Origin of the sequence: Psychromonas sp., assembly GCF_047632955.1 — a bacterium.
Lineage (GTDB): Bacteria > Pseudomonadota > Gammaproteobacteria > Enterobacterales > Psychromonadaceae > Psychromonas.
The window spans coordinates 57,672-115,342 of the sequence record NZ_JBLIED010000004.1 but is presented as its reverse complement, the minus strand read 5'-3'; the positions used below and the strand labels follow the sequence as shown (position 1 = coordinate 115,342).

Here is a 57,671-nt window from a genome sequence, read left to right as displayed (position 1 = left end):
TCCGTTCACCGTCCTGCTCAAATTTATTCAGACTTAATGCTTGTTGATAGACTGTCTCATTTTTATCTTTCGCATAGGTAAGAGAACTGCTTTTACTCTTTAACTCGAGTAATTGCTGGTGTTTACTGAGTAACGCTAAAAAAACCGCTTTGTTAGATTGAAAGTTTTTACTGGCCAGTAAAATGGCTGCGCATAAAGGTAATGCCCCCGCCGCGGTTGCCTGATTAATATTAACCATCACTTGCTGTGCAAGTTGTTTGACGTGTATTTTAAACTGTCTTTCATCTACAGCCGATGTTTGCCAATTTGGAGCCTGCTGATTAAGATATTTTTTAACATTAATCGGCTTCCCGAAATTAACAAAAACCTGACCAAAATTACCCAACTTTTTAACTGCAGCTAACAGTTGCCAGACACTCTCTTGGTTCTTTTCCTGACCTGACAACTCCTTAATATAACTGTTCACTTCCATGATATGGTCATAACCAATGTAGATCGGCACCAGTATGAGATTACGCTCAGGTTGATTTAAATAGGTTTGTAAGGTGCTCGCCAGAAGTCCTGTTTTGGGAGGTAATAAACGCCCGCTGCGGCTGCGTCCCCCTTCGCTAAAAAATTCAATGGGGTACCCCTGTTTGAAGAGCATAGAAAAATAGCCATTAAAAACGGCACTATAAAGTGGAGAATCTTTAAAGGTACGGCGTAAAAAGAAAGCGCCGGCACGTCTAAGCAGCGCACCTAACGGGAAAAAATTCAGGTTTACACCCGCTGCAACGTGCGGCGCCACCAGTCCCTGTTCAACTAACAGATAGGAAAGTAATAAATAATCCATATGACTGCGGTGACAAGGCATATAAATAATTTCGGCACCACTTTGATTTGCCTGCCTGACGGCCTGCGCGTGGTTAACTTTAATTCCTTTGTAAAGGTGATTCCACAGCCATTTTAATAACAGCCGAAAAACGCGTAACAGCGGATAGGAAAAATTGGCACTGATTTCAATTAAATATCTTCGGCATTGCCGCTCAACCTGCTGTTCAGTACAGCGCTCGCTTGCCGCTGTGCTGAGAATAGTGTTACGCAGCAGCGGTTGCTGCAACACAGCCGCAATCATAGCGCTACGATTGAGCAGTTTAGGACCGATACTATAACGTTTCTGATTGGCAAAATAGGTCAGCGCTATTTTTGCAAGTTGATGAGCTAGAAGCTGATTATCAAAGTTTGTTTGCCGATCATGGCGCTGTCTGAGCGCCGCAATTGAGATCGGTTTATTAAAGCGGAGCAGATGATCTTTGCCATTTTTCAGTACAATGCAGGTTTTATGCAGCGAACCACTTACGTGTTGATCAAACCTATCAACGTCGAATTTTTTCTTCTGTTTACCCGGGTTTCTTCCCCAGTAAATGGTAACGGGCAGTAACTGAATATCTAAATCTGGCTGCAACCGATGCAGATCTAATAACTGCTGATACTTGCCTAAATAGGCAGGGGTTTGATTAGCTTTGGGCGCAGCAAAAGTATCATCAATGAAGATAGTGGCACTTAAATTTTGTCCGGTCACCCTTATTGGGCAATAGGGATCGGGTAAACCGGCCTGCAGACAGCAGGATTGTAATGCGAGCAGGTCGCTTGCACAATTTTGTGCAACGAGATAAATAATAGGGCGACTTAAATCAAGCTCTAATTCGGCAATGGGATTCAGCGGAACATACTGACTACTGACCCAATACTTATTAATAAAACGATCAAAAATGGAGCCTTTTAGCAGCACAGAGAGATCCTATTATTGTTATACTTTAAATGGCTTCGATACTAATATCAAAAAACAGCGCAAATAACTATAAAACAACTATAAAATTACAATAAAAATAACTATAAAAAAAACAACTGTCCGCAAACTAGAATAGCACTTTCATAGCACTTTCATAGCACTATCAGATAACTATGATAGAACTATCATAAAACTCACAGGTAACTATCATAGAACTCTCAGATTCCCCAAAAAAGCCGCAGCAGCACAAAATTCATTGTTCCAGCGGCTAATGAGCAAGTGATCTTACTCTCGCCTTTTGTTAAAGTAAGTCCCCCAATAAAACAGCTTACAGGTTGATCATTTCATGCAAAAAAATACCGGACTAAAACGCGTTTTTTTAGCCATGGGCTATTCGCTACAGGGCTTGAAAAGTACTTTTAAACACGAAGCCGCGTTTCGTCAGGAACTTTTATTAGCCGTTATTTTAATTCCCATCGCCTGCTTTTTAGAGGTCTCTCAAATCGAACGGATTTTATTAATTACGCCTATTGTATTGGTAATGATCCTTGAGATTATTAATTCTGCCATTGAAGCCGTGGTAGATAGAATCGGCAGTGAGCATCATGAACTTGCCGGCAGAGCAAAAGATATGGGCTCTGCGGCGGTGTTTGTCGCTTTAGGTTTGACTGCTTATATCTGGATCGAGATTCTTTTTTTATAAAGAGATCAGTTGGCAACCATAAGCAGCGCTCCAAAGGTTCCCTATGTTATATTTACTATTAACGGGAACCCGTTTCCGTTAATAGTAAATATTATTTTCAGTTAAGGATTTAAAATGGCAGGTAAACCTCCCTTTACGCAGCACAAACCAAAAATCAATTCGCCAATTAAAACCGTTCCCCACTCCTTTGAGGCTGAGCAGGCAATTATTGGGGGTTTATTACTTAATAATGAAGCTTGGAACGATGTTGCCGAGCGGGTTGTTGAGCGTGACTTTTACCACAGAGCACACCGCCAGATTTTTGCAACCATTGAGCTGCTGAGCAGTGAAGATATGCCGGTTGATTTGGTCACTCTCTCTGAACACCTTGAAAATAAAAAAGAGTTAGAAGGCGTAGGCGGTATTGCCTACCTGGCAGAGCTGCTGCAAAACACTCCTAGTGCGGCTAATATTAATAACTATTCCGATATTGTACGGGAGCGCGCCATTGTCCGAGAATTAATTGGTGTTGCCAACGAAATCGCCGAAGCGGGTTATGACACCGAAGGTCGGGATAGTAATGAATTACTTGATTTTGCGGAAACCAAAGTATTCCAAATAGCCGAATCACGCAGCAATAAAAGCGAAGGCCCGCTGGCCATTAAAGATATTTTAAAAGCCACAGTGGCAAAAATTGATGATTTATGCAAAAACCCGCGCGATGGTATAACCGGTTTATCTTCCGGTTATAATGATTTGGATCAGATGACCACGGGATTCCAACCCGGGGATTTGATTATTGTCGCTGCCCGTCCTTCCATGGGGAAAACCACCTTTGCCATGAACCTTGCCGAACATGCCGCGTTAAATGCCGACAAACCAACGGTTATTTTTTCACTGGAGATGCCCGCAGAACAGCTGATGAATCGTATCCTCGCCTCTCTCGGGCGTATTGATCAGGGCAAAATACGCACCGGTCAGCTGGATGAAAATGATTGGGCATCGCTGTCATCGACTATGTCTATTCTGCTGCAAAAGGGCAATATGTTTATCGATGATAGTTCCGGCCTGACACCGACGGAATTACGCTCACGGGCGCGCCGTATTGCCAGAGACCATGGCGGGGTTAGTATGATCATGGTCGATTACCTGCAGCTGATGCGCGTGCCATCATTAAGTGAAAACCGGACCTTAGAGATATCGGAAATTTCACGTTCATTAAAAGCCCTGGCCAAGGAGCTGCGCTGCCCGGTCATAGCCCTTTCGCAGCTCAACCGTGGACTTGAACAACGGGCCGACAAACGCCCCATTAACTCCGACCTGCGTGAGTCCGGAGCGATTGAGCAAGATGCCGATTTAATTATGTTTATTTATCGGGATGAAGTGTATAACGAAGACAGTGAACATAAAGGAATTGCAGAGATTATTATCGGTAAGCAGCGTAATGGTCCTATCGGAAAAGTGCGTTTGACCTTTCAAGGCCGTTATTCACGATTTGATGAATATACCGGTGCGGCTTACCATGGCGATGACTAAACAGTCGCCATCGATGCCTCTTAAGCAATCAAGTTATATAATAATAAATAGAGTTTAATCATGGATACCACACACGCAGTTATCAACTTAAAGGCATTACAGCACAACCTAGAAGTAGTACAGAAAACTGCACCATCGAGCAAAATAATTGCAGTGATTAAAGCCGATGCCTACGGTCACGGCATGGTCAAAGTAGCTCAGACATTAAAACAGGTCCATGCCTTTGGCGTGGCGCGCCTAAGTGAAGCATTAAAACTGCGCGCCGCCGGTATTAAGAACCCTATTATTTTATTAGAAGGTTTTTTTAAAGAGAGTGATCTTACCACGCTAGCCGCAACAGATTTACAGTGCGTGGTGCACTCGCAGGAGCAAGTTGCTGCTATTATTCAGGCAAAATTACCCAAACCTCTGCAAATTTGGTTAAAACTGGATACCGGAATGCACCGTTTAGGTTTTCACCCACAGCAGTTTGACGCCGTTTATAAACAGTTGGCGGAATCGGAAAATGTCCAAAAACCGATTAATTTGATCAGCCATTTCCATTGTGCGGAAGAGGTTGATAACAATGTCACGGCGCAACAGCTTGCTTTATTTAAGCAGCATATTCAAACAGACAGCGGCTTAAAATCACTGGCTAATTCAGCGGCTGTTTTTGCGTGGCCCGAGGCGCATTTTGATGTTGTTCGTCCGGGAATCACCCTCTATGGTATTTCTCCTTTTGCCGAAAGATCTGCGCAGGATTTACAATTACGTCCGGTGATGACCTTAAAATCAGGTTTGATTGCGATACGCGAGCATAAAGCGGGAGAAAGTGTCGGTTACGGCGCCAACTGGACCGCTCAGGAAGATACTCGACTTGGCGTTGTGGCCGTAGGTTATGGTGATGGTTATCCGCGTTTAGCACCTCAGGGCACACCGGTGCTGGTCAATGGGCGAATAGTGCCGATTGTCGGTCGCGTATCGATGGATATGCTCACGGTTGATTTAGGCTTACACAGTCAGGATAAAGTCGGCGACGATGTGACCCTCTGGGGTGAGGGTTTACCCGCAGAAGATGTCGCCGAAAAGATAGGCACTATCGCTTATGAACTGGTCACCAAGTTAACCTCCCGAGTCACCCTGCATTACCAGGAGTGAGCCAGTGGCGAATATGCAAAAAATCAATAACCCCCGCTTTCAACAGGCAAAGCTATTTCGCTATTGCCTGCCCTTTAAAATGCCACTCTTGTTTAAAGGGGTTAAGCTCAGCGCTCGCGAGGGGGTGATCCTGCAGCTAGAAAATGCCAACGGGAAGTTTAACTTTGCTGAAATCGCACCTTTACCAGGTTTTAGCGAGGAAACTCTGCAACAGGCGACAGCGCAAATAATAGCAGTACTAACTAATCCTCAGTTAAACAGCCAAAGCGCAATGCAGTTATACCCAAGTGTCGAATTTGCACTTGACTGTATCGAGCAGAATATACCCGTCTCGGGATCATTTAAAACAGCGACCAGCATCTTTTTATTGCAGGGTGATAACCACGATGTGCTTAAACAGTATCAGCAGCTAAATAAGCCCGATAAAATCAAACTAAAAATAGCCAGGCAAGCAGTAGCCGAGGATATAACGCTGTTTTCAGCCTTAAGTGCCCTCAATCCTGATTTATTGATACGTTGCGATGCCAATCAAAGCTGGTCTTTTGCGCAAGCCGCGCTGTTTTTTGCCAATATTAATACTCAAGTGATTGACTATATTGAAGAGCCAACAGCCAGTTTAAGCGCTAATATCTCCCTGGCGGAGCGTTACCAGGTACAGCTTGCTTTAGATGAAACCTTACAGCAAGCGCAATTCCACTATCAGCACCAGCAATGTTTTAAGGCACTGGTCCTGAAACCGACGCTGATCGGCTCCTTTGAGCGCCTCAATTATTTTATCCAAATAGCCAAAGAGTTTCATTTAAGCGTCAGTATCAGCTCTTCATTTGAATCTCCACTGGGTTTAAAGCAATTGGCTTTTCTGGCCAAGCAATGGTCAAAAGAGGTCGATATTTCCTGCGGATTGGATACCCTAAAATTTTTTGAAAGTACCATGTTAAGTGAAGAGTTAGATAAAAAGTTATGTAAAGAGTTAGATAAAACAACCCCCCTTAGTCAACAAGTCAGACAGCTGGAGTGTTTATGGACAAGCAACTGAATGTTTGCCCTGTACGTCACCAGGCTATCATAAACGCGAATGCGCCAGCCATTCAGACTGACGAGTTGGTGCTCACCTATCAAGCGTTAGACAGCACCCTCAACTTGTTAGGCAGACAACTGCTGAATCTGCATTTACAAACGGGGGACCGTTTGATCTGTCTCTCGGAAAATTCGCTTAAGCTGATTTTATTGCAGCTCACCTGCATCCGCTTAGGGATCATTTTCTGTCCTTTAAATCCGCGTTTTAGTGCGGCTGAAATCAAGCAGCGTTTAAGCATACTTAAAAGTAATTTTATTTGGCTTGCCGATCCGAAAAAACATTCGCATTTAAGCAGTTTATCCATCGATTTTTCAATTATCCAAGATCAAGCAGTAACTCCTGTCCCGCTTAAAATAGACGCTCAAAAAGTCTGTAATATTATTTTTACATCGGCCAGCAGCGGTCAGGCAAAGGCTGTTATGCACTCCTATAGCAACCATTATCACAGTGCATTGGGATCACAATCCCGTATTTTATTACAAGCAAAAGACCGGAACTTATTGTCACTACCCCTGTTTCATATCAGCGGATTTGCAGCGGTTATCCGTACCTTGATTGCCGGAGCCACCTTAATTGTCAGCGCTAAAAAACTGAGCGTGAGTTTGTTAAAAAAGCAAAAAATAACCCACCTTTCTCTGGTTGCCACCCAGCTTTATCGTTTATTGACCCTTTCAGGTTTTCAGGCAAAAGACCTGTCGATTAAACATCTGCTGTTAGGTGGCAGTGTTTTTTCTGACAGATTATTGGCGCAAACCGAACAACGGGGATTCATTTATCATTTAAGTTATGGTTTAAGTGAGATGAGCTCGCAGGTTGCAACCTCTACCAACAGTAAAAAATTGCAGCTGTTACCCGGCCTGCAGGTCAAAATAATAAACAATGAGATCTGCTTACGTGGAAAAATGCGCTTTGCAGGGTATTTTAATGGTCATTTGCAATCCAGTGTTTTGCCTGATCAGCAGTGGTTCGCCAGTAAAGATTTAGGCGCCTTAATGGGCAATGAGTTGTCCGTTTCCGGGCGTAAGGATCGCTTAATAATCTCCGGTGGCGAAAATATTCAGGCCGAAGAGCTCGAATCCGTCCTGCTAAGTTTTAGCGATATTCAACAGGTTTATATCGTTGCGGTAACGGACCCTCTGTTTGGCCAACGCCCGGTCGCTTTTATAGATTGGGTCAATGGTGTGATTAAACAACAGCAACTGCAGATTTACCTGCAGGATAAACTAAGCAGTTATAAGCGCCCGGCACATTATTTTGTTCTACCTGAGCAAACAGGCTTTAAAGTTTCACTAAAAGCGCTGCAGACAACGGCTCAAGCAGCCCACGACAAGACTTTGTAAAAAAGGCTTTATAGAAAAAAGCCTGCAAAATATGCATTTAGCTGATAATTAGGTAGAATAATTTCATTATTTTTTTCGGTGATTAACTATGAGCACTTACAAACTACAACTTTATTTCTGCCACCCTAAATACTGGCTGACCTGGCTGGGCATTTTACTGCTTTTTTTAAGCTCTTTTTTGCCCTATGCGCATTTACTTGCTATCGGTCGATTTCTTGGCCGGATTGCAGCGCGCATTGCTAAATCCAGATATAAAATTGCCTACCGAAATATTGAGTTGTGCTTTCCTGATCTCAGCCCGACTGAGATCACTCAAAAAGTGCAGACAAATTTTGAAAATACCGGTATTGCCATTTTAGAGATAGGCATGGCCTGGTTTTGGCCGAGTTGGCGAGTGCAGAGTTTATTAAAAGTGCGTGGTCTCGAGCATATCGAACAAGCAAAAATGGACAATCAACCCATTATCTTTTTGGGCGCTCATTTTCTCACTCTGGAGATGGCCGGACGCGCCGCAGGTATGCAACTGCCTTCGACAGCCGTTTACCGCAAGCACCGCAATCCGGTCTTAGATTCCTGGTTTTACTGGGGCAGAATGCGTGAAAATAAAGCAATGTTAGATCGTTCCGACTTTAAAGGCATGTTACGCACTCTAAAAGAGAGAACCCCGTTATGGTATGCGCCAGATCACGATTATGGCCGTCATAAAAGCAGTGTTTTTGCACCTTTTTTTGCAGTACAGAATGCTAATACAATATCGGCAACCAGTACCCTCGCTAGATTGAGCAAGAGTTGTGTGATTCCGGCATTCTTAAAACGCCTGCCCGGTGCACAGGGTTACGAATTAGTCTTTTATCCAAAAATAGAAAACTTTCCCAGTAAAGACCTGGTGGCCGATACTCAAAAAACCAACCAGCAGATTGAAAAAATGATTTTAGAATGTGATGATCAGTATATGTGGGTGCATCGCCGTTTTAAAACACGCCCGGAAGGTGAAGATTCTTTTTATTAAAATAGCTCTAACAGCAAAGTAACTATATTAACCTGCTTGAGGATCCATCCTCCAGCAGGCCCGCTGTTATTAATCTAAAAATTTATCCCATACTTTTATCACATTCTGCCTTTCCTGAAAAAACCTTTCGTCTTTAACGATCCGTGTTTTTTTATTCAGGGTTAATCGGTGCGCCGCATCACGCAGAGCACAATAAGCCCCGGTCAGATTTTTTTCTTCGTCCAAAGTTAGTAAACCCATCCTTCGACAGGTTTCAAAAATACGTAAATTATCGGACCATTTGCACAGCTCTTTACCGTAATGGCAGGCATGTGCCAAGACTAAATATTGGGCAAGAAATTCGATATCAACCATGCCGCCGGGTGACTGTTTTAAATCAAACAGTCCCGCTTTTTCCCGGTTTAAATGTTTGCGCATCTTAGTGCGCATGTCTCTTACCTCGGTTGCTAAGGCACTGTTATTACGCGCTTGCGATAGCACCGTTTGCCGGGCTTCATTAAATTTAGTGAATATTTTATTGTCGAAAAAGACCGCGCGAGCGCGAACCAATGCCTGATGTTCCCAGGTCCAGGCATTATTTTGTAAATATTTTTTGTAGCTCGCAATGCTTGAAACCAATATGCCTGAATCACCCGATGGACGAAGACGCATATCTATCTCATACAAAATCCCGGAGTTGGTCCGTGAACTAAATAGATGAATAATTCGTTGCACCAGACGAAAATAAAAAAGCTGATTATCTATTTTACGCGGTCCGTTTGTCTCCCCCTTAATATCATCATCGTGTAAGAACACCACATCAAGGTCAGAGCCGTAACCTAACTCTATTCCACCCATTTTCCCGTATCCTATCACCGCAAAACCTTTATGGTCAGAGTCGCAGACGTTACTCGGCAAACCAAATTTTTCGACCATCTGTAACCAGGCAATCTGCACCACATAATCCATTATCGCTTCACTTAAATAAGTCAGGTGATCACTGACCTGCGGTAATTTAATGGAACCTTCAATATCAGCGGCGGCAATATATAAAAACTGAATCTGCTTAAATTGGCGCAGTGCTTCCATCTGTTGCTCCATATCATCCTCGGGGATACGTAACATAAACAGCTGTAGCTCGGATCTGTAATTATCCAATTCCGTGGGCTTATAAAGTTGCTGCGGATCTAACAGTTCATCTAATAAAATGGGATGACGCGCGAGTTGAGCGGCAACACGGGTACTGGCGTCACATAATTTTAAGAGCTGCTTTAAAGCCCCGTCATTCTCATTTAATAGCTCTAAATACGCGGTGCGGCTGATTATTTTTAATAACAACGCAGTGATACGGTTGAGTAACTCAACGGGATCCGGATAGCTGCATATAAACTCAATCATATGCGGCATCAGTTTATCTAAGGTCGCTTGGCCACGCGGACCTATCGGGCGTTTTTTCAGTTCTTCTTTGAACGCGCTTAACGCATTTGCAAAGTCCGCAGTGATCGACTCATCCAAGCCTTTTTCATGTAATAAACGGGCAGCTTCCTGCTGACTTAAATGTACAGCCCACAACTCAGATAATGCCTGATCTGCTTGCTCATGCTGCTCCTCGTCATCACCGACAACCCAATTAAATTCAGCATGCACAGACGCCATCACTTGATTGACTTTATGATAAAAATCTTGCCAGTTGGGATAGCCCATCACCGTAATTAAACGTAATTTATCAAGCTCATTATCGGGCAAGGTTTGGGTTTGTTGATCGCCGATTTGCTGCAGAACATTTTCCACCGCACGTAAAAAATGATAAGAATCCAGCAGGCATTGAACGCGCTCCTTAGGCACTTCATCTATTTCAGCAAGTACCTTTAAGGTTTCCCGCAACCCTTTACACTGCAGCTCGGCCCGGCGCCCGCCGCGAATCAATTGAAATGATTGCGCCACAAATTCAATTTCACGGATTCCGCCTTTACCCAGTTTGATATTATCTTTAAGCCCTTTCCTGCGCACCTCGGAGCTGATCATGGCTTTCATTTTACGTAATGATTCAATCGCACTGAAATCTATATATCGGCGGTAAATAAAGGGTTTTAATAGCGCTTCAAGGGCTTTTTTGTATTCACCCTCTTCACCAATTACCCGCGCTTTAATCATTGCGTATCTTTCCCAATCACGGCCATGACTTTGATAATAATCCTCGACTGATGCAAAGTTGGTGACTAGAGGACCGGACTCACCAAAGGGACGCAGACGCATATCGACACGGTAAACAAAACCGTCAACGGTAATTTGGTGTAGCGCGGCGATAATGCGCTGTCCAAGTTTAGTAAAAAAAGACTGGTTCTCAACACTGCGGCGCTCACCTTGCGTTTCGCCTCGTTCAGGGTAAGTAAAAATAAGATCGATATCAGATGAAAAATTTAACTCTTGTCCACCCAGCTTGCCCATAGCAAAAATAAAAAAAGGCTGGATAACGCCCTTGCTGTTCATCGGAATGCCTTGCTCAGTACACTGTTTGTTATACAACCAGGACATGCATTGGCGAATTAATTGATCTGCCAGATAGGAAATATGCGCTAAACTTTCAGTTAAGCTGGATTTGCCCAGCAGTTCTCGCCATGCAATCACCACCATCTGTTTGCGTCGAAACAAGCGTAAAACTTTATGCAGTGTGAGTTCATCGGCAACCTTTGCCATGGCAGCGTCTAATTCAGTATCAATGAGCGCTTTACGATCGGCTAAAGTGAGTAAGCCACTGTCTAATAAATCACTTAATAATGCCGGCTGTTTAATTAAAGATTCTGCAACAAAATCACTTAAACCTAAAACCTTCATTAATTCAGTATGCTGAGACGGCTTTAGAGAGTTTAAATCTATCCGGTTATTAAGATTTTCAAAATGACGTAACGCGGCATCGTTTAATAAAGACATACAACTCACCCTCGAATAAATAACATAAATTAGTAAAGATGAGTAAAGATTACTACTAAATTAGCTATTGTGTGAAAAATCTCACTAATAAAATTAATTTACTCAATGCAGATCAAGATCAGCCTAATTTGCGAAGAAAAAAACCATCAAATGAGTAATGCCGTTAAGTTTTCAGTAATAAATTGACACAGTGATTGAAAAATAAAACCGGGCAGGCAATAGTAGATTAAATAAATTGTGACGAGAGCTGTTTCGAATCGCTTGACATATAATGGCAAGCAATCTAAATTAACTGCAAAGAGACATTAAATGTCAATTGCCATAAGGGGTATTATGAATATTCACAATATTGCGACTCATCTTAATCAGTTAGATGATAATAGCGAAACGGGTTTTAATTTTGATTGTACACCCATTAATGGTGACATTGATGTATTACAGGTTGAAGTTATTGGACGGGAAGAGATTCCTATTTTTATCTCTATCAGTGACAACCAAATCCTGTGTATCGCTTACCTCTGGGGTGAAAATGAAGTTAAACCGGAGCTAAGAAGCAATATGATGGAAGCAATGCTGGAGATGAATATTCCCATGCCGCTTTCCTCATTTGCTAAAGTTGAAGACAAATACGTATTAAATGGTGCTTTATCAATTAACTCAACACTTGATGACATTGAATTAGAGATTGCGACATTAAGTGATAACAGTCTTGAAGTCATTAATGAAATGAGCAGCTACTTAAATTAATTCGGAGTATTAAAAATGAGTATATTTAAAAAAATCATTACCGCGGTTCGAGGCGGTGTACGCGAAACCGGAGAAGCGATTGTTGATGCAAACTCAACGCGTATTTTTGAGCAGGAGATACGCGATTCAGAAAAGCATGTCACCATTGCTAAACGTGATTTAACCGAAGTCATGGCCAAACAGATGCAGGCAGCACGAGAGCTGACTCAATTACAGGCGAGCATTAAAGAACATGAAGGTTATGCAATGCAGGCGCTTAATCAGGGTAATGAAGCATTAGCCATTGAGGTTGCGGAAAAGATTTCCGAACTTGAGAACAGCGCGGCAGATCAGCAGCAGGCAAATGAAAGTTACTTAAACAGTGCGGATCGTTTAAAAGCCTTAATTAAAAAGAGTGAGCGCCAATTAACCGACTATAAACGTCAGTTAAGCATGGTCAAAACAACACAAAGTGTACAAAAAGCAACGTCGGCGATCACCGATAATTTTGTTGCCAGTAACTCAAAACTGTTAAGTGCAAAAGATTCTTTAGAGCGGATTAAACAAAAGCAAGCGCTGTATGATGATAAGTTAAAAGCTGCGGAGCAGCTTGAAGCAGAAAATAGCGATACTTCATTAAAAAGTAAGTTACAAGATGCTGGCATTGGCGCACAGCAATCAAATGCGCAATCGATTCTGGCACGTTTGAAAGCCAAATAAAGACCAGTAAAATAGACAGCCAAGCGCATAGGTAAAAATGCCGTTTGGCTGCAAAACACCGAGCGTGTTTTTGCTTTTTAATAGGGGAAAATAATGAGTTTTTTTAAAGCACTGTTTGCTAAAAAGCAAGCGCTGCCAACGCGCAGTTTAAACCACCCCAGCGAACTGCAAGTGGATGATATTTTCAGCTTTGGTGATAGTTTTGCACTTCCTAAAATCATGCGCAAACAGCAGTTTGAGGTCAGCGAAATTAACACGGTCGAGTTAAAATATGAACATTATGCTCAACTGGTAGGCCGGGGAATGAGTCCTCAACCTGTTTATATCAGTTTTCCTAAAAATCCGCAAAAATTTGTAAAGTACAGTGTATTACTGACCCGCCAGGATGTCGGGGATTTATTTGATTTGGATGATTTTTCTGAAATCTTTGAAGCACCGGGCTGTGCACGTTTAAAACCTATCACCTTTGAACATCCCTATGCAGATATGGTTGCCGCGGAGTATCTTCAGCAGGACTTTATGACCACAGGTTATTTTCATCAACAAGATTACCGCGCCGGCACCCCACCTCAGTTTAATGAAGAAAAGCATGGCCGCGAGTTTGAGTTTTATTCATTAGCAGGCGACCAGGGGCAGCGCTTTATTGATATCTTTATTTTTGAAAATGGCGATACCGATGTCTACCTGTCTTTTTTAAGACCTGCCAGTGAAATTTCAGAGTTATGGATTAAAGGAGAATAACCATGGTAAAAGGTGAGTTACCTAAAAAATGGCAGCAATCTGCCAACGTCGCAAAAGCGGTACAGATTGCCTTCGACATGGATACAAAACTACAATACAGTATTCGTCGTAGTGCACTGGACAAGGGCATTAGCCCGTCAGAGCAAATTCGAGATTTGCTTGCTTTAGCAACACACAAAAAACCCAAACGCCCGCGTTTAACCGTCAGTTTAAGTGATGAAGATTACCAGCAGCTTAGTGAACGTTACCGAATACCCGCGGATCAGCAACTAGAGATAAAAAAGGCGGTTATTGAAGAGTTAACCAAATTTGCACAGCAAAGTGAATACGACAATCCCAAGTGATTTTGCCATAGTGATTGCGGCAAACCAATTTCACAGAGCAAAACCCGCTCAGTAGCGGTATTCAAAATGGCTATTAACACTATCAAAGTGCTAATAGTTTATTGACCTGCAGACTACTAAAAAGCGCTAATAGTTTATTAACCTGCAGACTATTAAAAGTGCTAATAGTTTATTGACCTGCAGACTACTAAAAAGCGCTAATAGTTTATTGACCTGCAGACTAGTTGTGCCAATAGCTCTTTTTTAACATGGCTTGCTGTTTAGATTGCTGCAGCGCATGTGCTAATGAGTTTTGTTTGCGTGTCACCCATTTTAAATATTCCGCTTGTAAGCTTTTATCCGTCTCAAGCTGTGCATATTCTGCGACAATATTAACCATATCCAGCTCTTTTATACCCTGTTTGATATCTAACCAGGGAGAGTGAAAGGTTTTACTTTTTTGCGCGCAAAAGAGATTGCCTACGGACAACCCTAACAGCAAGTTTGACTCCAGTAATCCTTGATATGACAAAAGTTGTGCAATGGAAAACGGCTTATGGTGACTCACCCGTTTTAATTCTTGCCATCCCGATTCCAGAGAATCCGCTGCGAAGGACGAAATAGTAGTGCTTTTTTTACTGATAAAGGGTATTTTTTCAAATTGTATCAACCATTGTGTAAATTTCAGAACAAATTGACAATAACGGGTTGAGGTCAGAATATCCTCTATTGCCTGCCGATCCGGTTGTTCATTATACTGCTTTTCTAATTTTATCATTAAAGCTTTAAAATCAGGTAATTTGCGGATATAAAAACCGTTATCTTCCAACATGCTCTGCAAAATAAAACGTTCATCAAACCACGAGAAAGAGCGTGCCAACCAGTGTAATTCTCCCACCCATGCGGCATTTAATATTTGCGGCACAACATTTTTAATTAATTTAAGGTTTTGATGTAAAAACTTAATGCCTTGTAATAATTGGTATAAAGCAACATCATCAAAAGATTCCAAATAACAATGCTCATGATATTGGGTATGCTGCAGTCCATGCTGGAGGTTAGCCAGCAAAGCCTGCTCAACGGACATGGCTTGTGTCAGGAGTGAAGGTGAAAGTGCTTTGGCTTTAAAATCAAGGCCGTCTGCCAGCATATAACCGCGCTGTGCCTTACTGACATTACCTAATCTTACCTGCGGTAATTCAGCGATCGACTCACCTAACACAAAAAGCTGATTTTCATCCCCCTTAAGCAGTTCAAGTTCAATTTCACAAATCTCTTTTGTGCCCGAATCTGTTTTAATAAAACCACTGTCATAAGCCACCTCAATTAAGGTGTCCTCGAGCATTTCAACCAACCAGGTTTGGCGATTAAAGTCGGTGCAAAAGAGCGGCAGCAGTTCATTTTCAAGCTCCTTAATATCACAATCTTGCGGCCATATTTTACTTTTAAAGCGCGCTAAGTCGGGGTGCAGGCCTTCAATCGGCTCATTATATTCCGGACGCTGGTGCAACCCACCGATAACTCGACCTGCTGTTTTGATGGTTTGCACTGATTTTTGATCACAACTGCGGATCCGCAATCCCATGTCCATTTTGCGTAATGCCCGTTTACCCGTATCAAAGTAAACATTATTTAATAATTGTTTTTGGGTAGAAATAACATGATGGGAATTGATTTTTTCATACAATTCCGAGGCAAATTTTGAATTAAAAAAAAATTTAATTTCTATTTCCGTTTCCATAATTTATAAAAAACCTATCTAAAATGAATGTGATTGATCAAGAAAAATCGTAATAATTCATCAATTATACTAAATTCATATTCAATTATGTGCAAAAGAAAGTTACCATGCGCGAAAATTTGTTTTGAATTTTAACATTCGTATGCTGAATACGGCCTAATAATAGGATTACCTATGCCAATTAACTCGATACTTGGAGTATTTGCTAAATCTCCAATTAAACCCATTCTGACCCATATTGATAAAGTTGCGGCCTGCAGTGAGTTATTAATCCCTTTTTTTAAAGCGAGTCATGAACAGGATTGGATAAAAGCGGAAGAGATAAGAAAAGAGCTGTCAACGCTTGAAAAGAAAGCGGATTCCTTAAAACGTAAGCTCCACCTAAGATTGCCAAAAGGTTTATTTATGCCTATTGCACGTGGTGATTTAATTGAACTTGCTATTCGCCAGGATAAAATAGCCAATACGGCAAAAGATATTGCGGGACGCATTTTTGGCAGAAAACTGCAAATACCCAATGAAATAGAAAAAGATTTCATGATCTATCTGCAGCGTTGTTTAGATGCCGTTCAGCAAGCCCGAAAAGCCATCAATGAACTTGATGAATTATTAGAAACGGGTTTTAAAGGTCGCGAAGTGGATATAGTCACCAAGATGCTCGCTGAACTTGATACGATTGAAGATGATACAGACTCTTTGCAGATTAAACTTCGCGGAGATCTTTTTGCTATCGAACAGCATTACAATCCCGTTGATGTCGTCTTTCTTTACCAAATTTTAGAGTGGGTTGGCCGTCTTGCGGATCATTCTGAATCAATCGGTGATCAACTCGAACTTATGATTGCTCGTTCATAACGCTTAAGGGATTTTTATGGATATTATAACTTCATACGGAAGCATGCTGGTACTCTTTGCGGGAGCAGTCGGTTTTCTTATGGCTTGGGGCATAGGTGCAAACGATGTGGCCAATGCAATGGGTACTTCTGTTGGCTCAAAAGCATTAACTATCAAACAGGCAATCATCATTGCCATGATTTTTGAATTTGCGGGCGCTTATTTAGCAGGTGGCGAAGTAACGTCAACAATACGCAAAGGTATTATCGATGCGAGCTTCTATATTGATCAGCCCGAATTATTAGTGTTTGGTATGACCTCGGCATTACTCGCCGCTGGAGTCTGGTTAGTTATTGCTTCTTATTTTGGTTGGCCGGTTTCCACAACGCATTCTATTGTTGGCGCAATCGTTGGTTTCTCAGCCGTCGGAGTAGGGGCTGACAGCGTCGCCTGGGTCAAGGTGACTGGTATTCTCGGCAGTTGGGTGATCACGCCTCTGATATCCGGCATAATTGCCTACATGATTTTCATGAGTTCACAAAAGCTAATATTTAATACCTCAGATCCGATTAAGAATGCCAAGCGTTATGTGCCATTTTATATGTTTCTTGCGGGCTTTTTGCTCTCCTTAGTGACTATTACTAAAGGCCTGAAACATGTTGGTTTACATTTCACCAGCTTTGAAGCGTTTGCTTTAGCGGCTGTAATCGGTATCTCCGTTGCCAGTGTTGGTAAAATATTTATCAATCGCATTAAAATCGACCCTAAAGCCGATAAAAAAATGCATTTTGCCAATGTCGAAAAAATATTTGCCGTGTTGATGGTAGTGACGGCTTGTGCAATGGCATTTGCGCATGGTTCCAACGATGTCGCCAATGCGATAGGTCCACTTGCTGCGGTTGTTAGCATTGTCGAAAGCAACGGCCAAATAACGGCTAAAGCTGCACTGGCCTGGTGGATATTGCCATTAGGTGGTATCGGGATTGTGCTTGGTTTAGCTATTTTTGGTAAACGCGTCATGGCCACCATCGGCACCGGTATTACCCACCTGACACCAAGCCGCGGTTTTGCTGCTGAGCTTGCCGCTGCAGCAACGGTGGTTATTGCATCGGGAACCGGCTTACCTATCTCCACAACACAAACCCTAGTGGGTGCGGTATTAGGGGTTGGTATGGCTAGGGGTATTGCGGCACTAAATTTAGGCGTGGTACGTAATATCGTCATCTCATGGGTGGTGACCCTGCCCGTTGGTGCCGGCTTGTCAATTATATTCTTCTATATGCTGAAAGCGGTTTTTAGCTGAATAAAATATTGATAGCCACTCGGCCTCAATATACTTTGTTTGACAACTTGAGGTAGAATGGATATCACGGTATAAAAAAAGAGAGCTTTGGCTCTCTTTTTTGTCTCTAAGGGTTTTCCTTAGTTATTTTTGCTTTTAAAATATGCTAACATTTTTTACTTTGATTAATGGGATCCTGAACTTGAAAATATTCACCTATATTACGACTGCTATTGCACTAATGCTGTGCATGAATGCTGCTGCAGAAACCCGCTATGTGAGTGATGATATTTTCATTTACATGCATTCGGGACCAAGCCGCGAATATCGTATTGTCGGCACAATTGACGTTGGTAGCCCGGTCACAACTTTAAAATATGATCAAAAAACACATTTTTATAATATAAGAACCGCGGATGGCAAAACCGCCTGGGTAAAAGGCGATCAATTACAAACCACTTTACCGGCAAAAAAAATGCTCCCGGCGATTCAAAAAGAGTTGCAGGAAAACACTGAAATATTGGATCAACAAAAGCAATCTATCATTGATAAAGACAGCTTGATAGCGGGTCTGAACAATGAAAAAAACACCTTACAGCAAAAGATCATCGAGCTTGAAGCTGCTAATCTGGAACTGGATCTGCTTCAGGATACCAAGGACGCTCGGGTTAAAATGAAATGGATGATGTACGGCGGCAGTGTGCTGTTTTTTGGCTTGCTGTTTGGTCTGCTGATTCCCTTTTTACCTCGCCGTAAGAAAAACAACAATAATTGGTAATACTATTGATACCCAAATAACTTGAAGATCCAGTGTTCAGCATCTTCAAGTATTTTGGCTATACAATATGACCTGCCAGCGGCAGGTCATATTATCTTTTCGGTACCACTCTCAATAACCTTTCCAATCAGTTAATGACTCTAAGCTGAAACTTTGTCGGCCCAATCGAAAAATACTGCGATTGGGCTGAATCTCTAACAGCTCTATTTTACTCTGAGGATCAAACTGCCCTTCTTTTAATTTTTTGCCGTTAATCTTAATCCAACGCTCCTTTGCAATACTCGAAAATAGATGTGCATCGTATATTATGTTTGGCACTTTTTGCTGAAATTGGCTGCTCATCTCATGAAGGTCCCTGCCGTCGCTGTTTACCTCGACTGAAAATACTTTATCCTGCCCAGTACTATCAAACAAGGCAAGCTCAAAACGTTGCTGCAAATCATCAGAAACAGCCGAGTAATCAAGCTCTCCTTTTACCTTAGCAGCAGCGGTTGATTCACCGGGGACTGACTTTATTGATAACTCCGGTTTTTCAACCTCGGGTAAAGGTTGGGTTACGAAAGTCATTTCCTTAACTGCTTTGGCTGCTGTTTTTGTTATTTTAACGGCCGTTTCATTAATGATGGGCGGCGCAACCTCAAGCGGCTCAACTTTAAGCACATTAGGATCAACGTCTAGCACATCTGGCGCTTTAATCTGCGCTATTGGGGGTTGTATTTTCATGTCTTGCGCTGCCCCGTTAAGTTGCAGATAAAGTAGTACGCATAATAAACTGATGATCACCAACAGGGAGGTTAATAAAGCCACTCGCCATTTCAAAAGTCCTTTTTTAGCTTCTGATGGTGGAACAAAATGCTCACCTGCAGATGATTTTTGCTTTTGCAGCGCCGCTAGAATAGTGGACATTAATTTACTTCCTGTTGTAGTCGTGGCAACTGAGGATTAACTCGTTGCATCAGCGGCATTAAGGTTTGTACCCCCACAATACCATCATCTTTTAAGCCGTTTTCTATTTGGAAACTCATCACTTGTTGCAGCAAGGGTAAATCAAAGCGATTTTTACTCTCGGGAGGCATTTCCTGCAACTGATTAAGTTGTCTCACCAACCAGGCTACCTGTTCACCTTGCTGACCAAATTTAAGATTAGTCTGTAATGCAAAGGGTGCCTGCCAAAGCACCGTTAGCTCTCCCGACCAGTACTTATTAAACCAAGTTTCTGAGACCTCAATAACCTGTCCGTCAATCAATAATTGATAGCTGCCATTAATGCGATAAAGCACCGCATGTAAACTTTCTAAATTATCTCTTTCAAGTTTAACCACCGCGGGATAATTTAACTGTTTTAATTTTTTCAGGCTGGTATTGGCCGAATAACAGGATAGCAGGACACTTTTTCCCTGTTCACAATTAACCGTTTCGGGGTCCCCCTGATAGCCCCAAACAGCATATAAATTAAACAAGGCATTGGCAAAGGTGGCATTGGAAATATCCAATGATTCATAATCATCAAACCAGTCAGGAGCCTCATTCTCCTGACCTGCAGCAACCGTAGTCGCTTGCTGCAACTCGCTTGGTACAATATATTCTTCCGGGGGGACAATATATTCTTCAGAAGGTACAATATATTCTTCAGAAGGCGCATTAAGCTCCGCCGAAGACTCACTTAATATGGCAGCTGGCACTGTTAATGCTGGCGGTTGTGCTTGGACCTCTTGAAAACGGGTCAGCAGCTGTGGCGCCTGAAAAGCGGTGAGCAGAGCCAATAAAATCAACGCGACAAATCGCCAACTGCTTTTAAAGGTCGCATTAAAAAATGTCTGATTGCTTGAAATTTCCATCTCATCACTGGCTTTTTTCACCATTAGTGCAGTCACTTTTAATGAATTTTGAGTGTATGCACAGAGTAGGCTGCGATCGCAAAGTAAATTAATTAAGCGCGGCACACCCTGGCTGCGCTTAAAAATTTCTTTTACTGCGCGGGGTTCAAAAATCGGAAAACTTGCCCCCGCCACATTCAATCGATGCTGAATATAATAAGCACTCTCCTGCTGTGTCAGCGGCAGCAGATGATAACGTGCGCTAATGCGTTGTGCCAATTGCCGCAACTCAGGCTGCTTTAGTTTTTGCTGTAACTCGGTTTGACCGATTAAAATCACCTGTAACGGTTTTTTGTTATTGGATTCAATATTGGTGAGCAACCGTAGTTGCTCTAATACCGAGAAGCTAAGATGTTGTGCTTCATCAATTAATACAATCGCACTCCTTCCTTGATGGTGGTTATTCATCATCCAAGCGGTTAAGCTGTCAAATAATAATTTTAAACTGGTCGTCTCTTTTTCATAATCAATCTGAAATTCATCACAGACAGTGGCCAGCAATTCAATTTCGGTTAAAGCCGGGTTTAAAATAAAAGCGACATCGGTGGTTGCGCCGATTTCCTGTAATAATTTACGGCAGACAGTGGTTTTTCCCGTACCCACTTCACCGGTTAATAAGACGAAGCCACCGTTACCGCGAACCCCATATTGCAAATGAGCGATGGCCTCTTGATGACGGTTGCTTAAAAATAAAAAATCGGGATCGGGCGAAATCGAGAAGGGCTGCTCTTTTAAAGAGAAAAAATCTTGATACATAACAAAATCCAAAGAAAATAGAGACAAGAGAAGTTATTGCATATAATAGCTAACTAAGCCATAAAGAGGAAAAACAATGCAAATATTTTTAGTCGGAGGCGCAGTTCGCGATCAATTATTACAACTTAAGGTTAAAGACCGAGATTATGTGGTGATTGCAGGCAATCCGGAAAAACTATTAAAGTTAGGTTTTCAGCAAGTTGGTAAGGATTTTCCGGTTTTTATCCACCCGCAAACTGGGGATGAATATGCTCTGGCCCGTACCGAACGAAAAAAAGGTGCAGGTCATAATGGATTTGAATGTTACGCCGGTCAGGATGTGACACTTGAAGAAGACTTAAAACGCCGCGACTTAACCATAAATGCCATTGCCCAATCGCCGCAGGGAGAATTGATTGATCCCTACCACGGGCTGCAGGATATTCACAGCAAAACCCTGCGTCATGTATCGCCAGCGTTCAGCGAGGATCCCCTGCGCGTGCTGCGTGTTGCCCGCTTCGCAGCACGTTTTTACGATTTAGGCTTCAAGATTGCGCCGGAAACGCTAAAACTTATGCGCACCTTAAGCGCTAGTGGCGAATTAAACGAGTTGACCGCAGAAAGAGTTTGGCAAGAAACGGCAAAAGCGTTACAAACCGATAACCCGCAGATCTATTTTCAGGTATTACGCGACTGTGGTGCGTTGGCGATTTTATTCCCCGAAATTGAAGCTTTATTTGGAATTCCGGCGCCTAAAAAATGGCACCCTGAAATCGATACCGGCATACATACTTTGATGGTTGTCCAGCAATCAGTAAAATTATCCGATGAAATTGCTTTGCGTTTTGCCTGCCTGGTGCACGACTTAGGCAAAGCGCTCACACCCAAAGCACTCTGGCCGAGCCATAAAGGCCATGGAAAATTAGGTTTGGCGCTGATTAATAATTTATGTCTACGTCTTAAAATACCTAATGAGTGCAGAGACTTGGCTTGTTTGGTTAGTGAACACCATACGCTTATTCATAACGGATTGGAGTTAAAAGCATCAACCCTGGTGACCTTAATGGATCAGAACGATGCCTGGCGTAAACCTCAACGGTTTTGGCAAATGTTACAGTGCTGCGTCGCTGACTCTAAGGGCCGAACCGGTTTTGAAGAGAAAGACTATCCCAGTGCAGATTATATTTGGCGTGCTTTTCAAGGTGCGCAGCTGGTTGATGTACAAGCGATTATTAAGCAGGGCTATCAAGGTGCAGAGATTAAAGCGCAGTTACATGAGGCGCGTATTCGCACAGTCGAACTGTATAAGCAAAAGCATGCCCTATAATCGACCGACTTATTGTTCCACGACTTAACTTAAATAAGCAGAAAAATGTCTAATTCACTGAGTATTATTCCGCTTCAGAACCTGGCGATAGCCTTTATTCCGGTTTTTTTGGTTATCATTATTTTATTTAAATGGTCACTAAACGGAAAATTTGCCCTCTATGCACTGTCGCGCATGTTAGTTCAACTTTTGTTAGTCGGATATTTTCTTAATTATCTTTTTGCCGGTGCTAATGCCTGGATTGTGGTTATGCTGTTAATGCTGATGGTACTCTTTGCCAGCTGGATAGCTTTAGGCAATATTAAAGAGCAGCGTTTGCCGTTATTAAAACGAACTATGGCAGCAATTGCAGTGGGGGGCGGCTTTACCCTGTTTGTTATTACTCAGGGCGTATTAACCCTGCATCCCTGGTATCAGGTACAAACCATGATCCCTCTAGCAGGCATGATTTTTGCCAACTGTATGAATAGCGTCAGTCTTTCGGCTGAACGTTTTTATGCAGAATTGTCGCGCGGAGAAGATTACTTTAAGGCGCGTAAAATTGCATTTCAAGCGTCGATGATTCCGAATATTAATGCGTTATTTGCGGTTGGATTGATCTCTTTACCGGGCATGATGACCGGGCAAATTTTATCCGGCACCTCCCCCTTTATTGCGGCAAGGTATCAAATAGTAGTGATGTGCATGATCTTTGCCTCGGCCGGCATCTCTTCAGCCTATTTTTTAGTGCTCAGTAAAAATAAGAAAAAAACAGCAGGTCAGTGACTTAACCTGCTATTAGCGTATCAGGCTCCCGACAAAATATAAAACAAAAAACCACCGAGCAGCAGACGATAGATAACAAAGGGCAGCATACCGACTTTGTTAAGCAGAATTAAAAAGACGTGAATACATAAAATAGCGCTGACAAATGAAATTCCCGCACCTAAAAATAAAGGCCCCCAATCAACATATTGATCCGATAATATAAATTTCAGCAAATCGTACCCGGACGCCATGGCAATGATTGGAATCGACATTAAAAAGGAGAAACGCGCAGCAGCGTTGCGGGTCAAACCGAGCATTAAACCCGCAGTAATAGTAATACCCGAACGAGAGGTACCGGGGATCAAGGCTAATACTTGAGCAAAGCCAATAAATAAAGCGCCCTTCAAGCCCGTTTGGTATTCTGTTTTTTGCTGTTTCGCTTTGGCATCAGCCCACCATAGCAGTAAACCGAAAACAGTGGTCGTCACTGCAATCACATAACCACTGCGTAAATAGGTTTCAACCAGAGATTTACCAAAAAAACCAATTAAAGCGGCCGGTATTGTCGCCCAAAGGATCCACCACGCGAGGCGGCTATCCTGGGTTTTCCCCTGCCCGCGCAAAGAGCCAACCCAGGCTGTAGACATATTCATAACTTCAATCCGGAAATAGATCAAAACAGCCGATAAGGTACCGATATTAAGTATTAAATCAAAAGCTAAACCTTGATCCGGCCAGCCTAACAGCTGTGATGGTAAAATCAGGTGAGCGGAGCTAGAAATAGGTAAAAATTCAGTTAACCCTTGAATTAAGGCTAAGACAACAATTTGAAGTTCAGACATTTTTATCTCATGTATTAAATAAAGTGGGTAATACTAATCGGAAAGCTGTCTTTATATTTTCCACAACTTTTGTTTTTGTTGCGGATAATGAGACCATAATGTCTGATAACTTTCACCTAGCACAGGGTGCTTTAAAGTGGGAGCTAACTCAGATAAGGGTTTTAATACAAAGGCGTTTTTTAAAATTTCAGCGCGCGGTAAATCAAGATCGGGCTCTATCTGCTGGTCGTATAAAAGTAAATCTAAATCTAAGGTTCTTGGGGTAAACTTAGCCGACTTTTCCGGTCTGCCAAATTGCTTTTCTATGGCTTTAAGCTTTTTAATTAATTCCATAATATTTTGCTCAGTATGCAGTTTAGCCACTAAATTATAAAAATTAATCCCCGAAAAACCAACGGCTTCACTTTCGTAAAGAGGAGAAAGCAGTAATTCACCAAACTCAGCTTTTAAAGCGACAAGGCCTAAGCGAATATTCTCGGCTCGATTGATACTGGAGCCGATGCCAATAAAAACAACTGCCATTAACGGATACCACGCTCAATTTGTACCCCTAAACTTTGCGCCTTTGGCAAAGCCCCGGGTTTATGCAGCGTCACTTTAACCCAGGGCACGGCAAACTGCCCCATAATAAGCGCAGCAACGGACTCTGCCATGGTTTCAATTAATTCAAATTGATGGGTTTGGGCAAATGTATTTACGGCCTCTGAGACGCTAAAATAATTAAGTGCGAGTTTAATATCATCGGTGCTTGCTGCGGGTTTATTATCGAACGCCATCTCTAAATCAAAATAAAGTTTTTGCTGCACCGATTTTTCCCAGTCATAGACACCAATTGAGCTGATGACTTCTAACTGTTTAATAAAAATAATATCCATTTCCCAACCTGTCGGAGTAAGTTAAAACGCTACCACTTCACAAAAAATCCACGTACTATCTCTAAAATACCGAAATGGATTGCAGATCCATATTCAAGCTATTTTGCTATAAATAAATACCATCGACCGTAGCTGCACCGTATTTTACCTGAACAGGGAGAAATATATAGAAATGATTAACCTGATTACTTTAATATTTATTCTGAGTGCCTACCTGTTTGGTGCGCTAAACGGGGCGATTTTATTATGTAAAGCCAAAGGCTGGCCGGATCCTCGCGCTGCCGGGTCGAAAAACCCCGGTGCCACTAATATGTTACGTTTACACGCCGCTCAAGCCGCCAGTACGGTACTTATTTTTGACCTGTTAAAGGGGACTATTCCAGTCTATCTCGCTTATTTTTGGGGTTATTCCCCCATTATGATTGGTGTAATAGGTATTGCCGCCTGCCTCGGACACATTTTCCCACCCTATTTTCAATTTAAAGGCGGTAAAGCGGTCGCCACCGGTTTAGGTACTTTATTGCCTTTAGGCATGGATTTAACCGGATTACTTATTTTAACCTGGTTATTTACCATTGCCGTAAGCGGTTATGCTTCGTTAGCCGCGATCGTAGCCGCCATTGCCGCTCCTTTTTTTGTTCAGCAGATAAATCCGGAATACACAATATCCGTTTGCATGCTGTCGCTACTAATTCTGCTTCGCCATATCGGCAACATTCGCCGAATTTTAAGCGGTAAAGAAAAAAAAATAGTGAACTGGAAGCAATAATCCCAATAAAGGCGTGGTAGTTATAATCAACCTCGTTATAATTAACACTTTTACAACATCTGTAAATCACACAACCGCAAAATGGAGTTTACCGTGAACCTTATTAAACGCACTACCCTGCTTATAGGCTTGACAATAAGCCTGTTCAGCAGCGCAGGCTTTACACAAGATCTGTCTGAAGCCGCCATTGCTGAACGTATTACACCCGTAGGTAGCGTTTATTTAGATGGTGAGATAATGACCGCCCAGCAAGCGCCAGCTGAACCCGCTGGTCCAAGAAGCGGTGAAAAAATTTATAACACTTATTGTGTTGCCTGCCACGGTACCGGCGTACTTGGCGCACCTAAAAAAGGCGATGCTGACGCATGGCAGCCACGTCTAGCACAGGGTGCTGAGACGCTGCTTAAACATGCGCTGGAGGGTTTTAACTCGATGCCGGCAAAAGGCACATGCAGTGACTGTAGTGAGCAGGAAATAGTCTCTACTATTGCGTTCTTAACTAACGGCCTTTAGGGTGTTAAGAAGAACCCACTAAGTTAGCCACCTTAGGGTGGCTTTTTTATAGCTCATATTTATAACAGATAAATATTATGTAGCTCCACACCAAAATAGGAATTGAAAATGCGCTTATTACATACCATGTTACGTGTTACTGATTTACAAAAATCGATCGACTTTTACAGCAATATTCTGCAGATGAAACTACTCCGCCAGTCGGAAAATGCTGATTATAAATATACGCTGGCATTTTTAGGTTACGGTGATGAATCGGATACAACAGTACTGGAGCTCACCTACAATTGGGGTACAACGGAATATGATTTGGGCAATAGTTACGGCCATATCGCCATTGAAACCGATGATATTTACGCTACCTGCGAGATGATTAAAAAAATGGGCGGTCAAGTTACCCGTGAGGCAGGCCCGGTCAAAGGCGGCACCACAGTGATCGCTTTTGTTAAAGATCCCGATGGTTATCAGATTGAGTTAATTAATAAAAAAGACGCTGGCAAGGGCTTAGGTTGAGCTTCATAAAGAACTTTGCATAAAAAAGCGCAGCGCTTGTTATTAACAAGTACTGCGCTTTTTTTTGTTTACTCGGTAAACAGGCTATTTGGGTAAAAAACCCACTTTATCGTAAACCTTCACCAAGGTCTTGGCAGCACGGACACGCGCCTTCTGTGCACCGGCACGCGCAATCGCTTGTAATGCAGACTCATCTTCACGCAATTCTTTAAAACGGGCTTGAATAGGCTCCAGCAGATTCACCACGGCCTCGGCAGTATCACTCTTTAGATGACCATACATTTTATCTTCATATTCAGGGATCAGGCTTTCAATGGATTTGCCCGTTGAGCAGGAAAGCAGGGTCAGTAAATTTGAAACACCCGGCTTTTCTACGGGATCAAAATAGATACGTGCCTTTTCATCCGAATCCGTTGCCGCACTTTTAATTTTTTTCAAAATCTTTGTCGGATCTTCGAGCAATCCGATGAAGTTTTTAACATTATCATCGGATTTCGACATTTTCTTAGTCGGCTCCTGCAGGCTCATAATCCGTGCTCCATGCTCAGGAATAGCAGGCTCAGGAACAACAAAGGTATCACCATAGGCATTATTAAAGCGTATCGCAATATCACGCGCTAATTCAAGATGCTGTTTCTGATCGCTGCCTACGGGCACATGTTTAGGCCCATAAATAAGAATATCGGCAGCCATCAATACCGGGTAACTGAATAAACCAACATTAATATTGGTAACATTCTTTTGCGATTTATCCTTAAACTGGGTCATTCGGTTTAATTCACCCATCTGTGTATAACAGTTTAAGATCCATGAAAGCTCTGCGTGTTCCGGTACTTGTGACTGAATAAACATGGTGCTTTTTTGCGGATCGATACCCACAGCCTGGTACATCGCTAAACCATCGTAAATTGCTTTGCGCAGTGCCTGTGGATCTTGACGAACGGTAATCGCATGTAAATCAACTAGGCAAAATAGGCAGTCGTTGGTTTTTTGCATCTCAACCCATTGACGCAGCGCGCCCATGTAGTTACCTATGGTTAACGATCCTGAGGGCTGGCAACCGCTTAAAACTAATGGTTTAGTCATTTATCTATCCTTTATCTACTCTTAAGTAGATTTAATAATTCGTTAAATTGAGCAACAATATGATTTGGATTTAGCAAGGAAACGTTTAATCTTCTTTATAACCGCAGGCTGCATTCGCTGTTTTATTATCTTTTCGATGCGAAACACAGGTCCGGCACACTGTTTATCAGGGTGCCGTCAGATCAAAACAGATAAGTTTAATCTTTTACACTTTAAATATTAGCTAATTCAGTACGCATTTTATCAATCACAACCTTATAATCAGGCTGATTAAAAATAGCAGAGCCTGCCACAAACATATCTGCACCAGCCTCGGCGATGGCTTTAATATTGTCTGTTTTAACACCGCCATCAACTTGCAAACGAATATCACGGCCGCTGGCGGTGATCAGTTTTTTGACCTGACGTAATTTTTCAAGGGTATGCGGAATAAATGATTGACCACCAAAACCAGGATTTACGGACATTAATAAAACCACATCGAGTTTATCCATAACATGGGTTAATACTTCTAATGAAGTCGCAGGATTTAACACTAAACCCGCTTTACAGCCATGCTCTTTAATTAATTGTAATGAGCGATCCACATGTTCAGAGGCTTCAGGGTGAAAGGTAATGATTGATGCACCTGCTTGGGCAAACTCAACTATCATAGTATCGACCGGTTTTACCATAAGATGTACGTCTATGGGCGCTGTAATACCATAGTCTCGCAGGGCCTTACAAACCATAGGACCAATGGTTAAGTTGGGCACATAGTGATTATCCATTACGTCAAAATGTACTACATCGGCACCAGCGTCTAATACTTTTTCAACATCTTCACCCAACCGGGCAAAATCAGCGGAAAGGATTGAAGGGGCAATTAAATAATCGGTCATGATAAGTTTCCGTTTGCTAAAGTGAATGGCTATTCTACCGAAGCAAAAGCAAACAAACTATTTTTTATTTTATGGATTTTTAGCGCTTGAAAGCTGCGCACTAAACAGTGCGAATAACTCCCCCACGGGCTGACGGGTTGAGGATTTACTGCTGATAGTGCGAGACACCTGAATCTGGTCGCAGGAAGCATCACGATAGAGCTCCTGAGTTAAAATAGTATCGTGGTTGCTCACTAAAACACTGCACTTTGACTCGCGTGCAAGTTTTGCAAGATTAGCTTGATCATCGAGGCTAAAACCTTCACTCGCGTAGCTGGTAAATGATGCGCTTTTACTCAACGGCACATAGGGAGGATCACAATATAAAACATCATCATCACGTAAATACTGAAATAATTTCTGATAAGGTTTGCAGGTGAAAGTTGCTTTTTTAGCCTTTTCAGAAAAAATAAGCAGCTCTTTTTCCGGAAAATAAGGTTTCTTATAGCGTCCAAAGGGCACGTTAAAACCACCACTTTTATTATAACGACATAAGCCGTTATAACCGAAACGATTCAGATAAAGAAATAATAATGAACGCTTATAAACATCTGTGCAGCCATTAAACTCACTGCGCAGCTGATAATAGATAGCCTCATTATTAAAGGCATCCTGGAAGTAGTATTTGGCATCAATGATAAATTGTTTAGGTTTACGTTTAACGATCTTATACATCTCGATCAAATCGGGATTAATATCATTAAGCAGGTATTCATCAAAGTTACTGTTTAGGAAGACCGAGCCCGCGCCGACAAAGGGTTCGATAAGACGTCCTCCCTGGGGCAAACGCTGATTGATCTGTTCGGTTAGGGTGAATTTACCACCTGCCCATTTTAGGAATGCACGATTTTTTTTAGTCATTTTTTAATTGCAAATCCTGCTGGATCTCTTTGTAGGTGAACACTTGTGATGGAAAGTTAGCTAAAGCACCGGGTAAACCTTGCTGTGCAATTTTTGCGCCGGGGAAACTGCGGTATTCGCCAAGCAGAAGCACATACCAGGGTTTATGATTTCGAATGGTCCGGTAAACATAAATATTTTCTTTAAGCAGATCATGCTGAATAACAAAGTCCTGCAGTTTTTCCCAGCTTTCCATTGCAGATAATCTTAGGGTAAATAAAGAGGGGGACTTTGCCATCAGCGTCTCTGCCGGCGTCAATATTAAATTAATCCCGTTGAGTTGCGCGGTTTTTAGCAGCAGCTGGTGCTTTTTTTCTCCTGACAAAAATAGTTCTGCCTGCCCGTTAACCCTGTCAATATCCGAAGCGAATGAGTCACTCATCCGTATGATTGAAATGCTTGGCTGACCATTCTTACCCACTATCGTTTGAACAGACTGTTGCCCTTCAATTCCCGCCGGCAATGGTTTTTCGGCTGTTTCGACAAGATCAATGCGGTAACGTTGTTCTAAGCCAACCAATTCCTCCTTGGAAATGACCACCCGCTTGTCATTAAGATCACTATCGCCAACGTTGTACTGCGTATTTTCTATCGGGCCCTGCTGATCCTCTTGCCAATTTTCAGTGATCACTTTCACCGGCGCTTTATTGACAATTATTTTTTGTGCTGCAGCGCGATCCTCTGCAAAAATGAGTTCACTTAAGGGGGTGTAAAAAAAATAAACAGCAAGACTCACCACAACCATCAACATTGCCAGTAATAATAACAGTTGTGATAGATTTTCTTTGACCCATGAAGGTCGTTTATCATATTCAGAATGAGTGCTCATTTTCTCTACTTATTAAATGGCTCTGTTAACGCATAAGTTATTATTTTCTCAGATCAGTATTATTAAAGACGCTGTTTTATGCAGGGCTTATAAATACAAATAATCTAATAAAATAACAGACGGATCTATCTGCTGCTACATTTCATAAAACATGATTTTATTCTTTTCACTATGCTGATTATATAAGTCTCAGCATCAGTCAATTTAAAATTCTATAACATTACGCAGCACCGTTTCGCTGACATTCTCAAATATTTCACTGCTACCAATAGAGGTAGGTAATATTAAACGCAACTTGCCATCTAATACTTTTTTATCCAATTGCATATGCTCTGCAAACTGCTCGTAGCCCATATTTTCCGGTGCCTTAACCGGCAAATCAAACTCTTTAATTAATAATATAATTTGCTCAATTTGCGCAGATTCAATCAGGCCGAGGGTTAAAGCAGTTTTTGCAGCCAAGACCATACCTGCCGCAACAGCTTCACCATGCAGCCAATTTCCATAGCCCTGCTCAGCCTCTATCGCATGACCAAAGGTATGTCCGAGATTCAATAATGCGCGAATACCGCCTTCTTTTTCATCCAGAGAGACAATTTCAGCTTTAATTTCGCAGCAACGTTTAATCATATAAGTGATTGCGGCAGGTTGCAGTGTTTTAATCGCGGTAACGTTTTCTGCAAGCCAGGTAAAAAATGCCTGATCATAAATAATGCCGTATTTAATGACTTCGGCCATGCCGGCTGCAAATTCACGCGCAGGTAATGTTTTAAGGCAATCAATATCAATAATAACTGACTGAGGTTGATAAAATGCGCCAATCATATTTTTACCCAGAGGGTGATTAACCGCTGTTTTTCCGCCAACGGAAGAATCAACTTGTGACAAGACAGTGGTAGGTACCTGTATAAAGGGGACTCCACGCTGATAACAAGCAGCAGCAAAACCGGCCATATCTCCTATAACTCCGCCACCAAGCGCAATAACAGTGCTGTCACGGGCATGTTTGTTAGACAGCAAGGCGGTTAAAATAATTTCAAAAGTATGTAGATTTTTAAACTTTTCACCATCGGGTAAAATGATTTCATCAATTTGGAAATCAATTAAGGTTTCTTTACAACGTCCCAAATACAAAGGTGCAACGGTTTCATTGCTGACAATCATTACTTTTTTGCCCTTGATCGCTGCTTTGAATAACCCTGTTTGAGTTAATAAACCTTCGCCAATTGATATCGGATAACTACGTTCACCTAAATCTACAACTATCTTTTCCATTAGAAATCCAATAATGCAATTATTTGACTGGCGACAACCTTCGCGCTTTGCTCATCGGTTTCGATGGTATAATCGGCGACTTCATCATAAAATTCGTTACGTTTTTCAGCTAATGCTTCTAATACCGTGCGCGGATCATCGTTTTGTAATAATGGGCGGCGTTTATCTTTTAATGTCCGAGCTAACTGTTTGTTAACACTGGTTTTTAAGTAAACAACAATACCCCGCGCCGACAAATGTATTCTATTCTCAGGGAGAATCAGTGCACCACCACCGGTTGCTAAAACGATACCGTGCTTTTGTGTCAGCTCATCAATCATGCTTTGTTCACGAATACGGAAACCCGCTTCGCCTTCTACATCAAAAACCCATGCAATGTCTGCACCTGTTTTTTTCTCAATTTCCGCATCGGAATCAAGAAAATCAAGGTGTAACATTTGTGCTAAATGACGGCCTATTGTGCTTTTGCCAGCCCCCATTGGGCCAATTAAAAAAATATTACGTTGCTCTGCCATGTTCAATTATTACTCAAGTGATTAATTACTGGGAACACCCTTTAGAAAAAGAGAAGTGTTGTATATTATCGCAATTGTTAATAAGCCATTGCAAGCCCATAAGCAAAATAAGTCCAAAGATTAACTTTGGACTTATTTTTTTTTATAGCTTTTGATGAAAAAGAGCTGATTAATATTTAGTTTGCATGACAATACGTGGGGTTACAAAAACCAATAGCTCCTGCTTCTCTGTCTTAGAACTCGTCTGTCTGAATAATACGCCTAAATAAGGAATATCACCTAAAACCGGAACTTTAGTTTCAGTATTGGTCATTAATTGCTGATAAATACCGCCTAGTACTAATGTTTCACCATCATTTACTAAGACCTGTGTGGTGATCTCGTTTGTATCAATGGAAACATATTCGGCGCCATCGCTAGCCGTATAAGTCTCACCGACTGAATCCTGAGTGATAATAAGGTCTAAAATCACTTTATTATCCGGTGTTATTTGCGGTGTCACTTTTAAACTCAGCACCGCTTTCTCAAAGCTTATTGTGGTAGCACCAGATGATGAGGACTCAGCATAAGGTATCTCTGTACCTTGCTCTATATAAGCGGTTTGCTGATCTGCCGTGGTAATCCGCGGACTGGCAATAACTTCAGCCTTTCCTTCTGCTTCCAGTGCCGAAATCTGCAAATCTAATATAGAACCATTTAATTTAGCAAATTGAAAACCAATGCTGTTGCCATCCGAGTTTACAGTCGTCCCCGTGAAGCCACTAGATGAGCCATCATCAGAACTACTTGACCATTCAACCCCTAAGTCTTCGCTCACAGAATCACTAACGGTTACCATACGCGCTTCAATCACCACCTGGCGTACAGGGATATCTAACACTTTAAGCATATCTTTAACCGAATCAATAACCGCTGCTGTATCCTTTAAAATCAAAAAATTGGTTCTCTCATCCATACTTACCGAACCACGCTCAGATAATAAACTAGTCTTATCACTGGATAACATAGTTACAATATCTGTAGCTTTTGCATAATTTATCTGGATAAATTCAGAATATAGAGTTGCTAAACTAGCCACTTCGTTTTCAGATTCTAATTCAGCACGTTCTTTTGCCGCTAACTCTGTAGCCGGAGCAATCATTAAGACGTTACCGTCCAAACGTTTGCCGAGACCTTTCACTTTTAAAATAATATCCAGCGCTTGTTCCCACGGCACATCATCAAGGCGCAAAGTTATATTACCCGTTACAGAGTCCGTTATGACTAAATTAAAACCATTAAAATCGGCAATCAACTGCAGCACAGTACGTACCGGGATATCCTGAAAGTTTAAAGAGATGGCTTTTCCCTGATAGGCACTTTCTTTTTGATCTTTAGGTTTTTCAGAGATCTCAATCATAAACAGAGTATCTAACTGATCATAACGATAGTTGTATTGATCTTTAATATCAAACACAAGACGAGTTTTACCGTTTTCTTTAAAGCTTTCTATTTTTTGCACAGTGGTTGCAAAATCAACAACGTCCATAATATACAATAATTCATCGGGTATATAAGTGCTTTGAAATTCAACAATCAACTGCTGATCACGACGACGAATGTCGACCGCCACACTAGAGTTATCAAGGTATACTAATAGTTTACCCTGCCCCTCGGGGCCGCGTTTAAAGTCAAGTGAATGAATACTGTTAACGTAACCTTTAGGGGTTGCCAAATGCGAGGAAACAATCGCAGCATTAATCTTTGACGGGACAGCTTTTGCTGTTTGGCTGCCCGAATATTGAACCACTGCGGCCGCTAAGGCATCCTCCTGTTTATCGCTCACTGCGTTCTCCTGCACAGTATTGCCAAAACGCACAAAAAGAACACTATTTTCCTGTACAACACGATAGGGCATCAAAGTGTCAAGGTTAATTGTTAAACGCAGCCCCTCGGGTGTTCTCTCGGTGGCCACATTATTAACCCCTCCTTTATCAATTTTAATCGGGTTTAACGCTAAAACGGAACTCGCATCTTCAACATCAATAACTAATTTATTGGGTCGATAATATAACTTATCCTGATAGCCGCTGATAGATTCGTTGAAGGCAAAGCGCAATTCAAATTTACCCTCCGCTAAAGGATTAATATCAAGCTTATCGAGTTGTGATTCAGCAAAGCCGATGGAGGAGTGAAACAATAATGCCAGCGGCAAAAGAGTTAATATTTTTTTTAAGTATGATGTATTCATGACGCTTATTCATCCCTGTTTTAAGATCATTTAGACTAGCGTAAAGTAATTTTTGTTATCCGCTCTTGCCAGCAGCCATCCCGGTCCAGGGCTAACTCTAATAAATCAATTTTATCTTCTGTTATGTTTACGACTTTTCCGTGGTCCAATCCCAGGTAATAGCCGGGTTTAATTTTGTATAACTCCCCGCCCGTCACCTGCACCAGCGCCCAGAGCATCTGACCGGCCAAGACGGTTCCTCGCATCGTCAAATTGTCAAGCGAGACCATCTCCAAAGCTTGTTTTTTGCGATTAAAATTAGGTTGAGGACAGCTTTTAGGTACATTAACAACAGCAGCAACAACTTCAGCCTTAGGTTCGCTGAAAGGATTACGACTGGCTTCTTGTGTAAAGGTTAAAGGATCAATTTTTTTCAAAATCGGCACTTTATCACCAAGTGGATAATTTTTCGCTTTAGTTTCAATAACAAAGCGATTTAAATCATTAATATCGAGATCCCCGCATGAGAATAAAGGAAAGGTCATCAGCAAAATGATAAAAAATCTCATTTTAGGCTCTCCTTATAACGATATGTTTTAGCAATTACATTTAAAGTCATTAAATCTTGCTGACCTTTGGTCAAGGTTAAATTGTCCAAAATGACGATCCGCGGCAGCGCAGCGATGTCTGCGGCAAACTGTCCGAGTTCTTGATAACGGCCCACTATTTGAATACTAATAGGCACTTCAGTGGAAAGTTCCTCCTCTTTTATCGCTCCCCAGTTAATACTTTTAAACTGCAGACCACTATCGGCACCGATAAAACTGATATCATCAAGTAAACTTGCTACTTCGGCATTACTCGGTAGCTTGTGCAGCAACCCTTCAAAAATAACCTTAATGTCGGCTATTTGCACACGGTACTCTTCTAAATTCGAAGATAATGCGGCCTTTACTTTAAATTCATTTTTTAAAACAACTTCTTGTGCTTCAATCTGTTCAAGATCATCTAACAGCGGCAGGGTGACATAATAAAAAAAGGCACCACTTAAGAGAGCGCAGATAAAGGCAATACATGCAACTCGGTATTGTGTCGGCCAACTGCCGACATTTTCAAAATCTAATTCACTTAAATCCATTATTCACCCGCCTTTTTTTCAGGAATGACAACAAATTTCATGGCAAACTGACTTAGTTTGATGGGTTTTGTCGGCCCTGAAACGATAGAGCTGATATAAGCATTTCCCAACCAATCAGAACTATCGATATTTCTGGTCATCGTAGTAAGGCGATTGTTCGATTCGCTCATTCCCTTAACATCAACTTGCCCGTTGGCAAATGTGATGCTGTTTAAATAAATACCGGTTGGCACAACTTGCGGCAATATATTAAAGAGATGCGTTGCATAATTACGTTTCTCTTCTAATTTTTGAATAAGAATGATACGACGTTCAAGTTCTGCTTTCTCCTTTTTGATTTTATGCACATCTGCAATGCGCCTGTCCAGAATAGTCGTTTGGGCCTGCAGGTATTGATTACGCAGCTGCTGTTCGCCGATTAAGCCATCAACATATAATTTCCCTAGATAAGAAATCCCCAGGATTAAGACAGCACTTAAGCCTAAAAAAATCAAAAACATTTTTTTCTTTTTATTTTTAAGCTCATCCCGCCATGGCAACAAATTAATATTAGACATTACCCTCCCCTCTTAATGCCAACCCTAAGGCCATCATATATTTTGTGGAAAATTGATGAAGCAGACTTTTATCCGATGGGTTTTTGTATTCAAGACCGAGGAATGGATTGGCAATTTCAGTCTCTAAGTCGAGCTGCTCTTGTATCTGGGTCACTAATCCAGGCAACAGTTGGCAACCACCGGTCAGAAACAGTTTCGCAACACCGATATTATTGGGGGCATTGGTAAACATGCGTAAATCAAAGCGTAAATGATTAACCGTCATGGTAATAAAGGGTTCGATAACATCAATATCACAATCGAGCGGCCACTCACGCTCAACTTTAATTTTTTCTGCTTCATCGAGTTTTAAACCATAACGATCCGCTATCATCTGTGTACAGACCGCTCCGCCGTGATTTTTAGCCCGTGAAAATATAACTTTGCCTTGATGCAGTATGTTTAAGGTCATCTGTGTTGCACCAATATCAACAACCGCAATCCCTTTATCAAAATCTTCACGGGAAATTTGCAACTCAGAAGAGCGAGCCAGTACATGGCTTGCAATATCAACAACTTTCACCCGTAAACCTGCATCTTCAATACAATCCACTTGCGACAGTACGGTTTCTTTTCGTGCGGCACTCACTAACACATCTTTTAGGTCTGGATTATTGGCATTGATGGAAATGACTTCAAAATCTAAAAAAATTTCATCTAAGGGAAAGGGAATACTGTTTTCGGCTTCAATTTCGACTTGGTTTTCCAGCTCAAGATCATTTAAATTAACGTTCATTGGGATTACTTTGGTAATAACATCTGCACCGCTGACGGCAATCGCGACATTTTGGTATGAAGCGGGAAAGCTTTTACGTAATTGTTTAATAACTTCAGTCAATTTAACAATATCTTCAAAACTATTATCAACAATCAAACCTTTTTCGACGGCTATTTCAGCCACCGCATCTATTTGAAAGGTGCCTTTTCCCTTAGACAGTGCAATCGCCTTGATGGCACTTGAGCCGAAGTCAATCCCGATCAACGCATTTGAATTTGATTTTTTTAAACCTTTAAACATAACGTCCCTGCTAAAATATATTTAATCCGTTGATAATAGGCTCTTAAAGACCGATGTTAATTCTAAAATCAATAAGTTCCAAGGCGTGAAGTCACAATTCCTTCTTTAACTACACAAATATCACTATATAATGATTTCCTATTGTGAACTAGTTACAACTTAAATCAATTAATAGCAAAAAAATTCTAAGGTACGAATAAATGATGAAATGGATTAAACGCCTGGTATTATTTTCAATTATTATCGGCTTAGTGGGTATTGGATCCATAGTCGCCATTTATTATCACGTAAAATCTGATTTACCTGATGTTGCCACTATTACCGATATTCAATTACAAGTGCCAATGAAAGTGTACAGTATTGATGGTGAACTGCTTTCTCAATTTGGGGAAAAACGCCGTATTCCTCTTACTAAGGAAGATATTCCGAAGACCCTTATTAATGCTTTTATCGCCACCGAAGACAGCCGATTTTACCAACATTTTGGAATCGATCCAATTGGTATTATCCGTGCAGCAACCGTATGGGCTTCAACCGGTTCAGCAACGCAAGGTGCCAGCACGATTACCCAACAGGTCGCACGTAACTTCTTCTTAACCCGAGACAAAACCTTCATCCGCAAAATTAAAGAGGTTTTTATTGCTATTCAGCTCGAACAAATATTAAGCAAAGATGAAATTATGATGCTCTATTTGAATAAAATTGCTTTGGGCCAGCGAGCATACGGTATTGGCGCAGCTGCTCAGGTTTATTATGGCAAAGATGTTTCAGAATTAAGCATAGCAGAAATGGCCCTTCTGGCGGGTTTACCAAAAGCACCTTCGAATTTAAATCCGATTTCTTCGCCTAAAAATGCAGAGATGCGCCGTAATGTTGTTTTATCACGTATGTTATCCGAAAACTACATCACTCAGGAGCAATACGAAACGGCAAAAGCAAGCCCTATTACGGCGACATACCATGGCGCTGAGATAACACTATCAGCCCATTATGTGGCAGAAATCGCGCGTAATAAATTAATTGAACTCTACGGATCCGAACGCAGTTACAACGATGGTTTTAATGTTTATACCACGATCAATAAAATCGATCAGCAAGCCGCTAACAAAGCGACACTTAATAACTTGCATGATTATGATAAACGTCACGGTTACCGGGGTGCGAGCAAAGTGTTATGGCAAGCACCGGAAAAAAGTTGGAGTAACGAGGCGATCATTTCAACTTTAAGACAAACTCCTGACTCTGCCGATCTGTCTCCTGCTGTAGTCGTAGAGGTTGCGGCACAGGCAATTAAAGTTATCACTAAGAATAGCCAGGGTCAGTTACAACAGATCGATTGGGATGGCTTAAAATGGGCCAGACCTTTTATCAGCAATTCCAGACAAGGAAATGAGCCTAAAAAAGCCTCTGACATTGTCGCCGTAGGCCAACAAATCTGGGTCCGTGAAGTTGCACAACAATTAGAGTTATCTCAATATCCCGCCGTCAGTGGGGCATTTGTTTCTCTCAATCCACAGGATGGTGCTATTACTTCTATGGTGGGCGGTTTTAGTTTTGAACAGAGTAAATTTAATCGAGTGACACAAGCGCAGCGTCAAGTAGGCTCCAATATCAAGCCGTTTATTTATTCGGCAGCACTGGATAATGGTTATACGCTAGCCACTTTGGTGAATGATGCACCCATTAATGAGTGGACGGGAAGTACAGCCTGGAGACCAAAAAACTCACCGGAGGTTTATGCCGGCCCGATTCGCCTGCGTCAAGCGCTCGGACAATCTAAAAACGTCATATCCGTTCGTTTGGTACAGGATCTCGGATTAACAAAAATAACCAGACAGCTGGAGAAATATGGTTTTGATAGAGAGAATCTGCCTCAAAACAATACTATCGCTTTAGGCTCGGCCTCTATTTCGCCCTTAAAGCTCGCGACAGGTTATGCCATTATTGCCAACGGCGGGTTTAAGATAGAGCCCTATCTGGTCGAACGTATTGAGAATGCCTATGGCAGTGTCATTTATCAGGCAAATCCTAAAATTGTCTGCTCTGATTGTGCTGAACTTTATGCACAACAGGAAAATATTCAACAAACTATCTCGCCACAAACCGAGCTTGATGAAGGTGCGCAGGTTTGCCCTATCTCACCCGTAAGTGCAGAGCAAATCGCGCCGGCGGTCATTAACGCTGAAACCGCTTTTTTAACCCGTGAATTATTAACAACGGCGATCTGGGGAGGCGGCAGCTGGCAGCATAAAAGTGGTTGGAATGGTACCGGTTGGCGGGCTGGGCGTATTTTGAAACGCCATGATATGGGTGGCAAAACAGGCACCACCAACGGTTCAAAAGATGCTTGGTTTTCCGGTTTTGCAGGTAATAGGGTAGTCACGTCATGGGTTGGATTTGATGACTTTAATCTTGATTTAGGCAGAACCAGCTACAATAATAATCTTGACAAAGATCAATCCTACGGGTCTGAGTTTGGAGCGAAAACTGCCCAACCTGCCTGGATAGAATTTATGCAGGATACGGCTTTATCAAACCCAGTAGTCACAATAGATACACCCAGCCAGATTTCGACCGTACGGATCGACCGAAAATCGGGACTGCTCACTTACCAGACGGATTTCACCACTTTTTTTGAGTATTTCCGCGCAGATTCTGTTCCTACAGAATATGTGGATCGAAGAACTTTTTTCAATGAAAAATCATCAACAGAGGGCAACCAGGACATACCCGACAATGCACCAACTACTGCCGATGAACTGTTCTAATAGATATTAAAAATAAAAACCGGTAGCAGCGCTACCGGTTTTTCCGGCAGAATTTACCCCCCAGATCATCCCACCCCTTTCCTCTACCTTGTTGTTATTGCTCGATTAACAGTTCAGAAAAGAGTTTGATACCCTTGAAAAACTGCATCTCCTGGGCCGGTTTTTCGCTATCAGGCGTTTTAATACCGCGTAAATAAGCAACCCCGACTTGCTGTGCAACCTGCAGTATTTTTTCACTGTCATCAATAAATAATGATTGTTTAAAATCTATCCTGTGTTGCTCGGCTGCCATTTCCCAAAAATTCCGGTTTTCCTTGGCTACTCGATAATCATGGCTGGAAACAATGGCGTCAAAGTAATGCCGAATATCACACTGCTGCATCTTTAATGCTATGCCACTGCGATGAGCATTAGTTAACATAATAACCCGTTTATTTGACTTTTTAAGGTATTCCAAAAACCACAGAGTATCACTGCGTAATTGAATTTTATGCTTTGTTTGATGCTGTAATTGATGGATATCCAAGCCTAAGGTAGCACTCCAGTAATCATAACAGTACCAATCTAAACTCCCCGCTACCTTGGCATACTGGGCGGACATATAGTGCTGTGCTTGTGCTAATGAAATATCCGCTTTATGCGCATATTGACTGGGGACATGCTCCATCCAGAAATGGTTGTCATAATGCAAATCAAGCAATGTTCCATCCATGTCCAGTAAGACTGTATCGATCTCTCGAGCAAGATGCATAAAATACCTCAATAAGTTGTAATTAATTCGCTGTTACTTGTAAGATAACATCTTATTCGTTGGCTAAAGAGAGTTTATATGAGTCAATCATCACCGGTATTACCGCAAATCCTCAAGCGCAGTCTGGTTGCGAGTAGCCGATTTTTTAAAATTGAAGCGCTGCAGCTCAAATTTAGTAATGGACAGCAGCGAGAGTTCGAACGTATGCAGGGTTATCATAAGGGCGCGGTACTGATTGTGCCATTTTATGATGCCGAGACGCTGATACTGATCAGAGAATATGCTGCAGGCACGCATTCCTATGAATTAGGTTTTCCAAAAGGGCTTATCGATTCAGGCGAAACCCCGGAACAGGCAGCGAATAGAGAATTAAAGGAAGAGATAGGTTTTGGGACCAACAGACTACAAAAACTTAAAAAAGTAACCATGGCACCCAGTTATTTCAGCAGTGAGATGACTCTGTTTATGGCATTTGATCTTTACCCCGAAAAACTTGAGGGTGACGAACCTGAGCCATTAGAAGTGATCAAATGGCCCTTAAATAAAGTGGATGAATTATTAGCCAGGGATGACTTTCAGGAGGCTCGAGGAATATCCGCGTTATTATTGACCTTAAAAGCGCTTAACAAAACCTGATTATCAGCATAAAAAACCCATAAATAATGTTTATTTATGGGTTAGAAAATAGTCATTATTACAAGAAGCTATAACAAAAAACTAAAACAATCTATTTAGACCATTTAAAGCTGCCACACGATAAGCTTCTGCCATGGTCGGATAGTTAAAGGTCGTCTTAACAAAATACTCAATGGTATTCGCTTTCCCTGTTTGCTCCATGATCGCTTGCCCGATATGGATAATTTCTGCTGCCCGCTCGCCAAAACAATGGATCCCTAATATCTCCTTGGTTTCGCGGTGAAAGAGTATCTTTAAACTGCCCACCTCTGAGCCTAATATTTGTGAGCGTGCTAAATCTTTAAAGCGTGCACGGCCTACCTCATAGGGTATTTTTTGCTGGGTTAACATCTGTTCAGTTCTACCCACTGAGCTAATTTCAGGAATAGTATAAATACCCGTTGGAATATCTTTTATCAGTTTTTTCTTACCTTCCCGGGTTAATATAAAGTGTGCCGCAATCCTGCCCTGATCATAAGCGGCACTGGCGAGGCTTGGATAACCAATGACATCCCCAATCGCATAAATATTATCTACCTCAGTTTGATAGTGTTCGTTGACCTTGAGCTGCCCTCGAGCATCGGGTTTGAGAGCCACATTCTCTAGCGTTAATTTGTCAGTGTTACCGGTACGTCCATTGGCATATAACAGACAGTCGGCTTTCATCTTTTTACCTGACTTAAAGTGCAGCACCACGCCTTGCGCTGTATTTTCAACCTTTTCATATTCTTCATCATGACGCAGGATCATGCCTGAATTTCTAAAATGATAGGAGAGTGCATCGGACATTTCCGCATCGAGAAATGATAACAAACGATCCCGAGTATTAATTAAGTCTGTTTTGACTCCTAATCCTCTGAAGATAGAAGCGTATTCACAACCCACAACCCCTGCCCCGTAAATTACAATGTGTTGCGGATGGTGATCTAAAGCAAGAATAGTATCACTGTCGTAAATATTAGCCGCGGTAAAGTCAATATTTTCAGGGCGATAAGGCCGCGATCCCGTGGCAATAATAATATCTTTGGCAGTGATAGTTTCTGCTGTGCCATCACTTTTGGTAATTAAAACAGTGTGTTTATCGACAAAGGTAGCGCCGCCAAAATAGATGCTGCAATTGTTACGGTTATAAAAACCACTTCGCATGGAAACCTGTTTAGCAATCACGCTCTGGGTATGAGACAAAACATCTTTAAAGGTAAATGTTTTATTTTGAGGATAATTATTAAGAAATAACGGGTTGTTCTTTAATTCAATAAGTTGGCTAACGCTGTGGCGCAATGCTTTAGAAGGAATGGTTCCCCAATGGGTACAGCCTCCGCCGATATCTTTATATTTTTCGACAATCGCAACGCGTAACCCTCCCTTAGCAAGCTTCATTGCAGCCCCTTCTCCACCCGGTCCGCTGCCAATAACAATGGCATCGTAATGATAGTGTGTAGATTTAACTTTAGTATCTTTTACTGTGGACATGATAGACCTCGGGATCCGATGAGCGAAAAACAAATTATATTAACAAATTACCACCACTTGTCACACATTCCAATAACAAACCGTGCGCCATACAATAGTTAAATAATATATTCATTTTTAGTGATGAATAAATGACGAATAAAAAGAGGATTTAAGTGATTTATCATGCTATTTTTAATATTAATATTACAATCTATTGGAGGAAATACTCTATGAATCAACCGACTATTTCATTAAAATGGTTAGCTTACACATACGTTGTAGGGCTTTCACTAAGTGCCTGCTATTCTATGTTGACCAAGCAAGCCATTCCGTTTTCCCCTTTTGCCTTTTTTACTCTGTTCTTTTCTGTGAATCATTTTTATGGTATTTATATTAAAGAAGCTGATAATGAAATTAGTATTCGTCCGGCTTGGGGAACATTTTTTCTGGGTATATTTTCTTACTCTGCTTTTCTTGGCACACAATACCCGGAGTGGGGATCCAACCTGTTTTCAGTCTCATTAACTCTGATTTTGGCTATCTGGTTAATCTATAAACTCATGTTTGGTGACAAACGCTATTCAGCTTAACCTTTATTATAATAAAGAGCGTATTAGCCAAGTTATACCAAAGTAATTAATGAAGTGATCAAGTATTGCGAAGGAAAAATTAGCACTAACAAAGCGAGAGTTGCAGGAGATAGATGTTCTCACTTCAAAACTCACAACGCTTAGGGATAATTTTAACCAGCAAAGGTGCTCATTTTTTTAGTTATTTTGGTATTAATTTCCTCTTTTTTACGATCACTCCCTAACATAATTAACCTGCTTAGCGGCAGGTTAATTAAATGCAGGCACTGCGAATGAACATCCCCTGTCTTAACTGGCTAGCAAGCCTGCACTGCGCTACAATAGCTTAAAATTTCATCATTGCACTGTTTCGCGAGTCTTTAAACACAGCGTATTTAAACAGATTTATTTGAAATAACTGCTCCATGAGATGTGCAAAGCAATAGATTTAACCTCGCAAGACTATTTTAAAGGAAAAAAATGCAATATATAACACGCGAGTTACCTAAACATAAGCGGATCGCACTGGTTGCACACGATCATATGAAAACGGAACTATTAAACTGGTCACAAAGGCGCCTCAATGTATTAAAAGAGCACCAGCTCTATGCAACGGGTACCACTGGCAGCTTATTAGCGAGTAAATTAGGTTTGCCCATTGAGTGTTTGCTCTCAGGGCCAATGGGGGGTGATCTGCAACTGGGCGCAAAAATAGCGGAAGGCGAAATTGATCTGTTAATTTTCTTTTGGGATCCTATGAATGCGGTGCCGCATGATCCCGATGTGAAAGCATTATTACGCATCTCTGCAGTGTGGAATATCCCCGTCGCCACCAATATCTCTACCGCTGACTTTATTATCGATTCATTACATATCGGCCAAAGTTACACTACACGTATTCCTGATTACCTCGGTTACATGGCAGAACGTACCGAATAGGACCTGATTATAGTACCTGCTTAAAAAAGGCTTTTAACTTGCAAACACTTACAGATATTTATATTTATCCCATTAAATCAGTCAAAGCGATTAACCAGCCGGCTGCAAAAGTTGAAAAAAAAGGCTTGAAATTTGATCGTCGTTATATGCTGATTGACGAACAGGGTCAATTTATCACCGGTCGGAGTTATCCGCAGCTCACCCAAATAGAAGTACAGTTTTCAAAACAGATATTAATAGTCAACGCACCCAATATGCCCTCATTAACCATTGATCCTGCGCACTTTAGCCAGCAAACTAAAAACGCGCAGCTGTGGTCTGATAATGTTAACGCAGTACATTGCCATAGTGATTATGATCAATGGTTTTCAGCCTTTTTGCAGAAAAAATGTCAGCTGGTATTTTTCGCAAAAGAGACTCAACGCCTGGTCAAAAATACAAACATGCCGGTTTCCTTTGCCGATGGTTACCCGTTATTGTTGATTAACCAAACATCAGTGGATCAACTAAATGCGCGCTTAGCAACGCCAGTAAGCGCGTTACATTTTAGACCTAATATTGTGATCAAAGGTGATTTCCCTTTTATTGAAGACAGCTGGTCGCGAATTAAGATTGGCGAAGTCGAATTTGCAGTCAGCAAACCCTGCTCCCGTTGTATATTTACTAATGTAGATCCTAAAACTGGTATTGCCGATAAAAGTGAACCTTTACTGACATTATCGAAATTTCGTTATTCCCATGGAAATATCGACTTTGGGCAAAATTTAATTCCCCTTAATGAAGGTTTGATTCGAGCTGGTGACGAGGTACAAGTGATCAGTGCCCAGGGAGCCCGATTTTATAGCGCTCAGGATGATCAACTGGAAAGCAATAAGCAGACCTTGGCAATACATTATCAAGGCTCAAACGTGACCGCTCAGGGCGATAATCAGCAACTGTTATTGGATCAGGCGGAACAAGCAGGTATCGACATTCCGTATTCCTGTCGGGCTGGGCAATGCGGCTGTTGCAAGGTGAAATTAGTCGAAGGTGAAGTGAAGGTACTCAATGATGAAGGATTAACTGATTTAGAAATTGAGCAAGGTTATATTCTTGCCTGCAGTTGTATTCCCCTCTCGGATATTAGTATCAATCATTAATAATCTCAGATAAAGAAAATAAAAAAGAGCCTTTTAAAAAAGGCCCTTTAAACACTGCTCTTTAAACAAGGGCTCAGTAACGTTCAAATAGCTTCAATAAAGTATCGCTATTATCAGGTACAAATTTTTCCTCCTGTTCGCTGCCATAAACGCTATCGGCGAGCTTTTGCTTACGCGTTTGCAATGCAAGAACTCGCTCTTCAACGGTATGCTCACAAATTAACTTATACACAAAGACGGGCTTATCCTGACCAATTCGATAAGCACGATCCGTCGCTTGATTTTCAACAGCGGGGTTCCACCAGGGATCATAATGAATAACCGTATCCGCAGCGGTCAGGTTAAGCCCGACTCCGCCTGCTTTTAAAGAGATAAGAAAAATGGGTACATTGCCATTTTGGAATTTATCAATCACTTCGCTGCGATTACGCGTCTGTCCGGTTAACTTAACAAAATCAATTTCGGCCGCCAGCAGTGATTGCTCAATCAAACCTAACATTTGTGCAAACTGAGAAAAGATCAGAATGCGTCTACCCTCTTCAATCATACCGGGTAAAACTGTCATCAAATAGTCGAGTTTAGCTGAACTTTTGATACTTTGTGCATGTTCAAGCTTCACTAAGCGCGGATCACAACAGGCTTGGCGCAGTTTAAGCAGCGCATCTAAAAACTCTATACGGCTTCTTGCCAGACCTTTTTCTTTAAGCAAGTCACGGACCTTTTCCTCCATGGTGACACGGATGCTTTCATATAAGGTACGCTGATCATTAGGTAGGACTATATTCTGGATAATTTCAGTTTTAGCAGGCAGCTCTTTGGCAACCTCATCTTTGGTCCGGCGTAATAAAAAAGGGTGGGTTTTTTGTATTAACCAAGACTGCACCTGTTCATTTCCTTCGCCTTCAATTCCTTTACGATAAAAACGATTAAAAGTCGCATAGCTGCCCAAAAATCCCGGCATTAAGAAATCAAACAGTGACCATAATTCGCCTAAATGATTTTCCATTGGCGTGCCCGTTAAACATAAACGCTGTTTTGCATTCAGGCGTTTAATACTTTTGGTCATTTTTGCCAAAGGATTTTTAATGGTTTGCGCTTCATCAAGGATTAAATCTGAGAATTGAAATGCTTCCAGCTGAGTAAAATCCCGACCAACTAATGGATAAGTGGTGATCACTAAATCATAATCAGGCACTTCCTCAAAATGCTTATGCCTGTCGGCGCCATGTAATACCAGCACTTTTAAGTCGGGGGTAAACTTGGTCGTTTCATTTAACCAGTTACCCACCAATGAAGTCGGGCAGATAACCAAAGCCGGCTGAACTAATTGCTGATGCTGTTTTTTATACAGTAAATAGGCCAATGTTTGAATGGTTTTACCCAAGCCCATATCATCGGCCAGCACGCCTGAAAAACCATACTCATTTAAAAATACCAGCCAATTTAATCCCGCATGTTGATAATCTCTTAGGGTTGCATCGAGACCTTCAGGTAATGTAACTTCTTGAATTCCTTTGAAATGGCTCAGTTTTTCAGCTAAAGCCTTAACGTGCGAGCCTCCAACCCAACGGTTTATTTCCGGTAATTGAGCCAATAAAGCAGCTTGGCTTTGCGGCAGATGAATATTGTCATTATTGACCTCACCCAGCTCCTGCAATATCGATAAAATAGGTTGAATAGATTCACGTTTAATACGCAGTGGGCGCCCGTTTGGCTGGGCTAATAAAATATCAAAGCGGTGCTGTTGCCAGTCTTCATTATTACGCAACCATTCCAATAACAGCGGTAATAACTCAATACGTTTACCTTCAATTTCAATAGATACGCCGAGATCAAACCATTGACCCTGCTCTTCAACTTCAATATCAATGCTATTAACCTGATCGCTGAGCAAGACCAGATTAGAAGAAATTTCAAAGTGCCACCCCATGACCTCCAGGCGAGCTTTATGAGCGGTTAATAATGATAACCACTGAAACTCCTGAGAGCCACCTAACTCCGGCGGTAAAATACCCACTAGCTGTTCGGTTTCAGGCTGCTTGGGATCGTACATAAACAGATCCAACAGGCACAGTTGTTCAAAGTTTTTAAGTGCTAAACGTTCCTGATTAAGATCCCTGACAATAGTGACAATATTATTGTTGCACATAAATTGTGCACGCTCCGGTTCATCAACTATGCCCGGATTTAATTCAAGTTCACCGTAACGAAAATACAAACGGGCGACAAACAACTTTTGTCCTTTGATCTCTTTTTCATTAAGACTCAATATAACCTGTAACTCATCGCTAATTTCACGCGTTTGATAAACCATAGGATTGGGTAAAACAGCCTGAGGAAAACGCAGCGATACCTGTTCGGTGAAATGCACACATTGCTTTTCACCCAGTGGTGGTGTTTTTAACAACGATAAAATCCAACCACTATCAAAGACACTTTCAATTTCACCAATTAAGCCGCGATCCGTATCAAGATAAAAAGGCGTGGGCGTCGGAATTAACAACCAGTTATCTATACTCTCAAGGCCCACCTGTAATTGTTTTAAATCATCCTCATCAGCCCATTGAAGTTGTATCGGTTTTTTCTCAGCAGGCTGTAAAGGCAGATTTAAGTCATGCCAGAAACAACGCCCGGTTGCCAATATTTTATGCAATGCAAGCAGGTCATTTTCGGTGTACATGGAGGTTTTTTCAAGCTTAGGTACACGCCCTTCTTTGGCTAATAAAAGTTGTAAAATAGTGACGTCGTCTTCTTTTACCCACTTATAACTTTCCATCCAAGATTCATTTTCGACAACAGAAATAAGATCTTTTGCTGCAAATACATTGGTATGTTCACTTTTTAGAAAACGTACTGAGCCATATTCCACCTGCAAATAACGCAAGGAATGGTTGTACGTACTTTTATTAAACGAGAGGCGGAAATACCCCTGATAAGCACTTGAAGTGGTCGTAGATTTCTTTTTAGAAAGTTGACTTTGTAATAGTTCAAACCAGGTTTGGTAACTATTCTCAATATTATAATTGGGCGTGTCCGCCTGATAAGCAAGCAGCAAAGCCACGGCGTGTTTACAGTTCCAACCGACAGGGCAGCTACAAGTACTGTGGATAATAAATCCACCTTTATTAGACTCTTTAATCGAAGCACTGGTTTGGTAAGGGGTTTCTGACGATCCTTTAACACTGCCATTGAGTTGATTTTTTTGCTCATCATATTCACAAGATAACACCCGACTTTCTTTAAAGTAGCGCGTTCCACGGTCGATAATATTTCGGCCGAAACTAGTGGAAATGTCTTGCGGAGTGATCTTGGGCATTTGATTAACCAACTGAAAAAATGGATCATTAATGATAGAGGTCGCGAGACCATAAATAAAGATTTATTACGACTAAGCAGAAAAAATAACCTTAGAATAAGCCATATTTGAAAAAATGGAGCTGTTATTAGAACAATCCACCCGAAGTGATTACTCACCAACACTCTGTCGGCATTTATTTTTGCTGCGTACTTTGAAATTATATAGATTGTAATAAGCACCGCAGATCTACAGATAAACAACAAAATCGGATAACAATGCGCTGACAGAGTAAGACGAACATTATTTTTTAGCGGCAAATAAAAAAAGAGCGCCTCAAAAGGCACTCTTTAAATTTATTTTTAACACGATCAATTTATAATATTATAAATTAGGGCCTAACCATCTTTCCGCCGTCAACAAATCCCAATCTTTACGCTTGGCATAATCCTCTAGCTGATCCTGCTGAATTTGTGCAACGGCAAAATAACGGCTTGCGGGATGCGAGAAAATCCAGCCGGAAACCGCAGCCCCCGGAGACATTGCATAACTGCTGGTTAACTGCATATCGATCTGCTCCTCAACATTCATCAGATCCCAAATAACTTGCTTTTCTGTATGCTCAGGACAAGCAGCATAACCCGGTGCCGGACGAATCCCCTGGTATTTTTCACGAATCAGATCATCCTTCGTTAAGCTTTCATTCGCGGCAAATCCCCAATACTCTTTGCGAGTTTTCTGATGCAGATATTCGGCAAAGGCCTCGGCTAAACGGTCACAAACGGATTGCACCAGAATCGCATTGTAATCATCAAGATTGGCTTTATAGCGCTCGGCCACTTGTTTTTCACCAATACCTCCCGTTACCGCAAATGCACCGATATAATCGGCAATAGCCGATGATTTAGGCGCAATATAATCAGCCAGACAGTGATTGACGAAGGGCGGTTTTTTCTCACTTTGCTGACGCAGATGATGACTCACCTGTAATACTTCAGTGCGCGATTCATCCGTGTAAATTTCAATATCATCACCGACACTGTTCGCCGGGAAAATGCCGACCATACCGCTGGCTGATATTTCGCCCTGTGCTTCAACGGTATCGAGCATTGTTTGTGCTTCTGTAAATAGACGCGTCGCCTCTACTCCAACAACTTCATCCTCAAGAATTCTCGGGTACTTGCCCGCCAGCCCCCATGTCATAAAGAAGGGAGTCCAGTCTATATATTCACGTAAGGTGCTAATCGACATCTTTTTAATGACCTGCACGCCCAGTTGATTTGGTACGGGTGGCTGGTAATTAGCCCAATCAATTTTAGCGGCGTTAGCACGCGCTCTCTGCAGTGAAACCGGTGCGCTGCGTGGACGTTTATTGGCATATTGCTCACGTACCCGAACATAATCTTCATCCAGTTTTTTAACAAAGTCCGGTTTATTGACAGGGTTTAATAATTTCTGACAAACCCCGACTGCACGCGATGCATTAGAGACATAGACCACGGGTTGATCGTAATTCTGCTCTATTTTCACTGCGGTATGAGCTTTAGAGGTGGTTGCACCACCGATTAATAACGGCAGCTTCAATCCCTGGCGCTGCATCTCCTTGGCAACATAGACCATCTCATCTAGCGATGGCGTAATTAGGCCAGATAAACCAATCAGATCCGCCTTTTCTGCGATGGCCGTTTTAATGATTTTTTCAGTTGGCACCATCACTCCAAGATCGATAATTTCATAATTATTACACTGCAGAATAACACCGACAATATTTTTACCAATATCGTGCACATCCCCTTTAACCGTGGCCATAACGATTTTACCGTTGGTTGCACCAACCGCTTTAGTGGCTTCAATGTAGGGGTTGAGATAAGCCACTGCCTGTTTCATAACCCGCGCCGACTTAACCACTTGCGGTAAAAACATTTTTCCTTCACCAAAGAGATCGCCAACGATATTCATACCATCCATTAACGGCCCTTCAATGACGTCGATGGGCATTTCAGCATTGGCGCGCGCTTGTTCCGTATCTTCCACAATAAACTCGGTAATACCTTTCACTAAAGAATGGGCAATACGTTCATTGACGGGCAGGTTGCGCCACTCCAATGCCTTGCCGTCATCCACTTTTTCACCGCCGGAATCCCGGTATTTTTCGGCCAGATCCAGTAAATTATCCGTTGCATCAGGGCTCTTATTTAAGACAACCGCTTCAACCGCCTCTTTTAAATCTGCAGGGATGTCATCATAAATCGCCAATTGCGCCGCATTGACAATGCCCATATCCATACCATTTTGGATACAGTAATAGAGAAACACAGCATGAATCGCCTCACGCACCGGATTATTACCACGAAAGGAGAAAGAAACGTTAGACACTCCACCTGAGATCATCACATGGGGCAGATTATCTTTAATGTCTTTAACCGCTTCAATAAAATCAACGGCATAATTGTTATGATCGGAAATGCCCGTGGCCACGGCAAAAATATTAGGGTCAAAAATAATATCTTCCGGCGGGAAACCCACCTGATTGACCAGAATATCGTAGGAGCGTTGACAAATATCAAATTTACGGGCGCGTGTATCGGCTTGCCCGTCTTCATCAAAAGCCATCACAATCACGGCAAAACCATAACGGCGAATTAACTTAGCCTGAGCAATAAAATTATCCACGCCCTCTTTCATACTGATCGAGTTAACAATTCCTTTACCCTGTACACATTTCATGCCCTCTTCTAAAATTTCCCATTTCGAAGAGTCGATCATAATCGGCACTCTGGAAATATCCGGCTCAGAGGCGCATAAATTAAGAAAACGTTTCATCGCATACAATGAATCAAGCATCGCTTCATCCATATTAATATCGATAATATTGGCGCCCGCTGTCACTTGATGCAGCGCCACCTCCAGTGCCTGATCATATAACTCGTCCATGACTAAGCGCTTAAAGCGGGCTGAACCGGTTACATTAGTACGCTCGCCCACATTTTGAAAGAGCGAATCTTTACGGATGGTTAATGCTTCTAATCCGCTTAATCGGCAGGCAATTTCAAGCTCAGGCAGGACGCGCGGTTTTACGCCGGCAACAGCATCAGCCATGGCTTTAATATGCGCGGGCGTGGTGCCGCAACAGCCGCCGACTAAATTTAGAAAGCCGCTTTCTGCCCATTCTTTAATATGCACGGCCATTTCATCGGCTTCTAAATCGTATTCACCAAAAGCATTAGGTAAACCCGCATTCGGGTGTGCTGAAACATAGGTTTCTGAAATCCGCGATATCTCCTGCACATATTGGCGCAGTTCCTCGGGTCCAAGCGCACAGTTCAGGCCAAATGAGAGCGGCTCAATATGGCGCAATGAGTTATAAAAGGCTTCGGTGGTTTGTCCCGATAGCGTTCGTCCGGAGGCATCGGTTATGGTACCGGAGATCATCACCGGTAATTTGTAACCAAGCTCATCAAAAACACCACTTACCGCAAAAGCCGCCGCCTTTGCATTGAGCGTATCAAAAATAGTCTCAATTAAAATCAGATCAGAGCCGCCTTCAATTAACGCATGAGTTGATTCGCTGTACGCCTCAACTAACTCATCAAAGGTTACATTTCGAAAGGCAGGATCGTTGACATCCGGAGAGATTGAACAGGTGCGGTTTGTCGGGCCTAATACACCGGCAACAAAACGCGGGCGATCCGGAGTTTCTGCGCTTTTTTGATCGGCTACTTGACGCGCTAAACGAGCGGCTTCGCGGTTTATTTCTGCTGATAACGACTGCATTTGATAATCAGCCATGGCAATAGTAGTTGCATTAAAGGTATTAGTTTCAAGAATATCTGCCCCGGCATCTAAATATTCACGATGAATATCGGCAATGACTTGAGGTTGAGATAAAACCAACAGATCATTGTTACCCTTTACGTCACAGGTCCAGTCAGAAAAACGTTCACCACGGTAATCCTCTTCTTCAAACTTATACGCCTGAATCATGGTTCCCATGCCCCCATCAATAAGAAGGATATGCTTTTCTAGTTGCGCCTTAATAAGTGCGCTTCGATCGTTAACGGCCATAGGGTTTCCTGATATTTAATGCAGTAAATAATAGGGGAGAATATTAGCATGAAATTCGGTCAAACTTACCCAACAAAGCTGCTCTTTGATTGAAATTTTCTGTTGAAAATAATGAAAAAAATTTGAGCAGGAGAAAGCGCAGCATTGATTGCGGTCGCCGCGCATGCTGATGACACAACATTCTGTGGAGCTATTTTGAACAGCTCTGACTGTGAAGTGATGGAAAACCGCTATAAATAGGTAGATTGGTATAATCAGCTGGGTAGAGAAACGTTAAAATAAATATCAGATACAAAAAAAGCGAACTAATTAGTAGCTCGCTTTTTACTTAACTTTTAACAATTTTAATGCCATCATAATAAATAAAACGGATTCTTCAGTTGTTATTTTTTACTGTACTATTTTCCAGCCTTAAAACTACCACCTAATAAACACATAATAATAAATGTTTTTTAAACGGTATTAAGAAAAAGTCCAAACGTAAAATACAAAAACAACAAAAAATCTGTACTTAACCTATGATCGACTATCACGAGATAAAAAACAGCAATAGTAACGCCAAACAGGCAATGAGTAGCTTAAAATAGCTGACTCCTAAATTCTATTACTGTTTTTAAAAAGCTGATACGAAATAATAATATGTAGTCCCTCCATGTTAGTGATCCAACCAAAACCAGTTTCTTATTTTCAATTTCAAAATAAAAAGGTCTATCCTCTACCCTTCGGGTCTACGAGTTACGACTTCTAACTCTTTTTTGAGTGATAGCCTCACTAAAAACTGGTACTAAGTATAAACAACCCTCCATGTTAGCTTAAGGATATCAACGAAAATCTATATTGAAAATTCGCTGAGCCTACTTACCAGATTCTGACTAACAACTATTTTTTCTGTTTTCTATTATATAGTTTATTTAGTGATTTATTTACTTCTACTTACTGTCAGCTGCATAACAATTTCTATCGCTAACATTTAAAGTGTAGAAGTGATTATAGGTAGCGCCATTAAAAACCACGAAAATGACCAAAGCTTTACAAAAATAACTTTTTATTGATTTTTATATTAAATCCGCCAGGTCATAGGGAGTCACTTGGTATACACAATAGTTTAACCAGTTACTGTATAACAGATTTCCATGACTTCGCCATATTGCCCGCGGTGTTTTATCGGGATCATTATCGGGATAATAATTCACCGGCTGTTTAGGCGTTAAACCCTCTTCCAAATCGCGTATATACTCATTATTTAATGTTCCCGCATCATATTCAGGATGGCCGGTAATATAAACCTGACGGCAATCCGGGCTGGCAGCCAAATAAATACCTGCATTGGGTGCATCGGCAAAAATAGTTAAATCACTGTTTTCAGATACCACCTCTGAATTAAATTCAGCAAAACGTGATAATGGAGCCCAAAATTCATCATCAAATCCACGCACTAAAGGGTGGTGATGATGGTGGGTACGGTGTAAATAGATACCCGAAAGTTTATCGCCGCGGGTTTCTTTCTTTAAACCATATAAATAGGTTAGCGCAGCCTGCGCAGCCCAGCACAAGAAAAGTGTTGAGGTGACATTGTGGCGTGACCATTCAACAATTTCTATAAATTTGTCCCAATAGTAAACATCTTCAAAGGGTATTTGTCCCAGAGGTGCTCCGGTAATAACAAAACCGTCCCACTTTTGATTTTTAACTCTGTCGAAATCACTGTAAAATTTATCTAAATGCTCTTTCGGTGTATTACGTGATGCGCGGGCATCTACGCGTATTAATTCAACATTCACTTGTAATGGCGTGTTAGATAACAAACGCATTATTTGTGTTTCCGTTTCAATTTTTTTGGGCATCAAATTAAGGATCAAAACACGCAAAGGACGAATATTTTGAAGACTCGCGCGCGTTTCAGACATAGTGAAAATATTTTCTGACCTTAAAATATCAGCAGCAGGCAGATCATCGGAAATACGAATTGGCATAATTTTAAAACCCCACATTATATTTTTATTTGGACTTCTAGAAGTCTAACACTAATTTCATTAAGACTCCTAAAAAATTCCTGTAAATGATATTATCGCTCGACAACCTATTTTTATTCAAGGGATCGTAATGTTAAATATTGTACAAGCTGATTTATCACAGACTGAACACGCACAGGCTTATCTGCACTTGATGTCGCACTACGCCTTAGACCCCATGGGAGGAGGTCAGGATCTTTCAGTTTTTGCGAAAAAAAATCTTATTCCAATGCTCTCAAAGCGTAATGATATTTTTATTGTCTTAATATTTTCAGGTAATAAACCCGCCGCGCTGTTAACTGCAATAGAGGGATTTTCTACCTTTGCTTGTAAACCTCTCTTTAATATTCACGATCTTGTTGTCTATCAAGATTTTCGCGGGCAGGGCCTGACATCATTATTATTTAAAAAAATAGAGGAAATCGCCAGGCTTCGTGATTGCTGTAAAATCACTCTTGAGGTCTTAGAAGGTAATACTATTGCAAAAAATGCCTACAGCAAATTGGGTTACTCTGATTATATACTGGATCCGGAATTTGGCAGTGCCATGTTTTGGACTAAATCTTTAGCGTAGATTACACATTTTATCGTTGCTCACTGTGATTGAATAGAAACTAATAGGGGCTAGCGAATAATGCTAAAAAACATTAACTATTTTAGCATATAATCACTTAATTATTTTTTTGGTATTAGTTGCCCTTTTTTACTGAGCCGCCTATAAATCCAAACAAGGCTTAATCCGCGGGCAAGCATAAAAGCATTCATTGCTATCCATAATGCGTGGTTACCCTGTTCTGAAAACACCAACCAGACCGGGAAATAGACTAGAAAAAGTGAAAAAAGCAGGCTGTTGCGCATCTCTTTGGCCCGCGTCATACCGATAAAAATACCATCAAAAATAAAACCTAATACTGAGGTTATCGGAATAATGATTAACCAGGGTAAATAACTAAGCGCCTCTACACGCACACTTTCTATTGATGTTATCTGCGCAATAATCCACTGCCCGTAAAGGTAAAATAACAGCAGCTGCAATAAACTAAAAATAACCGACCAAAACAAAGTCACATAAACGCTTTCTTTTAATTTGATTAGACAACCGGTGCCGCTATTTTTGCCGACGAGCGCTTCGGCTGCGTAGGCAAGTCCATCCATGGAAAAAGAGATAAGCAATAAAAAATGCATTAAAACCAAATTTGCAGAAACAATAGCATCGCCCAGTTTAACTCCCTGCATGGTCATAAATGCAAAGGTGACTTGTATACATAATGTGCGGATAAAAATATCACGATTCAATAAAATAAATTTTTTAAGAGAATTTAAATCAGTAAGTTGTTTACCTAATCGAAGAAAATCCCCCGGCTTATAGAAAGGTTTAAGAAGTTTCTTAACCAGTAATAAACCGAACAATAAAGAAAGGTAATCGGCGGCGACAGACGCCCAGGCCACTCCTGCAACCCCCCAATCTAAAAAAACTACAAATAATACGTCTAAACCAATATTGACGGCATTGCTAATAATCAGTAAAAACATCGGCACTTTCGCATTTTGCATACCCAGTAACCAACCTAATAGCACCATATTAATCAATGCCGCCGGCGCGCTCCAAATACGGACATTAAAATACAACTGTGCATAAAAATGCACTTTTTCACTGCCCTCAATAAAGTTTAATGCGAGCAGTATCAAGGGTTTTTGTAACAATAAAATGGCAACTGCTAACAACAAAGCGACCAATATAGCTTGTAATAACAAACGAATAATTTGCTGATGATCTCCCTCCCCGTAAGCCTGTGCAACTAATCCTGTGGTCGACATTCTTAAGAAACCTAGCATCCAGAAAATAAGCGTCACAATCATCGAACCCACGGCGACACCCGCTAAATAATATGACTCCGGCATATGCCCAATCACTGCGGTATCAACAAGGCCAAGCAATGGCACGCTAATATTTGAAATCATCATTGGAAAGGCAATGGCGAAGATTTTTTGATGGGTAGATAAATTTAAAAGGGAGGATTTTATCATGGCAAAAAATACTCAATGGCAAACATAAACAGATGCACAGGTCAGGACAGTGATTAATCCGCATCTTTTTGATTAAAATCATACGGGGAAAATTAATTACAGAGCCAAATAACTTAAAGCGTCAGGCATCTTCAGTAATAGGGGTCTAGCTGAGTAAACGACTCACTTAGCGCAGTGGCTTTAGTGCCATTTTTTATAAATTTGATGGATATTTTCAACCATTAAGTCCATCTCCACATTAAAAATACCCTCTGCATTTATTGTCGCTTGAAAAGAGGCGTGATGCTCACCTTTGGGGTTAATTAACACGATTGAAGCGCTGTGGTCCACCAAATAATAGGGCTCAGCCACTCCCTGATCGACAATGCTATAGATCAATCCTAAATTTTGTACAAAAGGCCATAACTGTTTATGGGTACTGGTTACACCAATAAATTCAGAATTGAAATAATGCACATATTCCGCTAACTGATCCGCTTTATCACGATTTGGATCAACGGAGACAAATACAATTTGTATGTCGTTATAGGGTGCTGCTGTTAATGTCGGGTAAACACTATCAAGATGCGCTAAGGTCGTCGGACAGATATCAGGACAAAAAGTGTAACCAATAAAAAAAAGGGTCCATTTCCCTTGTAAATCTTGATTAGTAAAATGCTCACCGCCTGCCAAATCGAAGGAAA

The 57,671-nt window shown here is 41.5% G+C and carries 50 protein-coding genes (2 of these 50 cut by a window edge); 24 read left to right on the top strand and 26 right to left on the bottom strand.

The features are described from left to right. Positions 1 to 1,771, bottom strand: the 5' portion of a protein-coding gene (gene plsB, locus ACJAZP_RS04770; RefSeq protein WP_415229595.1) for a glycerol-3-phosphate 1-O-acyltransferase PlsB. It extends 584 nt beyond the left edge of the window; the window shows 1,771 of its 2,355 coding nt (coding positions 1-1,771); the start codon lies at positions 1,769 to 1,771; the stop codon falls past the left edge of the window. Between the two features lie 346 nt (positions 1,772 to 2,117). Here plsB and ACJAZP_RS04765 point away from each other — a divergent pair, with 346 nt between their 5' ends. From ACJAZP_RS04765 to lpxL, 6 genes are all read left to right on the top strand, one after another. Then, the gene (locus ACJAZP_RS04765) at positions 2,118 to 2,474 is read left to right on the top strand and encodes a diacylglycerol kinase (RefSeq protein ID WP_415229594.1); all 357 of its coding nucleotides are present in this window, start codon (positions 2,118 to 2,120) and stop codon (positions 2,472 to 2,474) included. A gap of 114 nt (positions 2,475 to 2,588) precedes the next feature. Then, positions 2,589 to 3,989 (top strand): replicative DNA helicase, encoded by a 1,401-nt coding sequence (dnaB, locus tag ACJAZP_RS04760; RefSeq protein WP_415229593.1) that lies wholly within the window; start codon positions 2,589 to 2,591, stop codon positions 3,987 to 3,989. A gap of 60 nt (positions 3,990 to 4,049) precedes the next feature. Then, complete coding sequence (alr, locus tag ACJAZP_RS04755) at positions 4,050 to 5,126, top strand: alanine racemase (RefSeq protein WP_415229592.1); 1,077 nt, start codon at positions 4,050 to 4,052, stop codon at positions 5,124 to 5,126. A 13-nt stretch (positions 5,127 to 5,139) separates the two neighbouring features. Continuing rightward, on the top strand, positions 5,140 to 6,162 hold the full coding sequence (gene menC / locus ACJAZP_RS04750) for an o-succinylbenzoate synthase (protein ID WP_415229666.1): 1,023 nt from the start codon (positions 5,140 to 5,142) through the stop codon (positions 6,160 to 6,162). After that, entirely contained in the window at positions 6,147 to 7,544 is a 1,398-nt protein-coding gene (locus ACJAZP_RS04745) for an AMP-binding protein (protein ID WP_415229591.1), read from the top strand. The genes menC and ACJAZP_RS04745 overlap by 16 nt, the downstream gene beginning before the upstream one ends. 88 nt (positions 7,545 to 7,632) lie before the next feature. Continuing rightward, on the top strand, positions 7,633 to 8,553 hold the full coding sequence (gene lpxL, locus ACJAZP_RS04740) for an LpxL/LpxP family Kdo(2)-lipid IV(A) lauroyl/palmitoleoyl acyltransferase (RefSeq protein WP_415229590.1): 921 nt from the start codon (positions 7,633 to 7,635) through the stop codon (positions 8,551 to 8,553). Positions 8,554 to 8,622: 69 nt separating this feature from the next. On the opposite strand, the gene glnE is transcribed toward lpxL, so the two are convergent. Continuing rightward, entirely contained in the window at positions 8,623 to 11,463 is a 2,841-nt protein-coding gene (gene glnE / locus ACJAZP_RS04735; protein ID WP_415229589.1) for a bifunctional [glutamate--ammonia ligase]-adenylyl-L-tyrosine phosphorylase/[glutamate--ammonia-ligase] adenylyltransferase, read from the bottom strand. A 333-nt stretch (positions 11,464 to 11,796) separates the two neighbouring features. On the opposite strand from glnE, the gene ACJAZP_RS04730 reads away from it, so the two are divergent. The 4 genes from ACJAZP_RS04730 to ACJAZP_RS04715 all read left to right on the top strand — a co-directional run bounded on the left by ACJAZP_RS04730 (position 11,797) and on the right by ACJAZP_RS04715 (position 13,994). Next, a complete protein-coding gene (locus ACJAZP_RS04730; protein ID WP_415229588.1) occupies positions 11,797 to 12,210 on the top strand; it encodes a YjfI family protein in 414 nt (137 codons plus the stop codon). Between the two features lie 15 nt (positions 12,211 to 12,225). Further along, entirely contained in the window at positions 12,226 to 12,909 is a 684-nt protein-coding gene (locus ACJAZP_RS04725) for a PspA/IM30 family protein (RefSeq protein WP_415229587.1), read from the top strand. A gap of 93 nt (positions 12,910 to 13,002) precedes the next feature. Further along, positions 13,003 to 13,650 (top strand): hypothetical protein, encoded by a 648-nt coding sequence (locus ACJAZP_RS04720; protein ID WP_415229586.1) that lies wholly within the window; start codon positions 13,003 to 13,005, stop codon positions 13,648 to 13,650. A gap of 2 nt (positions 13,651 to 13,652) precedes the next feature. Next, positions 13,653 to 13,994 carry a hypothetical protein gene (locus ACJAZP_RS04715; RefSeq protein WP_415229585.1) on the top strand — a complete coding sequence of 114 codons (342 nt, stop codon included), beginning with the start codon at positions 13,653 to 13,655 and terminating at the stop codon, positions 13,992 to 13,994. A 220-nt stretch (positions 13,995 to 14,214) separates the two neighbouring features. Here ACJAZP_RS04715 and ACJAZP_RS04710 read toward each other — a convergent pair whose 3' ends face one another. Continuing rightward, the gene (locus ACJAZP_RS04710) at positions 14,215 to 15,714 is read right to left on the bottom strand and encodes a CYTH domain-containing protein (RefSeq protein WP_415229584.1); all 1,500 of its coding nucleotides are present in this window, start codon (positions 15,712 to 15,714) and stop codon (positions 14,215 to 14,217) included. Between the two features lie 174 nt (positions 15,715 to 15,888). Between ACJAZP_RS04710 and ACJAZP_RS04705 the strand changes: the two genes are divergently transcribed. The 3 genes from ACJAZP_RS04705 (at position 15,889) to ACJAZP_RS04695 (ending at position 18,608) form a co-directional block, all read left to right on the top strand. Further along, positions 15,889 to 16,569 carry a TIGR00153 family protein gene (locus tag ACJAZP_RS04705; protein ID WP_415229583.1) on the top strand — a complete coding sequence of 227 codons (681 nt, stop codon included), beginning with the start codon at positions 15,889 to 15,891 and terminating at the stop codon, positions 16,567 to 16,569. 16 nt (positions 16,570 to 16,585) lie between these two features. Continuing rightward, positions 16,586 to 17,851 (top strand): inorganic phosphate transporter, encoded by a 1,266-nt coding sequence (locus tag ACJAZP_RS04700; RefSeq protein WP_415229582.1) that lies wholly within the window; start codon positions 16,586 to 16,588, stop codon positions 17,849 to 17,851. Positions 17,852 to 18,032: 181 nt separating this feature from the next. Then, entirely contained in the window at positions 18,033 to 18,608 is a 576-nt protein-coding gene (locus ACJAZP_RS04695) for a TIGR04211 family SH3 domain-containing protein (RefSeq protein ID WP_415229581.1), read from the top strand. 111 nt (positions 18,609 to 18,719) lie between these two features. Here ACJAZP_RS04695 and ACJAZP_RS04690 read toward each other — a convergent pair whose 3' ends face one another. Together ACJAZP_RS04690 and ACJAZP_RS04685 are read right to left on the bottom strand one after the other, a co-directional pair. Then, positions 18,720 to 19,514, bottom strand: coding sequence for a general secretion pathway protein GspB (locus ACJAZP_RS04690; protein WP_415229580.1), 795 nt, complete (start codon positions 19,512 to 19,514; stop codon positions 18,720 to 18,722). Then, positions 19,514 to 21,241, bottom strand: coding sequence for an AAA family ATPase (locus ACJAZP_RS04685; RefSeq protein WP_415229579.1), 1,728 nt, complete (start codon positions 21,239 to 21,241; stop codon positions 19,514 to 19,516). The genes ACJAZP_RS04690 and ACJAZP_RS04685 overlap by 1 nt, the downstream gene beginning before the upstream one ends. A gap of 76 nt (positions 21,242 to 21,317) precedes the next feature. Here ACJAZP_RS04685 and ACJAZP_RS04680 point away from each other — a divergent pair, with 76 nt between their 5' ends. After that, positions 21,318 to 22,547: a multifunctional CCA addition/repair protein gene (locus tag ACJAZP_RS04680; RefSeq protein ID WP_415229578.1), complete on the top strand. Its 1,230-nt coding sequence runs from the start codon at positions 21,318 to 21,320 to the stop codon at positions 22,545 to 22,547. Between the two features lie 45 nt (positions 22,548 to 22,592). Further along, positions 22,593 to 23,312: an ABC transporter permease gene (locus ACJAZP_RS04675; RefSeq protein WP_415229577.1), complete on the top strand. Its 720-nt coding sequence runs from the start codon at positions 22,593 to 22,595 to the stop codon at positions 23,310 to 23,312. A gap of 20 nt (positions 23,313 to 23,332) precedes the next feature. Here ACJAZP_RS04675 and ACJAZP_RS04670 read toward each other — a convergent pair whose 3' ends face one another. Genes ACJAZP_RS04670 through folB form a run of 3 tightly spaced genes read right to left on the bottom strand, consistent with a single transcriptional unit; the run spans position 23,333 to position 25,011 of the window. Then, positions 23,333 to 24,136 (bottom strand): undecaprenyl-diphosphate phosphatase, encoded by an 804-nt coding sequence (locus ACJAZP_RS04670; protein ID WP_415229576.1) that lies wholly within the window; start codon positions 24,134 to 24,136, stop codon positions 23,333 to 23,335. Between the two features lie 51 nt (positions 24,137 to 24,187). Beyond that, on the bottom strand, positions 24,188 to 24,658 hold the full coding sequence (gene folK / locus ACJAZP_RS04665; protein ID WP_415229575.1) for a 2-amino-4-hydroxy-6-hydroxymethyldihydropteridine diphosphokinase: 471 nt from the start codon (positions 24,656 to 24,658) through the stop codon (positions 24,188 to 24,190). Beyond that, complete coding sequence (gene folB / locus ACJAZP_RS04660; protein WP_415229574.1) at positions 24,658 to 25,011, bottom strand: dihydroneopterin aldolase; 354 nt, start codon at positions 25,009 to 25,011, stop codon at positions 24,658 to 24,660. The genes folK and folB overlap by 1 nt, the downstream gene beginning before the upstream one ends. A 172-nt stretch (positions 25,012 to 25,183) precedes the next feature. On the opposite strand from folB, the gene plsY reads away from it, so the two are divergent. The 3 genes from plsY to gloA all read left to right on the top strand — a co-directional run bounded on the left by plsY (position 25,184) and on the right by gloA (position 26,806). Further along, complete coding sequence (gene plsY, locus ACJAZP_RS04655; RefSeq protein WP_415229573.1) at positions 25,184 to 25,780, top strand: glycerol-3-phosphate 1-O-acyltransferase PlsY; 597 nt, start codon at positions 25,184 to 25,186, stop codon at positions 25,778 to 25,780. Positions 25,781 to 25,861: 81 nt separating this feature from the next. Next, a complete protein-coding gene (locus ACJAZP_RS04650) occupies positions 25,862 to 26,293 on the top strand; it encodes a c-type cytochrome (protein ID WP_415229572.1) in 432 nt (143 codons plus the stop codon). A 108-nt stretch (positions 26,294 to 26,401) separates the two neighbouring features. Continuing rightward, the gene (gene gloA, locus ACJAZP_RS04645) at positions 26,402 to 26,806 is read left to right on the top strand and encodes a lactoylglutathione lyase (protein ID WP_415229571.1); all 405 of its coding nucleotides are present in this window, start codon (positions 26,402 to 26,404) and stop codon (positions 26,804 to 26,806) included. 84 nt (positions 26,807 to 26,890) lie between these two features. On the opposite strand, the gene trpS is transcribed toward gloA, so the two are convergent. The 11 genes from trpS to ACJAZP_RS04590 form a co-directional block, all read right to left on the bottom strand. Further along, positions 26,891 to 27,892: a tryptophan--tRNA ligase gene (gene trpS / locus ACJAZP_RS04640; RefSeq protein ID WP_415229570.1), complete on the bottom strand. Its 1,002-nt coding sequence runs from the start codon at positions 27,890 to 27,892 to the stop codon at positions 26,891 to 26,893. A gap of 212 nt (positions 27,893 to 28,104) precedes the next feature. Then, positions 28,105 to 28,773, bottom strand: coding sequence for a ribulose-phosphate 3-epimerase (gene rpe / locus ACJAZP_RS04635; RefSeq protein ID WP_415229569.1), 669 nt, complete (start codon positions 28,771 to 28,773; stop codon positions 28,105 to 28,107). A 69-nt stretch (positions 28,774 to 28,842) separates the two neighbouring features. Next, positions 28,843 to 29,673: a Dam family site-specific DNA-(adenine-N6)-methyltransferase gene (locus ACJAZP_RS04630; protein ID WP_415229568.1), complete on the bottom strand. Its 831-nt coding sequence runs from the start codon at positions 29,671 to 29,673 to the stop codon at positions 28,843 to 28,845. Continuing rightward, on the bottom strand, positions 29,666 to 30,541 hold the full coding sequence (locus tag ACJAZP_RS04625; RefSeq protein ID WP_415229567.1) for an SPOR domain-containing protein: 876 nt from the start codon (positions 30,539 to 30,541) through the stop codon (positions 29,666 to 29,668). The genes ACJAZP_RS04630 and ACJAZP_RS04625 overlap by 8 nt, the downstream gene beginning before the upstream one ends. 204 nt (positions 30,542 to 30,745) lie before the next feature. Continuing rightward, positions 30,746 to 31,816, bottom strand: coding sequence for a 3-dehydroquinate synthase (gene aroB / locus ACJAZP_RS04620; protein WP_415229566.1), 1,071 nt, complete (start codon positions 31,814 to 31,816; stop codon positions 30,746 to 30,748). Next, the gene (aroK, locus tag ACJAZP_RS04615; RefSeq protein ID WP_415229565.1) at positions 31,816 to 32,331 is read right to left on the bottom strand and encodes a shikimate kinase AroK; all 516 of its coding nucleotides are present in this window, start codon (positions 32,329 to 32,331) and stop codon (positions 31,816 to 31,818) included. The genes aroB and aroK overlap by 1 nt, the downstream gene beginning before the upstream one ends. Positions 32,332 to 32,500: 169 nt before the next feature. Then, complete coding sequence (locus tag ACJAZP_RS04610) at positions 32,501 to 34,561, bottom strand: AMIN domain-containing protein (RefSeq protein WP_415229564.1); 2,061 nt, start codon at positions 34,559 to 34,561, stop codon at positions 32,501 to 32,503. A 35-nt stretch (positions 34,562 to 34,596) separates the two neighbouring features. Next, complete coding sequence (locus tag ACJAZP_RS04605) at positions 34,597 to 35,109, bottom strand: pilus assembly protein PilP (RefSeq protein ID WP_415229563.1); 513 nt, start codon at positions 35,107 to 35,109, stop codon at positions 34,597 to 34,599. Beyond that, a complete protein-coding gene (locus ACJAZP_RS04600) occupies positions 35,106 to 35,678 on the bottom strand; it encodes a type 4a pilus biogenesis protein PilO (protein ID WP_415229562.1) in 573 nt (190 codons plus the stop codon). The genes ACJAZP_RS04605 and ACJAZP_RS04600 overlap by 4 nt, the downstream gene beginning before the upstream one ends. Further along, positions 35,678 to 36,235, bottom strand: a complete 558-nt coding sequence (locus tag ACJAZP_RS04595; protein WP_415229561.1) for a PilN domain-containing protein — start codon at positions 36,233 to 36,235, stop codon at positions 35,678 to 35,680. The genes ACJAZP_RS04600 and ACJAZP_RS04595 overlap by 1 nt, the downstream gene beginning before the upstream one ends. Next, positions 36,228 to 37,292: a pilus assembly protein PilM gene (locus tag ACJAZP_RS04590; RefSeq protein WP_415229560.1), complete on the bottom strand. Its 1,065-nt coding sequence runs from the start codon at positions 37,290 to 37,292 to the stop codon at positions 36,228 to 36,230. The genes ACJAZP_RS04595 and ACJAZP_RS04590 overlap by 8 nt, the downstream gene beginning before the upstream one ends. Positions 37,293 to 37,495: 203 nt before the next feature. Here ACJAZP_RS04590 and ACJAZP_RS04585 point away from each other — a divergent pair, with 203 nt between their 5' ends. Beyond that, a complete protein-coding gene (locus ACJAZP_RS04585; protein WP_415229665.1) occupies positions 37,496 to 40,060 on the top strand; it encodes a penicillin-binding protein 1A in 2,565 nt (854 codons plus the stop codon). Between the two features lie 94 nt (positions 40,061 to 40,154). On the opposite strand, the gene yrfG is transcribed toward ACJAZP_RS04585, so the two are convergent. Continuing rightward, positions 40,155 to 40,811, bottom strand: a complete 657-nt coding sequence (yrfG, locus tag ACJAZP_RS04580; protein ID WP_415229559.1) for a GMP/IMP nucleotidase — start codon at positions 40,809 to 40,811, stop codon at positions 40,155 to 40,157. A 78-nt stretch (positions 40,812 to 40,889) separates the two neighbouring features. Here yrfG and nudE point away from each other — a divergent pair, with 78 nt between their 5' ends. Then, positions 40,890 to 41,447, top strand: coding sequence for an ADP compounds hydrolase NudE (nudE, locus tag ACJAZP_RS04575; RefSeq protein WP_415229558.1), 558 nt, complete (start codon positions 40,890 to 40,892; stop codon positions 41,445 to 41,447). 81 nt (positions 41,448 to 41,528) lie between these two features. On the opposite strand, the gene sthA is transcribed toward nudE, so the two are convergent. Further along, the gene (sthA, locus tag ACJAZP_RS04570) at positions 41,529 to 42,959 is read right to left on the bottom strand and encodes a Si-specific NAD(P)(+) transhydrogenase (RefSeq protein ID WP_415229557.1); all 1,431 of its coding nucleotides are present in this window, start codon (positions 42,957 to 42,959) and stop codon (positions 41,529 to 41,531) included. Positions 42,960 to 43,171: 212 nt separating this feature from the next. Here sthA and ACJAZP_RS04565 point away from each other — a divergent pair, with 212 nt between their 5' ends. The 3 genes from ACJAZP_RS04565 (at position 43,172) to ACJAZP_RS04555 (ending at position 45,588) form a co-directional block, all read left to right on the top strand. After that, complete coding sequence (locus ACJAZP_RS04565; RefSeq protein ID WP_415229556.1) at positions 43,172 to 43,531, top strand: YijD family membrane protein; 360 nt, start codon at positions 43,172 to 43,174, stop codon at positions 43,529 to 43,531. A 459-nt stretch (positions 43,532 to 43,990) separates the two neighbouring features. Continuing rightward, complete coding sequence (locus ACJAZP_RS04560) at positions 43,991 to 44,449, top strand: methylglyoxal synthase (protein WP_415229555.1); 459 nt, start codon at positions 43,991 to 43,993, stop codon at positions 44,447 to 44,449. Positions 44,450 to 44,487: 38 nt separating this feature from the next. After that, positions 44,488 to 45,588, top strand: a complete 1,101-nt coding sequence (locus tag ACJAZP_RS04555; RefSeq protein ID WP_415229554.1) for a YcbX family protein — start codon at positions 44,488 to 44,490, stop codon at positions 45,586 to 45,588. Positions 45,589 to 45,661: 73 nt separating this feature from the next. On the opposite strand, the gene ACJAZP_RS04550 is transcribed toward ACJAZP_RS04555, so the two are convergent. The 3 genes from ACJAZP_RS04550 to metA all read right to left on the bottom strand — a co-directional run bounded on the left by ACJAZP_RS04550 (position 45,662) and on the right by metA (position 54,921). After that, positions 45,662 to 48,904, bottom strand: a complete 3,243-nt coding sequence (locus ACJAZP_RS04550) for an SNF2-related protein (protein ID WP_415229553.1) — start codon at positions 48,902 to 48,904, stop codon at positions 45,662 to 45,664. Positions 48,905 to 49,267: 363 nt separating this feature from the next. Next, entirely contained in the window at positions 49,268 to 52,948 is a 3,681-nt protein-coding gene (metH, locus tag ACJAZP_RS04545) for a methionine synthase (protein ID WP_415229552.1), read from the bottom strand. A 1,055-nt stretch (positions 52,949 to 54,003) separates the two neighbouring features. Next, a complete protein-coding gene (gene metA / locus ACJAZP_RS04540; RefSeq protein ID WP_415229551.1) occupies positions 54,004 to 54,921 on the bottom strand; it encodes a homoserine O-succinyltransferase MetA in 918 nt (305 codons plus the stop codon). A 130-nt stretch (positions 54,922 to 55,051) separates the two neighbouring features. Between metA and ACJAZP_RS04535 the strand changes: the two genes are divergently transcribed. Then, the gene (locus ACJAZP_RS04535; protein ID WP_415229550.1) at positions 55,052 to 55,534 is read left to right on the top strand and encodes a GNAT family N-acetyltransferase; all 483 of its coding nucleotides are present in this window, start codon (positions 55,052 to 55,054) and stop codon (positions 55,532 to 55,534) included. A gap of 101 nt (positions 55,535 to 55,635) precedes the next feature. Here ACJAZP_RS04535 and ACJAZP_RS04530 read toward each other — a convergent pair whose 3' ends face one another. Further along, positions 55,636 to 56,988, bottom strand: coding sequence for an MATE family efflux transporter (locus ACJAZP_RS04530; protein WP_415229549.1), 1,353 nt, complete (start codon positions 56,986 to 56,988; stop codon positions 55,636 to 55,638). A 180-nt stretch (positions 56,989 to 57,168) separates the two neighbouring features. Beyond that, positions 57,169 to 57,671: the 3' portion of an SCO family protein gene (locus ACJAZP_RS04525; RefSeq protein WP_415229548.1), read on the bottom strand. Its footprint extends 136 nt past the window's final position; the window shows 503 of its 639 coding nt (coding positions 137-639); the start codon falls outside the window, past its right edge; the stop codon is at positions 57,169 to 57,171.

What these genes read in the sequence shown, in the direction of transcription:
- folB (WP_415229574.1), bottom strand. Translation starts at nt 25,011, where the DNA reads ATGGATATTATTTTTATTAAACAGTTAGAAGTCATCAGCTCAATTGGT.
- ACJAZP_RS04530 (WP_415229549.1), bottom strand. Translation starts at nt 56,988, where the DNA reads ATGATAAAATCCTCCCTTTTAAATTTATCTACCCATCAAAAAATCTTC.
- ACJAZP_RS04650 (WP_415229572.1), top strand. Translation starts at nt 25,862, where the DNA reads ATGGAGTTTACCGTGAACCTTATTAAACGCACTACCCTGCTTATAGGC.
- ACJAZP_RS04675 (WP_415229577.1), top strand. Translation starts at nt 22,593, where the DNA reads ATGTCTAATTCACTGAGTATTATTCCGCTTCAGAACCTGGCGATAGCC.
- ACJAZP_RS04720 (WP_415229586.1), top strand. Translation starts at nt 13,003, where the DNA reads ATGAGTTTTTTTAAAGCACTGTTTGCTAAAAAGCAAGCGCTGCCAACG.
- rpe (WP_415229569.1), bottom strand. Translation starts at nt 28,773, where the DNA reads ATGACCGATTATTTAATTGCCCCTTCAATCCTTTCCGCTGATTTTGCC.
- ACJAZP_RS04585 (WP_415229665.1), top strand. Translation starts at nt 37,496, where the DNA reads ATGAAATGGATTAAACGCCTGGTATTATTTTCAATTATTATCGGCTTA.
- ACJAZP_RS04690 (WP_415229580.1), bottom strand. Translation starts at nt 19,514, where the DNA reads ATGTCCACTATTCTAGCGGCGCTGCAAAAGCAAAAATCATCTGCAGGT.
- ACJAZP_RS04630 (WP_415229568.1), bottom strand. Translation starts at nt 29,673, where the DNA reads ATGACTAAAAAAAATCGTGCATTCCTAAAATGGGCAGGTGGTAAATTC.
- ACJAZP_RS04535 (WP_415229550.1), top strand. Translation starts at nt 55,052, where the DNA reads ATGTTAAATATTGTACAAGCTGATTTATCACAGACTGAACACGCACAG.
- metH (WP_415229552.1), bottom strand. Translation starts at nt 52,948, where the DNA reads ATGGCCGTTAACGATCGAAGCGCACTTATTAAGGCGCAACTAGAAAAG.
- ACJAZP_RS04610 (WP_415229564.1), bottom strand. Translation starts at nt 34,561, where the DNA reads ATGAATACATCATACTTAAAAAAAATATTAACTCTTTTGCCGCTGGCA.
- trpS (WP_415229570.1), bottom strand. Translation starts at nt 27,892, where the DNA reads ATGACTAAACCATTAGTTTTAAGCGGTTGCCAGCCCTCAGGATCGTTA.
- glnE (WP_415229589.1), bottom strand. Translation starts at nt 11,463, where the DNA reads ATGTCTTTATTAAACGATGCCGCGTTACGTCATTTTGAAAATCTTAAT.
- nudE (WP_415229558.1), top strand. Translation starts at nt 40,890, where the DNA reads ATGAGTCAATCATCACCGGTATTACCGCAAATCCTCAAGCGCAGTCTG.
- ACJAZP_RS04550 (WP_415229553.1), bottom strand. Translation starts at nt 48,904, where the DNA reads ATGCCCAAGATCACTCCGCAAGACATTTCCACTAGTTTCGGCCGAAAT.
- ACJAZP_RS04560 (WP_415229555.1), top strand. Translation starts at nt 43,991, where the DNA reads ATGCAATATATAACACGCGAGTTACCTAAACATAAGCGGATCGCACTG.
- ACJAZP_RS04680 (WP_415229578.1), top strand. Translation starts at nt 21,318, where the DNA reads ATGCAAATATTTTTAGTCGGAGGCGCAGTTCGCGATCAATTATTACAA.
- aroK (WP_415229565.1), bottom strand. Translation starts at nt 32,331, where the DNA reads ATGGCAGAGCAACGTAATATTTTTTTAATTGGCCCAATGGGGGCTGGC.
- ACJAZP_RS04595 (WP_415229561.1), bottom strand. Translation starts at nt 36,235, where the DNA reads ATGTCTAATATTAATTTGTTGCCATGGCGGGATGAGCTTAAAAATAAA.
- aroB (WP_415229566.1), bottom strand. Translation starts at nt 31,816, where the DNA reads ATGGAAAAGATAGTTGTAGATTTAGGTGAACGTAGTTATCCGATATCA.
- metA (WP_415229551.1), bottom strand. Translation starts at nt 54,921, where the DNA reads ATGCCAATTCGTATTTCCGATGATCTGCCTGCTGCTGATATTTTAAGG.
- ACJAZP_RS04765 (WP_415229594.1), top strand. Translation starts at nt 2,118, where the DNA reads ATGCAAAAAAATACCGGACTAAAACGCGTTTTTTTAGCCATGGGCTAT.
- ACJAZP_RS04590 (WP_415229560.1), bottom strand. Translation starts at nt 37,292, where the DNA reads ATGTTTAAAGGTTTAAAAAAATCAAATTCAAATGCGTTGATCGGGATT.
- ACJAZP_RS04745 (WP_415229591.1), top strand. Translation starts at nt 6,147, where the DNA reads ATGGACAAGCAACTGAATGTTTGCCCTGTACGTCACCAGGCTATCATA.
- ACJAZP_RS04565 (WP_415229556.1), top strand. Translation starts at nt 43,172, where the DNA reads ATGAATCAACCGACTATTTCATTAAAATGGTTAGCTTACACATACGTT.
- folK (WP_415229575.1), bottom strand. Translation starts at nt 24,658, where the DNA reads ATGGCAGTTGTTTTTATTGGCATCGGCTCCAGTATCAATCGAGCCGAG.
- plsY (WP_415229573.1), top strand. Translation starts at nt 25,184, where the DNA reads ATGATTAACCTGATTACTTTAATATTTATTCTGAGTGCCTACCTGTTT.
- ACJAZP_RS04700 (WP_415229582.1), top strand. Translation starts at nt 16,586, where the DNA reads ATGGATATTATAACTTCATACGGAAGCATGCTGGTACTCTTTGCGGGA.
- ACJAZP_RS04705 (WP_415229583.1), top strand. Translation starts at nt 15,889, where the DNA reads ATGCCAATTAACTCGATACTTGGAGTATTTGCTAAATCTCCAATTAAA.
- gloA (WP_415229571.1), top strand. Translation starts at nt 26,402, where the DNA reads ATGCGCTTATTACATACCATGTTACGTGTTACTGATTTACAAAAATCG.
- ACJAZP_RS04725 (WP_415229587.1), top strand. Translation starts at nt 12,226, where the DNA reads ATGAGTATATTTAAAAAAATCATTACCGCGGTTCGAGGCGGTGTACGC.
- ACJAZP_RS04625 (WP_415229567.1), bottom strand. Translation starts at nt 30,541, where the DNA reads ATGAGCACTCATTCTGAATATGATAAACGACCTTCATGGGTCAAAGAA.
- sthA (WP_415229557.1), bottom strand. Translation starts at nt 42,959, where the DNA reads ATGTCCACAGTAAAAGATACTAAAGTTAAATCTACACACTATCATTAC.
- ACJAZP_RS04730 (WP_415229588.1), top strand. Translation starts at nt 11,797, where the DNA reads ATGAATATTCACAATATTGCGACTCATCTTAATCAGTTAGATGATAAT.
- ACJAZP_RS04600 (WP_415229562.1), bottom strand. Translation starts at nt 35,678, where the DNA reads ATGGATTTAAGTGAATTAGATTTTGAAAATGTCGGCAGTTGGCCGACA.
- alr (WP_415229592.1), top strand. Translation starts at nt 4,050, where the DNA reads ATGGATACCACACACGCAGTTATCAACTTAAAGGCATTACAGCACAAC.
- lpxL (WP_415229590.1), top strand. Translation starts at nt 7,633, where the DNA reads ATGAGCACTTACAAACTACAACTTTATTTCTGCCACCCTAAATACTGG.
- ACJAZP_RS04685 (WP_415229579.1), bottom strand. Translation starts at nt 21,241, where the DNA reads ATGTATCAAGATTTTTTCTCTTTAAAAGAGCAGCCCTTCTCGATTTCG.
- dnaB (WP_415229593.1), top strand. Translation starts at nt 2,589, where the DNA reads ATGGCAGGTAAACCTCCCTTTACGCAGCACAAACCAAAAATCAATTCG.
- yrfG (WP_415229559.1), bottom strand. Translation starts at nt 40,811, where the DNA reads ATGCATCTTGCTCGAGAGATCGATACAGTCTTACTGGACATGGATGGA.
- ACJAZP_RS04710 (WP_415229584.1), bottom strand. Translation starts at nt 15,714, where the DNA reads ATGGAAACGGAAATAGAAATTAAATTTTTTTTTAATTCAAAATTTGCC.
- ACJAZP_RS04715 (WP_415229585.1), top strand. Translation starts at nt 13,653, where the DNA reads ATGGTAAAAGGTGAGTTACCTAAAAAATGGCAGCAATCTGCCAACGTC.
- ACJAZP_RS04670 (WP_415229576.1), bottom strand. Translation starts at nt 24,136, where the DNA reads ATGTCTGAACTTCAAATTGTTGTCTTAGCCTTAATTCAAGGGTTAACT.
- menC (WP_415229666.1), top strand. Translation starts at nt 5,140, where the DNA reads ATGCAAAAAATCAATAACCCCCGCTTTCAACAGGCAAAGCTATTTCGC.
- ACJAZP_RS04605 (WP_415229563.1), bottom strand. Translation starts at nt 35,109, where the DNA reads ATGAGATTTTTTATCATTTTGCTGATGACCTTTCCTTTATTCTCATGC.